We start from the raw sequence: 55730 nt of genomic DNA on the forward strand, positions 1-55730 counted from the left end.
CAGGCGGTGACCTGGTATCTGCGCTATCCGCTCAGCTATCGAGATCTCGAGGAGATGTTTCGCGAGCGCGGCTTCGAGGTCGACCACAGCACGATCAACCGCTGGGTCCTTGCCTATGCACCACTCATCGAGAAGAGGCTGCGCCAGTTTCGGCGCCCGCATTGTGGTTCGGTCCGGATCGACGAGACCTATGTCAAAATTCGCGGCAAGTGGCGATACCTATACCGGGCCATCGACAAGCACGGAAACCCGATCGACTTCCTGCTCACCGCAAAGCGCGATCTCGATGCCGCCAAGCGTTTTTTCCGCAAGATGCTGAAGAACGAGCCCTTGTTGTCACCGGCAAAGATCGGCACGGACGGCGCCAACACCTTTCCGTCGGTAATCAGGACGTCAGTCGATGACGGGCACCTGCATCCGGATCCGGTTCACTATGTTACCAAGCATCTCCAGCAAGGTATTGAGAGTGACCATTTCAGAGTGAAGAAGAACATGCCGAAGATCGGCGGATTCCAAACTTTCAGCACGGCGCGGCGAACGATCGCCGGATTCGAAGCAATGCTCTGGCTGAGAAAGGGCTTCGGCTTCACCGGCGATTGGACTGTCAATGATCAGAACGACCTGCTCGCGCGCCTCTTCGGACTTCAAAAGGTTAACAAAGCGTGAAGCGCACCCGATTCAAGGGCAAACTGCGGGCCGAACCTGACTTTGCGACAAGCCCGAAAATCACCTTCAGGAGACCTCAGCGCCGCCGCACAGCACGGCGGTTTCCGCCGATGTTTCCGCGACCGAGGGGCCGGCCGGGCTCCCCTCCCCTGTTCCAGACGCAACCGCCGGCCCGCCGGCGCATCTGCAGGAGCTCACCGATCGCGCCCGCACCTATGTCGAGGCGGCCTCCTCCGCCAATACCCGCCGCGCCTATGCTTCCGACTGGAAGCATTTTGCCGCCTGGTGCCGCCGCCAGAATCTTTCTCCCCTCCCCCCGGATCCGCAGGTCGTCGGCCTCTACATCACCGCCTGCGCCTCTGGGAGTGCGGTTGGCACGGCGGCGCGCGGCATGAAGCCGAATACGGTGTCGACGATCGAGCGGCGCCTCGCCGCCATCGGCTGGAGTTGTTCGCAGCGTGGCATGCCGCTCGATCGCAAGGACCGGGCCATCGCCACCGTGATGGCCGGCATCCGCAACAAGCACGCCGCCCCGCCCCGGCAGAAGGAAGCGCTCCTGCCGGAAGATCTGATCGCCATGCTGGAAACTCTCGACCGAGGAACCCTGCGCGGCATCAGGGGCCGGGCGATGCTGCTCGTCGGTTTCGCCGGCGGCCTGCGGCGTTCGGAAATCACCGGTCTGGACCTCGGCCGCGACCAGACCGAAGACGGCCGCGGCTGGGTCGAGATATTTGACAGGGGTCTGCTGGTGACGCTGCGCGGCAAAACCGGCTGGCGCGAGGTCGAGATCGGTCGCGGCTCGGCCGACGCCACCTGCCCCGTCGCCACGCTCGAAACCTGGATCAAGTTCGCCAAGCTCGCCAAAGGCCCCCTCTTCCGCCGTGTGAGGGGCCAAGGCAAGGACGTCGGGCCTGATCGGCTCAGCGATCAGGAGGTTGCCCGCCTGGTCAAGAAGACGGCGGTCGCCGCTGGCATACGCGGCGACCTTCCCGAGATCGAACGGGGCCTGAAGTTTTCTGGCCACTCGCTGCGCGCCGGTCTTGCGTCCTCGGCCGAGGTCGATGAGCGCTATGTCCAGAAGCAACTCGGCCATGCTAGCGCCGAAATGACCCGCCGCTACCAGCGCCGGCACGATCGCTTCCGCGTCAACTTGACGAAAGCGGCTGGGCTGTAGGGTCCCCTGCCCTGCCGGCGATTGCCGCTCAGACCTTTGAACCGTGTCGGGATCGCTCTGCGATGCTGGAAAGATCGACTTTCTTGCCCGCGACATCCGCGACGATCTTCAACGTGCCGCCGAGGGATTCGACATAATCGCGAAGCGTCGACAGCTTCATGTCGGCGCGCTTCTCCAGTCTCGAGACGTTGGTCTGCTTGAACCCGGTCGCTGCGGAAACGTCTTCCTGCGTCCGGCCGGCGAGCGCCCGCAGTTCCCGCAGATTGTGCGCCGTGACAAGTTCCTCCGCGCGCTTTGCAATGGCGCGCTGTTCGTCGTCGGGAAGCGTCTGTATCAGCTTGTCGAGATCATCCATGTTTCTTCTCCAACTCGCTCAAGTGCTCGTCGTACCGTTTGTCCGCCAGATCGATCAGCCGCTTGTAGAAGAGCTTCTGGCTCACACCGCTCTTCGCACCACCGCAGAGAACCACGGCCTTCCGCTCCGGATCGAAGGCAAAGGCGAAGCGCCATTGCACCTTCAAGGCCTTGACGCGCAGTTCCTTCATGTTCGCGTGTTTGGAGCCTTCGAGCGTATCGACCTCAGGTCGTCCCAGTCGAAAGCCCTTCTCGCGAAGCAGCACCAGATGCGCGAGCAACTCGACCCGAACATCGGCTGGAAGGTCTGTGATCTCGCCTTTGAAGCGGTCATGAAACTCGACCTTCCATTGCGTCATTTCATATCCTGAATGATATAGATACTTAGGGATATATAGTCCACATCTGTCCTCGCGGCAATAGTGGCCATTTTCCTCGGAGTTGCGAACCAGCGATCGTTAGCCAAGACTTCCCGCAAACCGTTCAGCCAACCGATCTCGTTTGAACGCCTCCGCGACCAGATCGACGAAGGCCCGTGTCTTGGCTGGTAGCAGCGTGCGCGAGGCGTAGTAGAGCGAAATCGCCCCAGCGTCGGAGTACCAATGCGGCAGCAGACGTACGAGGCTGCCGTTTTCCAGTTCGCGTAGGACATCGGGCATGGCGAGCATCGCCACGCCGAGGCCGAGTTTGGCCGTCTCGCGCATCGCCGCCGGGTCGTTGACGACGATCGTTTCGCGCAATTGCACCATCATCTCGGCGCCCGCAGCATCCCGCATCGTCCAATGCCGGATACGTCCGGTCCTGAGCGAGCGCATGACGATGCCGTCGAACTGTGACAGCCCGGTGGGATCAGTTGGCGGCGTGCGTTCCGCCAAATAGGCGGGCGACGCCACAGCGATGATATGGGCGGGCGCCAATGTGCGGGCGACGATGCCCGGCGCCAGGTCGAAACCGCCGCCGATCGCCACATCATAGCCTTCGGCGACCAGATCGACCGGCCGGTTCTCGAAATGCCATTCTGGCCGGACGAGCGGGTATCGGCGGAGCAGTTCCGGCAACAGCGGCAGAATATGGGTGACGCCGAAGGTGGGGCTGAGGCTCACCTTCAAAACGCCCGCCGGCTCGGACGCTCCCGAGGACACATCGGCGATTGCCGCTTGCAAGGCGTCGAGATTGCCGCCGATCGACTGCAGGAAGCGTTCGCCCGCCTCGGTCAACACCAGCTTGCGGGTAGAGCGCTGGAACAGCCGCACGCCAAGATTCCGTTCCAGCATCGCCACGTTGCGGCTGACGGCAGCCGGGGTGAGCGCCATGCGCCGCGCAGCTTCAGAGAAACTCGCGGTTTCGGCGCTTTTGACGAAGCTTTCGAGATTGGCCAGCGTCTCCATATTGCCTTCAACGATCACTTGAAATCAGATCAAGACATTACCTGCTAATCGAAAGGAAATAAACGGGCCATCTTCGCTCCATCGAAACGCAAACGGAGTGAAGAACATGACCAGCAATATCCATCCCCTGAGCGGCAAGGTCGCTCTCGTCACCGGCGGCTCGCGCTCGATCGGCGCGGCCATCGCCAAAAAACTCGCCGCCGATGGAGCGGCGGTCGCCATCACCTACAGCGCCTCGCCCGACAAGGCCGCCCAGGTTGTCGCCGACATCGAGGCAGCCGGTGGCAAGGCCCTCGCCATTGCGGCGGACGCCGGCAACCCCGAAGCGGTGCGCGCGGCCGTAGCGAAGACCGTCTCGGCCTTCGGCGGCATCGACATCCTCGTCAACAATGCCGGTGTCGCAGTGAACGCTCCCATCGAGGACGTGAAGTTCGAGGACTTCGAACGGATGCTGGCGGTGAATGTGACGGGCGTCTTCGTCGCCACCCAGGAAGCGGTCCGCCACATGAAGGCGGGCGGACGCATCATCCATATCGGCTCGTCTATGACGCGCTACGCGGCGTTCCCGACCGCCTCGGTCTATACGCTGACCAAGGGCGCGATCACCGGCTTCAACCGCAGCCTCGTGCGCGATCTCGGTCCCAAGGGCATCACCGTCAACACGGTCCATCCTGGCCCGACCGATACCGACATGAATCCGGCGGACGGTCCGGTGGCCGCCATCGTCGGCCCCGGCATGGCGGTAGGCCGCTATGGCCAGCCCGCCGAGATAGCAAGCGTCGTCGCCTTCCTCGCCAGCCCCGATGCGGCCTTCGTCACCGGCGCAGACATTGTGGCCGATGGCGGCCTGACCGCCTGACCTCCCGACAACCGAACCCGAATACGTGAAAGGATTTCGCCATGAGCAGCATCGGCATCATCGGCGCCGGCAATATCGGCCGCGCCTTCGCCACGGCTCTCGCCAATAACAATATCCGTGCCACGCTGTCCAACAGCCGCGGACCGGACAGCCTCAAGGACGTGGTCGCCGAAACTGGGCCGACCATCGAGGCCGGCACCCGCGAGGACGCGGCGTCGAAGGACATTGTCCTCGTCGCGGTCAACTGGTCGAAGTTACCGAGCGCGCTCGCTGGCCTGCCGGACTTCGGCGGCCGCATCGTCATCGACGCCAACAATCCGATCGAAGCGCCGCTGTTCAAGCCCGCCGAACTCAATGGCCGGCTTTCCAGCGAAGTCTTCGCGGGCCTTGTTCGCGGCGCGCGGGTGGTTAAAGCCTTCAATCACCTGCAATCGCACCTGCTGTCGGGCGATCCGCGCGCCGAAGGTGGCCGCCGCGTGCTGTTCTATTCCGGCGATGATGCCGGATCGAAGGCCGAGGTCGGTGCGCTGATCGATAGGCTCGGCTTCTTCGGCATCGACCTCGGGCCGATCTCGGTCGGAGGACGCCTCGTCCAGTTTCCAGGCGGACCGCTCCCGGCGCTCAACCTCGTGAAGTTCGACTGATCGGGCGTCCCGTTCGCATAAAACTCACCTAATCGGCGGCCGGGACTCCGAGACCTTGGCCGCCACCATGAAAGCTCTTGCAGCCATGCCAAGGCAGCTGATTTGGGCGTCTGACTTTGCGGAACATCTATCCATGAGGGTCTATCGACGTTCACAAACGATCGTTTGTCCTCATCCGCAGCGATCGGAAATCGCCTAATTACAATCACCAAGGTCTTCGATAAATTGTCGGAGCCAGCTGCTTACTCCGCCCTTTCAGCTTTGCTTTCGAAGCCATCCCCCTTCCGAAAGATTGGACCCTCAACGCAGGTAACTCACTGTGATCACGATGAAAACGAGCAAAAAAAACGGCTGACAAGACACGGATCCTGCTGGCAAACAGCTCGGACGCTAATCAGTGTGGCCCACCACTAGGCCGTTCTTTGTGTTCCCTCGACGTTGACCCTCAAAAGCGCCATCAGCATCGGACCCAGCGAAAACTCGCCTCGCTCGGCGCGTCTGGTCAGATCGCGCAGGTAGCCGCCCGCGGACGTTATGAAACTTGAGCGTTCGAGAACGCAGGCCAAAGCCACCGCCGCATTTTCCGGCCCCATTACGTTGCACGCATCCTCATAGGCTGAAGGGCTGACACCCAGCATGGAACGCACCACGACGGCCGCCTTCATGAGATCGCGCCAGTTTTCTATACCTCCGCCAGGGCCATAGTCGGCAATCTGCGGGCAGGCACGAAGGACCATTCCAAGTGGGAAGGCCTTTATCGGTTCAGGCTTCGCCTTCTCTCCTCCGTTCGGCTCCCTCCGGACGTGGGGTTCATCCGCCGCTTTTCTGCCCTGCTCTTTTCCAGAGCTAGGTTCAAGTTCATAGATAGATTCGGTATTTGAATTCTGTATGTGACCGTCATTCTGACTGCCATTGCCATTCATATTTTTGATTTTCAGCTGCTTTTCCAGAATGTTGAGCACCTCTTCTCGAAGGAGCTGCATGTCGCCGAGCGTGGCTTCAACTTGTGCCAGGTTCGGATTGCGCGGAAGACGCTCGATAACCGCGGTATACTCCGTTTCGACCTGGGCCCAGTTGCCTTCTGCACCCTCATCCATAGCCGCGGTGACGAGTTTGCGTACGTCTCGCCGGCAGATTGTCAGAGCTTCCTTCGCCTTTCGGAAGCGCATTCGTTCCGCCGCAACAGCCTGAGCAAGAAGAGCGAGTTCCGTGGCGCGAGCAAGAAGTGGCGTCAGATCGAAACCGAAGGCCTGTTCGACTTCGCCTTCGCGATTTCGATGGGCATATCGCTTACCGTTGGGACTGTCACGGCGAACTATCAGGCCGGCATCCACCAGTGCTGCGAGCTGGCGTCGCAGCGTGCTATCAGTGATCCCATGAGCGCGCACTGATAGCTGCGCATTGGAAGGAAAAACAACAAGCCCATTCGCTGAACCAAGTTCGGCATGAGGATAGAACGTCAGGAGAGCATCGAGAACGGCCAAGGCGCGATCCTGAAGCCCAAGGCGTTCTCGCGCCTCGCAGACATCCCGAAACACTTTCCACTTCTCTATTCGTGCGCCTTGATCCGGTTCCTCGATCGCCATCTGCCTCTTGACCAGGGCGAGCGACATCGCCCGCCGCCCAAAAGGCGTCGTCACATGTCCCGTCTGCATTTTTTCTCTCACCTTTCTTCAGGCAAAAGAAATCCGCTCACCAAAATGGCGCCAAGACTCTTGACTGTGATTCCGGGAAATGCGATTCTCGATCCTGCTAGAGATGACGAGAGAGGCTTCCACGGTTCAACCGCTTGGGGGCCTTTTTCTTTTGCGTTTCAGTCTCCGTTGGTTTGGTTTTTGGCCCCCTTGTACTCATCGTACAAACGGTCCATGCGAGAAGTTAGCCAGTCTGTGAAGGGCTTGGCTTCGACGTTCGAAAGCTCAATGGCAACTTTCTTCGCCTTCGACTTCACCACGACATTCAGTGCGCGGTCGCGTGAATTCCAATCCATTGGCACGACATCTGTTTTGGGCTTTTTTGCAGAAGACTTGGCCTTATATCGCCTCAGGTAGTCGTGGAGCACATCGAAGCGCTCGGCTTCGGGAAGTTTCTGAAAGTCGGCTGAATCGCTATACTCGACGGCAACCTTCGAGAGGGCAGGAGCGAGAACCAGTTGTCGAAGGCTGAGCCATTTGTCGCGTCCGATCTTCTTCGACGCGCCAAGCGCTTGAATTACTGGCGCAGGAATCGCCTCGACAACCGCAAGCATTTTCGAAAGCATTGCTTCATCGATGGAGAGAGACGAACGGACCGTCTCCTTCGTCATTCCCGATGCGACAAGGTTTTGAGCGAAATAGGCGCGCTCTATGAACGACAGATTCGAACGGGCTGCGTTCTCCTGTCCCTGCGCAATCGCCGAGGTGATATCGTCGAGCTTCTTTACGATAGCCTTCACCGGCACCCCAAGCTCGCGAGCGACCTTCAGGCGGCGATGACCGAACACCACCATATATCGTTTGGCATCTGTTGAACTCGGCCGCACGAGGATGGGGGTTGTCTGGCCCGACTGCTTGATAGCTTGGAGCAAATCGTGAAACTCCTCGTCGTCGTCTGAAAGACGATCGGCCACAAAGGAAGCGTCGATTGATTGTGGATCGAGATCGACGATCACCTCGCCTTCCATCAGCTTCTTAGTGTTCTCCGCCATGTCCTCAATGGAACGAACGACAGTCTTGGCGGCGCCTGTCATGCCATAACCAGGCTTCGTCGGCGTATGGCTGGCCGAGATCGCCGCCATATCCAGCTTGGCGAATGGATTTTCACGGGACATAGGCGCACTCCAAATCTTGCGTCAACGCCGTTAAGGGTCTGGCAGAGCTATGTAAAACGGGAAAAAAAACGGCTGACAAGTAGCTCATTTTCTCCCCCAGACACCATGGATGAGCTCCACGATTTCGGCGTTAGTGGAGTTCAAGCTCTTCATCGCCCTGTCGTAGGTTGCGCGGACGAACTCTCCCCGCTCAACCTCATACAGGGTCTGCTTCTTTATAGACGCATCAGAAATTGCCGTAGATTTAAGCACGCGGTTCCTCAGCATCTGCTGTGCGAACATAGACTGCATGAACCCGACCATCTGTTCCTGCGGGATGTCGGTGGGCTCAAACCGGGTGATGAGATATCGGAACCACTGCACCCGCATTTCAGCGCCAGCCTCCGCGACCGGACCCATGATCCCTCCGAGCATCATGAGAAACTGGCTCATCGACATGATGTCCAGCATCTGAGGATGGATGGTGATGAGGATTCCCGTCGAGGCCATGAGCGCGGTAATCGTCAAGTAGCCCAGCTGTGGGGGGCAATCGATGACAACTACGTCGTACTTGTCATCGACCTGCTTCAGGGCGCTGGCGATCCGCATATAGAACAACCGCCCGTCTTCTCCCTTCTTCGACGAGATCGCGAGCGGCACGTCGTATTCGTATTCCTGAAGCACCAGGTTCGCCGGCACCACGTCCAAGCCCGGAATGTTGGTGGGCTGGATCACATCACTGATCGACTTGCGTTCGTCGTCAAAACGAAGAGCTTCGTACAGGGACGCTGTGTCATCAAGCTCCGGCTGGATCCCGAAAAGGGAGGTGAGGGATGCCTGGGGGTCAAGATCGACAGCCAATACTCGGTGCCCGGTGAGGGCGAGGTATTGCGCCAGATGCGCAGCGGTCGTGGTCTTGCCACTTCCTCCCTTGAAGTTGACGACCGATACGACCTGCATCGATTCGCCTTCCCGCCGCCTGGGGACGTAATACCGTTTGTCCGACTTTTTGTTGGCCTCGAGATAGTCGCGAAGTTCCAGCATCTGATTGGCGGTATAATATCGACGCCCACCGATGGACTCGATTTCCGGTCCTTTTCCGTCTGCGTGGAGCTGCCTGAGATGTGTCTGGGTCACGCCCATGAAGTCCGCAACCTCCGCCAGCTGAAACTTGCGCAGCCCTTTGCGGGCGTCAGGCGGATACTGTTGGCTGCGCAACATATGTAAGGCGCTTGAGATCTTAGACCCCTGCTGGGCAATCTCAATGTCAAAACGGTTGGGCAGCATATTGCTCATTTTGCGAACTATTTCCCAGAGGTCTTCACTTTCGAAAAAATGGCCAACACGCCATCATTTGCGAAACTATCTTCCGATTCCCCACCCGCCGCAAGACATTTAAGGTTAACAACAAGTTAATGCTTTTCCGAAAGATCCTCCCCCAATTCAGATTCATCCTTACACTTCCGCTAGTTAGTGCGACCTGGTCAGTCACAGACCATCTTCCGGAAATGCAGGTCTGCATGGCTCGTCCACACGTCCGAAGACCTCGTCGGCGCCACTAAACCGCGATTCGGCAGAATCACCGATATGCAGATCTGCACATAGCCACCGCCGAAACGTGGTGATTTCTATCTGGCGCAAATCGATTCTCACGGAGTGGATGATGCGCTTGATCGCCGTAACACCAGACTTCCACGAGCAGCATTCCGGCCTGCTCAAGGAAATGCATTGCCTTCGTGCAAAAGTCTTCGGGTCCCGTTTGGGCTGGGAGGTGACGACCACCGACGACGGTGAACGGGACGAGTACGACGACCTCCATCCCACTTATATCCTTGCCACCAAATCCGGCACGGTCTGCGGCTGCGCCCGTCTCCTTCCCGCGACCGGCCCAACCATGCTGCAGGACACGTTTCCCCAGCTGCTGGGGGAGGGACGTTTGGCGGCGCATGCCGGGATGATCGAGAGCTCGCGGTTTTGCGTCGACACGTCGCTTGAGGCGGGGAGGGAAGGGGGACACCTGCACCTCGTGACGCTTTCGATGTTTGCGGGCATCATCGAATGGTCGATGGCAAACGGCTACAGCGAGATCGTTACTGCGACCGACCTTCGTTTCGAACGCATCCTGAAACGCGCCGGATGGCCGATGACGCGATTGGGCGAGCCCACGGCGATCGGCAACACGATGGCGATCGCGGGAAGCCTGCCGGCCGACGCCGCGAGCTTGGAGCGCGTGCGACCGGCCGGCTATCGCTCCGCTTTCTCCGGGAACGGCGTCACCCCGGCCAGGAATGCGGCATGACCCAGCTTCGCTCTCATTCCCGGCTTGTCCGCAAACTCCAGGACGCGCTCGGCGACCAGCTTTGCGTCGCCCTCGACGACGCGACCGTCGTCGAGATCATGCTGAACCCGGACGGGCGCCTGTTCATCGAACGGCTCGGCCACGGTGTCGCGCCGGCCGGCGAGATGACGCCCGCGGCCGCCGAGGTGGTCATCGGCAGCGTGGCGCATGCGCTGCAGTCGGAGGCCGATCACGAGCAGCCGATCATTTCCGGCGAGTTGCCGATCGGCGGCCACCGGTTCGAGGGGCTGCTTCCGCCCGTGGTTTCCGCGCCGACGTTCACGATCCGCCGCCGCGCGTCGCGGCTGATCCCGCTCGACGACTATGTGAAGAGCGAGATCATGACCGAGGCGCAGGCCTCGGTGCTCAGAAACGCAATCGCCTCACGAATGAACATCGTGATTTCCGGCGGAACCGGATCCGGCAAGACGACGCTGGCCAACGCCATCATCGCCGAGATCGTCAGGACCGCGCCCGAGGATCGCATGGTGATCCTCGAGGACACCGCCGAAATCCAGTGCAAAGCCGAGAACGCCGTCCTGCTGCACACCAGCGACAGCGTTGACATGGCGCGGCTCCTCAAAAGCACGATGCGGCTCAGACCAGATAGGATCATCGTCGGCGAAGTGCGCGACGGCGCCGCGCTGACCTTGCTCAAGGCCTGGAACACCGGTCATCCCGGCGGTGTCACCACCGTCCACTCCAATACGGCGATGTCAGCGTTGCGGCGTGTGGAGCAGCTGACGGCCGAGGTGAGCCAGCAGCCGATGCGCGAGGTGATCGGCGAGGCGGTCGATCTCGTCGTCTCGATCGAGCGGAGCGGGCGGAGCCGCCGCGTCCGCGACGTGATCCGTGTCGAGGGGTTCAAAGGCACGACCTATCAGACCGAACACTACGCCCAGATCGATGAGGACAGCCATGCCGCTTAAGCGTCATTTCGCATTGACCGCAAGCTTCTCCCTTTTCCTGTTGTCGCTGATGCTGGCATCACCCGCGCTTGCCTCATCGGGCGGCGGCGGACTGCCGTGGGAAGGTCCGCTTCAGCAGATTCAGCAATCGATCACCGGCCCGGTCGCCGGCTTCATTGCGCTCGCCGCCGTCGCGATCGCCGGCGGCATGCTGATCTTCGGCGGCGAGCTCAACGACTTTGCGCGGCGCCTTTGCTATATCGCGCTCGTCGGCGGCGTTTTGCTCGGGGCCACCCAGATCGTCGCCCTTTTCGGAGCGACGGGGGCTTCGATCGGAAACCTCGAGCCGGTGACGTCGGAAAGGCCTACCACGCGGACCGCCATCCTCGGCGGGAGAGGGGAGGGGGCTCATGGCTGAGACCGGCTCCAACCTCGTCCGCTCGCGCATCCACCGCGCCCTGTCGCGCCCCAATCTCCTGATGGGTGCGGATCGTGAACTCGTGCTTCTCTCTGGTCTTGCCTCCGTGATCCTGATCTTCGTCGTGCTCACCTGGTATGCGGCAATCTTCGGGATGGCGCTCTGGGCCGTGGCGATTGCCGGACTTCGCATGATGGCGAAATCCGATCCGCTGATGCGCCGGGTCTATCTCCGGCACATCTCCTACAGATCTTGCTACCGCGCCACGTCGACGCCGTGGCGGCGCTATTGAGGCCGCGACCATGGTAGCTCTCAAACGTTTCCGTCCGTCCGGACCCTCGTTTTCCGATCTCGTTCCCTATGCCGGTCTCGTCGACAATGGCGTCATGCTCTTGAAGGACGGCAGCCTGATGGCGGGCTGGTATTTCGCGGGGCCGGACAGCGAAAGCTCGACCGACACTGAACGAAACGAGGTCAGCCGGCAGATCAATGCGATCCTCGCCCGCCTCGGCTCCGGCTGGATGATCCAGGTGGAGGCCGTGCGCGTGCCGACGACCGATTACCCGGCCGAGGAGGATTGCCATTTTCCCGACGCGGTCACCCGCGCCATCGACGCGGAGCGGCGGGCGCATTTCGAGCGGGAGAAAGGGCATTTCGAAAGCCGCCATGCGCTGATCCTGACCTGGCGGCCGCCGGAACCGCGTCGATCCGGACTGACGCGCTACGTCTATTCCGACCCGGCAAGCCGATCGACCACCTATGCCAACGGAGCGCTCGACGCCTTCCGCACCTCGATCCGCGAAGTCGAACAGTATCTCGCCAACGTCGTTTCCATCCGCCGTATGCTCACGCAGGAGACCGAAGAGCGCGGCGGTCTCCGGATCGCGCGCTACGACGACCTCTTCCAGTTCATCCGCTTCTGCGTGACCGGCGAAAATCATCCGATCCGCTTGCCCGACATTCCGATGTATCTCGACTGGCTGGTGACGGCCGAGTTGCAGCACGGCCTGACGCCGACTGTCGAGAACCGCTTTCTCGGCGTCGTGGCGATCGACGGACTGCCGGCGGAAAGCTGGCCTGGCATACTGAACTCCCTCGATCTGATGCCGCTCACCTATCGCTGGTCGTCCCGCTTCGTCTTTCTCGACGAACAGGAAGCGCGGGCCCGGCTCGAGCGCACCCGCAAGAAATGGCAGCAGAAGGTTCGGCCCTTCTTCGATCAGCTTTTCCAGACGCAAAGCCGTTCGCTCGACCAGGACGCCATGCTGATGGTGGCCGAGACAGAGGACGCGATCGCGGAAGCAGCCTCCCAACTCACCGCCTATGGCTACTACACGCCTGTCATCGTCCTTTTCGACGACGAACAGCCGCGCCTACAGGAAAAGTGTGAAGCTATCCGCCGCCTGATCCAGGCGGAAGGGTTCGGGGCCCGGATCGAGACGCTCAATGCGACGGACGCCTTTCTCGGCAGTCTTCCGGGCGTCTCCTATGCCAATATCCGCGAGCCGCTGATCAACACCCGCAATCTCGCCGATCTCGTGCCATTGAACTCGGTCTGGTCGGGAAGCCCGGTTGCCCCATGCCCGTTCTTCCCATCGGCTTCGCCACCGCTGATGCAGGTCGCATCTGGCTCGACCCCTTTCCGGCTGAACCTGCATGTCGACGATGTCGGCCATACGCTGGTGTTCGGCCCGACGGGTTCGGGCAAGTCGACGCTGCTGGCGCTGATTGCGGCGCAGTTCCGCCGCTATGCCGGCGCCCAGGTCTTCGCCTTCGACAAGGGCCGCTCGATGCTGCCGCTCACCTGGTCCGTCGGTGGCGATCACTATGAGATCGGCGGCGATGCAAGCGTAGAAGGTGAGGGGGCGTCGCCTCAGCTCACCTTTTGCCCGCTGGCGGAACTTACGACCGATGGCGATCGCGCCTGGGCGGCCGAATGGCTGGAGACGCTTGTCGCCCTGCAGGGGGTCACGGTGACGCCGGATCATCGCAACGCCATCTCGCGGCAGATCGGCTTGATGGCGAGCTCGCGCGGCCGGTCGCTGTCGGACTTTGTGTCGGGCGTGCAGATGCGCGAGATCAAGGATGCCCTGCATCACTACACCGTCGACGGACCGATGGGCCAGTTGCTCGACGCGGAAGAGGACGGGTTGACGCTCGGCGCCTTCCAGTGCTTCGAGGTGGAAGTGCTCATGAACATGGGCGAGCGCAATCTCGTGCCGGTGCTCACCTATCTGTTCCGCCGCGTCGAGAAGCGACTGACGGGGAAGCCAAGCCTCATCATCCTCGACGAGGCCTGGCTGATGCTCGGCCATCCATTGTTCCGCGACAAGATCCGGGAATGGCTGAAGGTGTTGCGCAAGGCCAATTGCGCGGTGGTGCTCGCCACCCAATCGATCTCCGATGCGGAGCGCTCCGGCATCATCGATGTGCTCAAGGAAAGCTGCCCGACCAAGATCTGCCTGCCTAACGGCGCGGCGCGGGAGCCCGGCACGCGGGAATTCTACGAGCGGATCGGCTTCAATGAACGGCAGATCGAAATCGTCGCGACCGCGCTTCCGAAGCGCGAATATTACGTCTCGTCACCCGACGGACGCCGGCTCTTCGACATGGCGCTCGGTCCGGTGGCGCTCTCCCTCGTCGGCGCATCCGGAAAGGAAGACCTGAAGCGCATCCGTGCGCTTCGCCTCGAACACGGGGCCGACTGGCCTCTTCACTGGCTGCAGCAAAGGGGGATTGCCCATGCGCAAACATATCTTCACAGCGCCTGACCGGCGCATCACCGTTGCCGCCCTGGCGATGGCTGTCGTCGCGTCGGTCTCGATGCCTGTCCCGGTCCGGGCGGGTGGTGTGACCGGCGAGGCGACGGAGTTCACCCAGCTCGCCAACAATGCCGAGCTGATCTCGCTGGTCGGCAAATCGGCCGAGCAGGTGAACAACCAGATCACCCAGATCAATCAGCTGGCCGAGCAGATCCAGAACCAGCTGAGGATCTACGAAAACATGCTGCAGAACACGGCGCAGCTGCCGACCCATGTCTGGGGTGAGGTCGAAAGCGATCTCAACAGTCTCAAGAGCATCGTCGGGCAGGGGCAGGGGATCGCATTCTCGATGGGCAATATCGATGACACGCTCAGGCAACGGTTCCAGAGCTATGCCGAGTTGAAGAGCGGCCTGCCCGACCAGGCGAGTTTTTCCACCACCTATCAGTCCTGGTCCGACACCAACCGGGACACGATCGCCGGCACGCTGAGGGCAGCCAATCTGACCGCCGAGCAGTTTTCCACCGAAGAGAGCACGATGTCCTCACTGCGGTCCATGTCCGAAAGCGCCGACGGCCAGATGAAGGCGCTCCAGGTCGGCCATGAGATCGCCACCCAGCAGGTGGCGCAGATGCAGAAGCTGCGCGGACTCGTCTCGCAACAGATGACCATGATGGGGACCTGGTATCAGTCGGAACAGGCGCAAAAGGACTTGGCCCAGGCGCGGCGCGAACAGTTCTTTAACGCGCCCGAGACCGATATCCGCGGCGGCCAGACGATGGAGCCGCGCTGGTGAGCCCGCGTCTGATCATTGCCCTTGCGCTCGCGGCCATCGTCGCGCTTGGCGCCGGAGTGAGCTGGATCTTGATCCAGCCTCGGGCCGTCGCCCAGTCTGGCGTCGGAGCCGGCGCATCCGCCACGCATCCTGTCTCCGACGCCGATCGTCGGAAATATCGGGAAAAGTTCTTCAGCATCGATCCGGAGCGCGACGTGCGCGGCGGGCAGGAGATGAAACCCCGATGGTGATCGTCCGACCCTCCCGCAGACTCGAACTCGTCTTTATCGCGATCGCCATCGTCCTGCTGGCGACCGCGCCGGCCTTTGCGCAGCAGGGCGCGGTCCTCACCACCCTCGAGAACCAGGTTTCGGCCGCGGCCAAGGGATGGGAAACGACGATCATGAACGCCGCGCGGTCGCTGTTCTGGATTCTCGCCGGCATCGAGGTCGGGATTGCCGCCGTCTGGCTTGCGATCAACGCCGCCTCGCTCGATGCCTGGTTTGCCGAACTCGTCCGTCGCATCCTGTTCATCGGGCTTTTCGCCTTCATCCTCGATCAGGGGCCGGCCTTCGGCAAGGCGATCGTCGACAGCCTCTACCAGATCGGCGCCGGCGGTGGATCGGCATCGCCGGCGAATATCTTCGACGCCGGCATTCGCGTCGCCTCGAAAATGTCGGAACAGGCGAAGTTCGGCGTCTTCGAGGACAATGCGCTGGCGATCGCCGCCGTCTTCGCCATGATCGTGGTCGTCGTCTCCTTCTCGCTTGTCGCCGCGATCTTCGTCGCCGTCATGGTGGAAATGTATATCGGCCTGCTCGCCGGCATGATCATGCTCGGGCTCGGCGGTTCGTCCTATACGAAGGATTTCGCGATCCGGTATCTCGTCTATGCCTTCAGCGTCGGCATGAAGCTGATGGCACTGGTGATGATCGCCAAGATCGGTTCCGACATCCTGCTGGGCCTTGCCGAAGCTCCGACCGCGACCTCCGACCAGTTCATCACGACGCTCGCGATCGCCGGCATTTCCGTCGTGGTGTTCGTCATCGCCATGTATGTGCCGCCGATCATCCAGGGCGTGGTACAGGGCGCGTCGGTCTCCGGTGGCATGGAGGCGATCCGCCATGGCGGACAGGCTGCCTCGTTTGCAGCGGGTGCGGCCTTCCTCACCACCGGGGCCGCAAACAGGGGTTACCAGGCAGCGGGCGCGGCAAGAGCCGGCGGAGCCTCGCTTGCGGGTGCGGCGCTGAAAGGTATGGAAGCCGGTATCGGCGGGGCAGCCGGCGCCATCGGATCGGCGGCGAAGGAAAAGGCGATCGCCTCGCCCGGCGCCTATGCGGGCTCATTGCTCGGTCTTGCCAACGCCAAGCTCGACCAGTCGCGCAAATCCGGCAAGCCGGCGACATCGCCTCCGCCGCCCCTCCCCGAAAACACCTAACCGAAAGCTGATGCCCGCATGTCTCACCGCATTCCGCCCGACAACCCCTATCTCGCTGCCCGCAACGAATGGAACGAGCGCTACGGCTCCTATGTGAAGGCGGCGTCATCATGGCGCATCGTCGGTATCACTGGCATGGTCATGGCGGTCATCGGCTTTTCCTATGCGCTTTATCAGAGCACCGAGGTCAAGCTCGTTCCCTATATCGTCGAGGTCGACAAGCTCGGCTCGGCGGTGACGACCGGATTCCCGCAACAGATCGAATATGCCGACCCGCGCGTGGTGCGCGCCACCCTTGCCGGCTTCGTGTCGAACTTCCGCTCCGTGACGCCCGACGCCGTGGTCCAGAAGCGGTATATCGACCGGACCTATGCGCTGCTACGAACCTCCGATCCGGCGACCGAAAAGATCAATGCCTGGTTCCGGTCGAACTCGCCCTTCGAAAAGGCGAAATCCGCGACGGTCGCCATCGAGGTCAACAATGTCGTGGCGCTCTCGAACCAGTCCTACCAGATCGACTGGACCGAGTTCGAACGCGACCGCAAGGGCAAGGAAACGGCCCAACGCCGCTTTCGCGGCATCGCCACGGTGACACTCACCCCGCCCCAGGACGAGGCCGTCATCCGCCTCAACCCGATCGGTCTTTATCTCCGCGACTTCGACTGGACTGCACAGCTTTGAAAGGCCGGCCAATGATGATTATGAGAACGACCATCCGCCGCGCCGGACCGATGCTTGCGCTGGCAAGCGGCCTGATCCTCGCTGATGCCGTATCCACCGCGGCGCTTGCCGCTGACGTCTCCGCCAACGAGGCGAAGGGGATCGACATTTCCGGCAAGTGGCGGGGCCACCGCGGGCTGGTGACGAGGGGTGAAGACGGCAAGGTCATTTTCCTCTATGGCGAGGTCCAGCCCTCGGTCGTCTGCTCCCCCTTGCAGGTCTGCGACATCGAGCTGCAGCCGGGTGAAGTGGTACGCGATGTGCTCGTCGGCGATACGGTGCGCTGGAAGGTCGAGCCGGCGACATCGGGGGCTGCCGGCGGCCAGGCGATCCATTTGATCGTCAAGCCGTCTGAGCCTGGCCTTGTCACCTCCATGGTGGTGACGACCTCACGGCGCACCTACCATATCCAGCTGAAATCTCACCCCACCCAATATATGGCCCGCGTCGGCTTCGAGTACCCGGAAGACGTGTCAGCCAAACTCGCAGACATCAATTCGCGGCTTGAGGCGAGCACGATCCCCGGCGCCGGCGTTCCCGCCGAACGCCTGAGTTTTGCCTATTCCGTCTCGGGCAGCGCCGGCTGGCGGCCGACGCGCGTCTATAGCGACGGCGAGAAGACCTACATCCAGTTCCCGCGCCGGATTTCGGGTGAGGACGCGCCGGTTCTGTTCGTCGTCTCCGGCGGACAGAACCGCATCGTCAATTACCGGATGAAGAACGACATGATGATCGTCGACTACAATGTCGATCGCGCCGTGCTCGTCTCGGGCGTCGGCTGGAAACAGCAGAAGGTCACGATCAGAAGGGGAGGGCGGTGATGCGCACCCTCGTCCCCCGCCCCTTGCGCAGCCTTGCCGCGGCTTGCACCCTCGTCCTCCTCCTTTCCGGATGCCAGTCGTCGGGGATCGGCGGGTTACTGGAAAGCGACGCGCCGCCGGAGATCTCCGGTCCGGCGGCGAGTGCGATTGCCGGCGACATGGTGAGCCGGCTGGCCGAACAGATCGGCCAGGGCAAGGCGACCATCGCCCTCAAACCCGATGGCTCGCCGTTTGGACATGCGCTGGAAGCGGCGCTCAAAGGCTGGGGCTATGCGGTCGTCACCGACCAGAAGCCGGATCAAGGCGCGACCGTCATTCCGCTTGCCTACGTGGTCGTGCCCTTCGAGGGGCAGGTTCTGGCCCGGCTGTCGACCGACACGGTCGAACTCGGGCGCGCCTATGCGGTAACCGCCAACGGGGCGACGCCTGCAAGCGCGCTGTCGCTCCTGAAGCGCGGCTGAGGGGGAGAAGACCATGGTACAGTCCCTGAAACTCGGCGGCGCCGCCAACGAGCAGGCGCAAGCCGGCATGCGCCGGATCAATCGTCTGCCGATCGTCATCGTGATCGTGCTGGTGACCACCTTCCTCGGCATCATCGTCTACGGGCTTTCGACGCGCGGGCTGTTTTTCGGGAAGGATGCTGGCCTGGAGACCACTGCCGGAACGCCCGCTTCGACCTTCGCCGATCAGATCAAGCGCGGCGTCACAGACGGCATCATTGGCGATCCCGAACAGCAGGTGACATATCAGCCGACTCCAGTCGAAAAGAAAGACGATCAATCTGCCAATCCCTTTGTCGCGCAACCGGCAAAGGAAGAGACACGAAACACGCAGGAACTCGAACCGGAGGCGGTCTGGCGCGCGCGTCTGCAGCGTGAGAACCAGGAGCAGTATCTGCGCGAGCGCCAACGGCAGCGTATGGCGCGGCTGCAGGCGAGCGATGCCGCCTATGATGCGCCGATCGCCATTGATCGCGGCAAGCTGCAGGCGAATACGAAATCAAGCGAGCAAGCATCGGCCGACAAGAGCACGGTGGCGGCGAACACCAGCGCCGCCTTGCCCGACCTTTATGCCGCAGCACTCAAGAGTGGCCTGACCGGCCAGGATGGCGATCAGAACGGGCAGCGCTCGAAGGAGGATTTCTTCAACAGCGACCTCAAGGAGCTCGGCTACCTGCCCAATCGCGTGGTGCCGCAGCAATCGCTTTATGAACTCAAGCGCGGTTCGGTGATCCCGGCGACGCTGATCACGGGCATCAATTCGGACCTTCCCGGCCGCATAACCGCACAGGTCAGTCAGAACGTCTATGACAGCGCCACCGGTCACCGGCTGCTGATCCCGCAAGGCGCCAAACTGTTCGGCCGATATGACAGCAAGGTTTCGTTCGGGCAAAGCCGCGTACTGGTGGTCTGGACGGACCTGATCTTCCCCAATGGCTCGACGCTGCAGATCGGCGGCATGGCGGGCACCGATGCTGAGGGGTATGGCGGCTTCCATGACAAGGTGAACAACCATTACTTCCGCACCTTCGGCTCGGCGGTGCTGATCGCGCTGATCGGAACAGGGGTCGACGCCTCGTTGCCGGAAAGCTCGACGCTGGCGACCCAGGAGACGGCATCGGATGCTGCAAGGCGGAATTTCGCGGAAAGCTTCGGCCGCGTCGCCGAGCAGACGATCAGCCGGAACCTCAATGTCCAGCCGACACTCGAAATCCGGCCCGGCTACAAGTTCAACGTCCTGGTGGATCAGGACATGGTGTTTCCTGGATCATACAGGAATTGACCTTTCGGCTATCATCAACCGCATAACCCGCGACCCTTGAGAGGCCAAGCGACGAAAACCATGATACGAGGACGGCCAGGGGTGGAGTTCTTCGAACTTAGCCGTGCAGTTTCAACCTATCTGGCTAAGTTCAGTCATCATTCTGATGAAATTCCGGATAAGCGTGTTTCTCTGACATCAGTTATTTCCAATGCTTCACCTCGTTCTCATCACAACGAGCCTTCAGGTCTTTTTAACAAAGTGCGGCACTCATAGCTTTGCGGAGCACCAATTTTGATCGGCGCGGGCTCACGATAACAGAATAAATCTCAAGACCGGCTATTAAAGTGAACTGATGTGGTTGCCTAATCGCAATTTGGGTGTCAATTGACCTTGCGTAAGCAGCGCTGCCGGGTGCATGGTTGTCTTCGCGCTCGACATCAGGCGCCGCATGATGAAGCTTCGCGGGATGAGCCTTCAATGTGGACGACGCATTCAGCTGCGACAGCAATGCAACCCCTTCAACGGTCTGGCTCGGCTCACGTCCCTGGCAGGGACGCTTCTAGCTCTCAGTTATTGAGCGCTATCAGATACTATGCCGTCACGCCCGCAGTTGGATTGAAGAAGTCTCCGGTTTTCAGCATGGTGTGCATGATAACAGACAGCTTTCGCGCGACAGCCACTGCAGTTCGTTTGAAGCCAATCCTCTCTCTCAGCTGAAGCCCTCATGTTCGCAATGAACTCGGTACGAAGCTGCGCCACGGCCCGCGCCGATAGATGACCTCCGCCTTGTAGAGACCGTTGATCGTTTCGGCGAACGCGTTGTCATAAGAGTCTTCGACGCTTGCCGCGGATGGTTCGATGCCCGCCTCGGCAGCCGCTGCGAATACTTGATCGACACGTATTCGGCAGATTCAACCGGTCGCCACAACACCGTCGATCATATCTGATTCGAACAAACCATCGAGCGCCTCTGCGGGTGTGCGCCAACCAAGCGTTTTGCGTGGTCTGCTATTGAGCGCATCGACTACGGCGCTGAGTTCATCGGCGCCATGCTGGCTGAGATCCGTCCCTATTGGCAAGTACTGACGCAGCAGGCCATTGGTGTTGTCGTTGCTCCTCCGCTGCCATGGGCTTTGAGGCTCGCAGAAATAGAGATCGAGCCCAGTGTCGTGATTTTCAATGATTTCAGACTGCAACGCCGTGCTCACCGCCGGCGGCTCAAGGGAACATCATGGCCAATCTTGCTGATCTCGCGCACAGTTGTGGGACGTGGCGCAGTCTATGTCGCAAAGATGGATTTGAGCGGTTCCGTAGGGAAGGTCACGGCTTGGCCACGAGATAGTTACCCGAGCAAGAATATGCTTCCATCGCTTCCTGCAGCGTGATTTTTTGACATACTCGCTTTGCAAGGTCCAAAGCAGAGTTTCGAGCGAGGCGACATGGTGTCTTGTGCCACTCAACGTCACGACGTTTCGCTAAATCAGCTTTACCGGCGGTGCGGGCTATTGCGCAGGTGAGGCTCTACAGCCGTAAGGCAGGCCAGCCGCCTTCAATTAGCGAGTGACGAAGCTGCAAGATCATTGTCGTGAGCTATCGCGCATGCTCTGCCGCAAGATAGTGGCGGTCGAAATGCTCCGGTGAAACACGCGCGGATCAGAGCTTTCTACCAATAAATTCCATATCGATGGAATTTGGGCGGCAAGAACGAGGGCAGCCGCGGTTTATAAGACATGTCGGAGATTGCCGGATAGTGAGGTGTTGCTAGGGCGGTGAGTTCGCGGAGCCTAGATACGCGGCATTCTGTGCTTGGATGTGTTCGCAAGAGGGACGGCTCGGGAATGCGCCGGCCGGGAAGAAAAATTTCTTCCCAGAACCTTCCGACACGGCGTTCGAGTTTGCTCAGCGCTCTCATGAGACCCTCCGGGTCGCCGGTCAGCTCCGCCGCCGCGCGATCTGCGTCATACTCGCGGGTGCGCGACAGGCCGAGCTGCACGAGCGCCATCAAGGTGGGCGCGAAGATGAGAAGCGCCACGATATGCCACGGAACATAGACCGCGCCCGCGAAAATAAGAGGTAGGTTGAGGAGCAGCAGGAACTGTCCGAGCCAACTCGCCAGAGAAACCAACCGTGACATCACATCTGCCAATCCCATGATCCACAGGTCGCGGTTTGCGATGTGGCCAACTTCGTGAGCCAGGACACCGACGAGTTCGCGGCCATCGAGGAGTTTAAGCAGTCCATCGGTGACGCAGATTGTACTGTCTTCTGGACTGCCCATCGCGAAGGCGTTCGGCAATGGGCTCGATACGCGATAGAGCTTCGGCGCGCGCGGCAAATCGGCACGTCGCGCAAGTTCCGCTATTCCTGCGACAAGGCCGGGCGCATCACGTCCCGTTATGCGCTCTGCCTGATATGCGGACAGCAAGAAGTCTTGCGGCAGATTGGGCGCAAAAATCAGACCCGCAACCATTCCGAAAGCAAGCAGCAGCCCGACCTCCGCGCCCACGACCGCTGTCATGGATGCCCAGGCGATCATCGCCATAAGGCCAAGCAAGAGCGCGGATTGGACGAGATTGATAAATCGATGCCTCGTCGAGACAGTGGGCATTTCCGGCTCCTATCGTGTTCCGCCGAGTGTGATCTTGAGGCTCTTGCGCTGATCGCCGCGCCGGATGTGCAATTCAGCCTGATCCCCGGGGCGATGCGCTTCGAGCGCCATGATCAGGTCAGCCGCGTCATCAACTCTAGTCGCTCCAAGGCCGATTATCCGGTCGCCGACTACAATGAGCCCATCGCCGCCAATGCGGGCGGGCACCAGTCCCGCACGGGCAGCGGGGCCGTCAGGATCGACTCCGAGGACCGGGACGCCGGAGGTGCCATCCTGCGCGAGCATCGCGTCGACCCTGGGATCGAATAAGATGCCGAGTCGTGGTGGTGCATAGCTGCCGCGAGCGATGAGCTGTGGCACCACCCGGTTGACCGTATCGACGGGAACCGCAAAGCCGATTCCCGCACTGCCGCCGGATGGACTGAAAATCGCCGTGTTGACGCCGATCAGACGCCCCGCGCTGTCGATCAGAGGGCCACCGGAATTTCCGGGGTTGATTGCTGCGTCCGTCTGGATCAGGCCACGTATCGGGAGACTGCCTTCTCCCGGCAATTCGCGGCCCAGAGCCGAGACAATTCCGGTCGTCATCGTCCAGTCCAGGCCAAACGGATTGCCGATGGCGAACACGCTCTGACCGACACGCAACTCGTTGCTGGTGCCGATGGGGATTGGCGGTGGCCGGTCAGAACCTACGCCGATATGCAGGACTGCCAGATCGTGCTCGGGGGCGCGCCCCACCAGGCGCGCGGAGAAGGCACGGCCATCAGCCAGCCTGACGACTGCCCGGCTCGCACCGGCGATAACATGATTGTTCGTCACCACATGACCGAGTTCGTCCCAGACGAATCCTGAACCGTTCCCGCGCGGAACGTCATAGGCATTCCGGGTCCAGGGATCGACTACACGTTCGGCCGTCGTGATGAAGACGACACTGTCTCGAGCGGCGTTGAATACCGTGATGGTGCTTTGTTCAAACGCCGCCAAGTCGCCGCGCGGAGCCACGGCGCGCGGTTCGGCAAACCGACCGAGCACAACGCCCTGAATGATAGGAAAGCTTTGCCACACAATAATGATAAGGAGCGCGGCAGAGGTTGCTGAAACAAGTCGAATGAAAAAGGTTCGGTTCATTGACCGCCATCCGCATTTTTAGTGCCGGGCTCTTCGCGCCGGTCCTGATCGCGCACCAGCCAATGGACAGTCCCGAGCGCAAGCGCCGCACCCGCGAGTGCAGCAATCTTGGCCGGCTCCGTCTCACCGAGATCGAGAATGATGAACTTGCGCGCAATGGCGAGGAGCGCGATCAGCACGATCGTGCGGACCTGAAGGATGCCGAAGCTGCGCTCAGTTGCAACAAGAAGGGAGCGCTTGAACTCGAGCGCGATCACTACGGTGAAGATCATGCCGAAGACCGCCTGGAAGGCAGCGTAATCGAGAGTGTCAAATGCCCCCAGAACTAAGCGGTTCACGACTTCGCGCATCAGTACCCAAACCGACGCCACGACGATTACCGCAATGATTACGCTGAGGACGAAGATGACAACGTGCTCGAACTTCTCGTAAAGCGTCATCGCCGACCATTGTTCACGGGTTAGCCCGGATCGTTGCAAGTCTTTCATGATTGCCCCTCGAAGGCCGCCCCGGAGAGACAAGCTCCCCGGGGCTTCGCCAGACGGTGCTATATCGCACAGAGCGGAGGGGACGCCGCAAACCGGCGACACCCAATGCGGCTAATCAGCCGTTCTTGACCTCGATGCGCTTGACCTTCGCCTGCGCCTCGGGAGTCTGGGGCAGCTTGATCGTCAGAACCCCGTTCCTGAAGGATGCTTGCGCCTTTTCGCCATCCACACCGGGAGGGAGCGGAATTGTCCGGTAGATTGCGCCGTAGCTGCGCTCGGAGAGATAGTATCCCTTCTTCTCCTCTTGGCGCTCGATCTTCTTCTCCCCCTTCACAGTCAACATGTCATCGTTGACCGTCACCTCGATGTCTTTCATCTCCATGCCCGGCAGCTCGATCGACACTTCGATCGCCTTGTCGGTCTCGACCACGTCGGATTTCGCTTCGCCGCTGCCAAAGGGCCATTCGAAATGACCGACCCGGTTCCAGAAGTTCTCGAACACATGGTTCATTTCGCGCTGGAGTGTCGCGATCGGGTTATCTTCGCTGCTCTTAGAATCTGGCGCGCCGTCCTTGCGCGCCCAGGGAATGAGGTCTTTGATCTGCATGATATGGTCTCCTTCGGTTTTCAGACGCCCTTGACGGCGATCCTTTTCGGCTGCGCTTCAGGGGCTCGGGGGAGCGTCAGGGTCAGGACACCTCCACGCATCTCGGCTTCGATCCTGTCGGGGTCGAAGTCCTCGGAAAGCGTGAAGGCACGCTCGAAATCGCCCTCGCCATATTCGGCATAGGCAAGTTCGAGGTTTTCCGGCCGCACCGGGTCAACCTTGCCGCGGATCGTCAACGCACGATTTTCGAGCGTGATTTCGACCGCATCGGCGGCGACCCCAGGCATTTCAAGCATCATGGAGACACCCTGATCGGTCTCGACGATATCGGTCAGCGGACGGTAGATGCGGCCGCCGGCGGCGGTTTCAGGCACGTCGGTCGGCGTCTTTTCGGCGGCTTGCGTGATGTCGGTGCTCATCGTTCCAGCTCCTCTCAGGCTGCCTTGATCTCGATTTTCTTCGGCCTTTCTTCCTCGGGCCGGGAGATGACGATCCGCAATACGCCGTTCGTCATCCTCGCCTCGACCTTGTCATCCGAAGCCGCGAATGGCAGGCGGATCGCGCGTGAAAACCTGCCGTAACCGCGTTCGTTGCGGTACCAGCGCGCACCGTCGGGAACCTCGGGCGCCTTGCGTTCGCCCGAAAGCGTCAGGACGTTGTCCTTGACCGAAATTTCAATGTCGCCCGGTTCGATGCCGGGAAGTTCAGCGGCGATGGCAACGGCCTCAGGGCCTTGCCAGACATTCACCGCCGGGAACGCCGCGCAGGACGGCGGCCAGAAACCGCGGTCGAGATCGCGCATCATGGAGCGCATCAGCGCAAAGGGATCGCTGCGGCGCAGATATGTCGGGTAGAGCATTGCCGGCCTCCTGTTGCTGATCGATGCCCCCGAACCGTCGGCATGGAGGGGCCGGGCAACGGTGCCGGCCGGATGTGGGTTCGGAGACCGCCCATCAAGATAGGCGGCTCCATTTATTATGCAAGCATGTATGATGCGTGCATTGCACTTTGGATGGAGTGCGGTCTATCCTGTGTCTCATGCAACCGGAGGAAGGATACCCATGATCTCTTCGGACATCGCGCTGATCGGGACGACGATCCACCGGGTCGCGCAGCTCATCCAGCAGCGGATCGACCAAGACATCCGCGACAGCGGCCTGACCCGCCTGTCCTGGATGGCGGCGGCGCATGTCGAGGATGCGCCCGGGCTGACCATCGGCGATCTGGCCGACCGACTTGAGGTCGGCCCGGCCACTGCGGGCCAGCTCGTCGATCGCATGGTCCGGGGCGGCTGGGTCGAGCGGTCGCCCTCGCTCGACGACAGGCGGTCGCAGATCGTCACCGCAACGTCGAAGGCCCGGGCGATGCTGGAGGAACTCGCGCCGCGGCAATCGGCGCTCGAACATGAAATCTTGCAGGATCTGTCGGCAGACGAAAGGCGCATCCTGCTGGCGCTGCTCGAGCGGATCAGGGCGCGGCTCGGGCGCCAGTGAAAGGGACAAGCGGCATGGAAAGGAAGACCGAATACAACATCTGGTACTGGGTGGTGGCTTTCATAGCCGTGCTTTTCATCCAGAACCTGATCGCCGGCTGGCAATCCGTCGCGCCGATCAGCTACAGCCAGTTCGAGAAGTATCTCGCTGACGGGAAAATTTCCTCTGTCGCGGTCGGGTCAGACACTATCACAGGCACCTTCGCCGAACCGGTCGACGGCAAGAAGCAGTTCGTGACGACCGTAGTGAATCCCGCAATCCTGGAACGGATAGACCGGTCAGGTATCGAGATCACTGGCGTTCCGCAAAACACTTTTCTCGGCACGCTGATTTCCTGGGTGGCGCCAGCGCTTATCTTCTTCGGAATCTGGATGCTGCTGTTCCGCAAGTTCGCCGACAAGCAGGGCTTCGGCGGGTTCATGCAGGTCGGCCGCAGCAAGGCCAAGGTTTACATGGAAAAAGAAACCGGCGTCAGCTTCGCCGACGTGGCCGGTGTGGACGAGGCCAAGGCCGAGCTCGAGGAGGTCGTGGAGTTCCTCAAGAACCCGGCCGAATACGGAAAGCTGGGCGCACATATCCCCAAAGGCATATTGCTCGTTGGGCCGCCGGGCACCGGCAAGACGCTGCTGGCGCGCGCGGTGGCGGGTGAGGCCGGCGTGACCTTCTTTTCGATCTCGGGATCAGAGTTCGTCGAGATGTTCGTGGGCGTCGGTGCCGCGCGGGTGCGCGACCTCTTCGAGCAGGCTCGGAAATCCGCGCCGGCGATTATCTTCATCGACGAACTCGACGCTCTCGGGCGGGCGCGCTCCTCCGGCCAGATCGCTGGCGGCCACGATGAGCGTGAGCAGACGCTGAACCAGCTTCTGACCGAGCTCGACGGCTTCGACCCTTCGGTGGGCATCGTTCTGCTTGCGGCCACGAACCGTCCGGAGATTCTCGATCCGGCGCTGCTCAGGGCCGGACGCTTCGACCGTCAGGTGCTGGTGGACCGGCCCGACAAGAAGGGACGTGTGCAGATTCTTGGCGTTCACATGAAAAAGGTGAAGCTCGCCCCGGACGTCGATGCCGAGAAGGTCGCAGCGCTCACGCCCGGCTTCTCGGGCGCCGATCTTGCCAATCTCGTCAACGAGGCAGCATTGCTCGCCACGCGCCGCAAGGCTGATGCGGTGACGATGGACGACTTCAACAATGCCGTGGAGCGCATCATCGCCGGGTTGGAGAAGAAGAACCGCGTTCTGAACCCGCGCGAGCGCGAGATCGTGGCGCACCACGAGATGGGGCACGCGCTTATGGCGATGGCGCTGCCGGGGGTGGACCCGGTGCACAAGGTCTCGATCATCCCGCGCGGAATTGGCGCGCTCGGCTACACCATCCAGCGCCCGACCGAGGACCGCTTCCTGATGACGCGGGAGGAGCTGGAGAACAAGATCGCAGTCCTGCTTGGCGGGCGCGCGGCCGAGAAGATCATCTACAATCATGTCTCGACCGGGGCGGCCGACGATCTGGTCAAGGCCACCGATATCGCCCGCGCCATGGTCGCGCGGTACGGGATGGACGAAGACCTCGGGCATGTCAGCTACGACACCGATCGGCCCGGCTTTCTCGGCACCGGCGACCAGTCGTCGTGGCTGAACCGCCGCTACAGCGACGCCACTGCCGAGCGGATGGACCAGAAGGTTCGCGACATCGTGGATGGCGTGTTCAAGCGCACCCTCACCCTTCTTGAAACCAATCGGGATCTTCTTGAGCAATCGGCGCAGGATCTCCTGCAACGAGAGACACTGGACGAGCTCGATCTGGTGGCAATTGGGTCCAAGGTGAAAAGAACGGAAGCCGTCGCTGCGTAACACTGTCACTGGCGCAGATGATCGGCGGACAACCCTGACTGGATAAAGAAACGGAGAAGACGAATGGCAAACGGAGCTTGCGATATTTGCGGTCGCCCGGCGACGGCGCGCGTGCGCGCCTCGGTGAACGGCAGAATTCAGAACATGGAGCTTTGTGACCAGCATTACCACGAGATGGTGCGCCGGTCGGGCCGCAGCGCCTCGCCGCTGGAATCCCTGTTCGGACAGCATTCGCTTTTTGACGAGTTCTTCGGCGGCAGCGGTTTCGGCAGCCTCTTTGGTGACAGCCCGCTGCGGGGTGGCACGCTCGGCTCCATGGGTAACGGCGATGACGATATCGTCGACGCCACTTTCGGCGAGGGTGCCCCGCGGCGTTCGGCGCGGCGCGGCGGCGGACGCACGATCGCCGACCGGCTGAGCGAGCAGGGTAACAAGCTGTTGCAGGACGCCGCACAGAAGGCCGGGGAATTCGGACGCAGTGAGGTCGATACCGAACACCTGCTTCTGGCACTGACCTCGTCCGACGTCGTCAAGACGATCCTGGAACAGTTTAAGGTCGATGTGGACGATCTGCGTCGCCAGATCGAGAAGGAAGCGAAGCGTGGAGAGGCCAAAGCATCGGGCGAAATCGGCGTCAGTCCGCGTCTGAAAGACGCGCTGAACCGCGCCTTCATCACCTCGAACGAACTCGGCCATTCCTATGTCGGCCCCGAGCATCTGCTGGTCGGCCTCGCCGAGGAGGGTGAGGGCCTGGCCGCGTCTATCCTGCGCAAGTACGGCCTCACGCCGCAGGCGCTGCGCCAGCAGGTGACGAAGGTCGTGGGCAAGGGGGCCGAGGAAGGCCGTGTGGAGGCGCCGTCCAGCACGCCCGATCTCGACCAGTTCAGCCGCGACCTGACCAAGCTCGCCCGCGAGGGCAAGCTCGACCCCGTCATCGGCCGCGCCCGCGAGATCGAGACGACGATCGAAGTGCTCGCCCGCCGGAAAAAGAACAATCCGGTGCTGATCGGCGAGCCCGGCGTGGGCAAGACCGCCATCGTCGAGGGGCTCGCACAACGGATCGTCGCGGGCGAGGTGCCCGAGGCCCTGCGCGACAAGCGGCTCGTGGAGCTCAACATCAACTCGATGGTCGCCGGCTCAAAGTATCGCGGCGAGTTCGAGGAGCGGGTGCAGAAGATCCTCAAGGAGATCACCGAGGAAAAGGACAGCCTGATCCTGTTCATCGACGAGATCCACACCATCGTCGGCGCCGGCCAGGGCGGCGGCGAGGGTGGGCTGGACATCGCCAACACCTTCAAGCCGGCGCTGGCGCGGGGCGAGCTGAACCTGATCGGCGCGACGACGCTCAACGAATACCAGAAATACATCGAGAAAGACGCAGCACTCGAACGCCGCTTCCAGCCGGTTTATGTCGAGGAACCCACGGTCGCTCAGGTCATCATGATCCTGCGCGGCCTGCGCGACACGCTGGAGGCGCACCACAAGGTGACAATCACCGACGAGGCCATAGTCGCGGCGGCCGAGTTGTCGGACCGCTACATCACTGGCCGCTTCATGCCCGACAAGGCGATCGACCTGATCGACCAGGCCGCCGCACGGGTGAAGATCAGCGCCACAGCGCGCCCCGTGGACGTCCAGGAGCTGGAGGCCGAAGTTGCGCAGATCAAGCGAGAGCAAGATTACGCCGCCGCCCGCAAGCAGTTCGATCGCGCTGCCGAACTCAAGAAGGAGCTCGAGCAAAAGCAGAAGGAACTGGACGAGCTTCTGGAGATCTGGAAGCGCGACCAGGCTTCGGCGACCGCCGAGGTGCGCGCCGATCATGTCGCGCAGATCGTCTCCAAGATCACCGGTGTTCCGGTCACAGAGCTGACCACCGAGGAGAAGGACAAGCTCCTCAAGCTAGAGGAGAAGCTGCACGAGCGCGTCATAGGCCAGGAAGAGGCAATCCGCGCCGTGGCCGATGCGGTGCGCCTTGCGCGCGCAGGTCTGCGTGAGGGACGCGGCCCGACCGCGACGTTCCTCTTCCTCGGGCCGACCGGGGTTGGCAAGACGGAGCTGGCCAAGACGCTCGCCGAGGTGATCTTCGGCGATCAGGACGCGACGATCCGTATCGACATGTCGGAGTATGGCGAGCGCCACTCGGTTGCCCGGCTGGTTGGTGCGCCTCCGGGCTACGTTGGATACGACGAAGGCGGGCAACTGACGGAGAAGGTGCGCCGTCGGCCGTACTCGGTCGTACTGCTCGACGAGATCGAGAAGGCGCATCCGGATGTGTACAACATCCTGCTTCAGGTGTTCGACGATGGCCGCCTGACCGACGGCAAGGGCCGCGTTGTTGACTTCACCAACACCATTATCATCGCCACCTCGAACCTCGGTTCGGACATCATCCAGCGCAACCTCAAGAAACGCGGCACCAAGGAGTTCGACGAGGCCAAGCAGAAATCCGAACTGATGGAGGTGTTGCGCGGTCATTTCCGGCCAGAGTTCATCAACCGGATCGACGAGATGATCGTCTTCCACTCACTGAATCAGTCGGAGATCCGCCAGATCGTCGAGTTGCAGCTGAACCGGGTGAAGACGACCGCCCTGACCCAGGGCGTCGAACTCGAATTCGACGTGAGCGTCGTGGATCACTTCGGCGCGGTCGGCTTCCGTCCAGAATTCGGCGCCCGCGAGCTGCGCCGGCTGATCCGGTCGGAGCTGGAGACCGAGTTGGCCCGCGGAATGCTCTCCGGGCGGATCGAGGATGGTGACAAGGTCCGCGTCGCCTGGTCGGCGGACGAACAGAGGGTCGTGTTCAAAAAGATCGCAAAGGACACCGGTGACGACAGCCCGGACGATCAGGCCGAGGCCGGGATCAACGAGTCCAGCGAAGTTGCCGAAAACAAGTCAGACGCTCTGGCACCCGATATTCCGGTCGACGCTACGGATGCGGCGCAGTCCAAGGACGACAAGCCCACCGGGTGACGTCGTGAAGGACCGGCCGGCGCGATGACGGTCGCGCCGGCCCATTTCGTCGAAAGCGACAGCAGGTCACACGCCATGAAACTCATCAGAGCATTTCGCAATCTTGACCGGCACGGCGAGCAGCGCGCGCCGGAGGTCATCGAGGAAGAGGTGCGGCAACTCGAACCGCATCTTGCACGCTTCAGCGAAGATCTCGTCCGGCTTGAGGTCTTCGCCTCGCAGACGAAGGGCAAGGTGCGCATCCATGTCAGCCTGCGCCTGCAACTGCCCTCGGGCCTGATCGCGGTGCAGGAAGAGGGGTTCGAGATCGAGCCTGTCCTGCGCAAGGCCTTTGCCGACCTGCGCCACCGGCTCGATCGGCATGTGGCGCGCCTCAAGCACGAGTCTGAATACAAGCGTCCCACCCGCCGACCCCGGATCGGTGCCCAGCTGCCGTCCGTGCGGGATGCGGTGGAGGCGGAGCGGCGCCAGCTTTTCTTCGACCTGATCGAGGATCATCTCGATACGGTCTATGACACCGTCAGGCGCGAGTTGACCTATCTCGAATGCAGCGGATCTGTGCCGGCTGGTTACCTCAGCGTTCGGGATCTCGTCGATGCGACGATCCTCAAGGGGCTGGAGAGGTTCGAGCAGCGGCCCACCGAGTTTTCCATAGGCGACTGGCTGCTGAAACTGACTTTCGAGACCATCGAGGCCGAGGCGGCCGCCGCGCGCCGCGCGTTGCCCGAAGATGCCGCATCGATCGACGCCGCACCCGAGGCGTCGGCCGGGGAGCCTACCGAGTCGGATGAGGAAATCTTCGAGTTTTATCAGCCCGACGACGTGCTGCGGCTCGAGGAGCTCATCGCCGACGACGGTGGGGACGACCCTGAAACGGCTGTCGCGAAACGCCAGGACGCGCTGATCTTTCACCGGGCGATCGCCGGTCTTCCGGCGCTATGGCGCAGAGTCCTGTTTCTTGTCGATCTGAACGACACTCCGCTTGAAAAGGCATCTTCGGTTCTCGGCATTGCTGAAGACGACGTGACCCGGATCGTCCAGTCGGCGCGCAATTATCTTCGCGACAAACTGCGTGACTCAGGTCAGTCTTCCGATACCGCACATGCGCTTTTTGAGAGCGCTCATCAGAGAGGGTCGCGAATACTCCTGCCCCTGCGGGATCGCGCCCGGCTGGAACACACTTTTCTGGGGGATAACCGAGGGTAAGCACCATGATGCGCGGCCATAATCGTCCACCCTTTGCGCCGAAGATACCCGGGACCAACATGAGATCATGGGACGTTCCGACCGCGATCATCTACCGGCCGGCTCGTTCCGCGATGACATCGGCGCCGCAGCCCAACTACTGGATACTGGAATTCGAGCCGTCGCGCCCGCCCCAAATCGAGCCGCTGATGGGATATACCTCTAGCGACGATCCCTATCGTCCGATCCGGCTGAAATTCCCCGACCGCGAAAGCGCCGTGGAATTCGCGGAGCGGCAGGACTGGCGCTACCTCGTGCGTGAGGATACGGCTCACCGGCGTGCGCCTGACCACTGGCGCGGCGAGGAACGGCATCGGCTCTACAAGGGGGCCGATGCGCCGGAAGCCTTCCGCATACCGTCCCGCGTGGATCACGGTCGCTCGGATCACCGCCTCCGGCGCGCGGTCGAGCAGAAAGGCACGGTGGACCTGTCGTCGCAAGAACAGGCCGAATTCGATCCGGTGCTTGAAGCCGATCTCGAATCCTTCCCGGCCTCCGATCCCCCGGCCTGGACGGGCGTGACGATAGGCGGAAAGCGGTCCGGCAACAGCAATGCTTGATATCGCGGTTCTGTCAGCATGCCTTGCTGTCGCAGCCTTCCTCTTTCACCCCAAGGTTCGAACGCTACGTGGTTGGCGGGCAACGGTAACCCCGCTCGCGTCTATCATAGGCAGCGGGTTCTTGGTTGTGGACCGATCCTGGACGCTTCCTTTGGTTATGCGGCCCCGGTTGCGATGATGGCACTGTGCGGATTGGCTTTTCTGTTTGGTGGTGCCATCCGCGCGAATATTGCGCGAATTTCATTGACCGCCGATAATCGCAGTCGACCGGAGCTTTTCATTGAAAGAGTATCAAGTTGGATATTGATATTCGCCTACGTGATTTCGGTAGCGTATTATCTGAATCTCTTTGGCGCCTTTGCCGTAAGCCTGACCGATGACGGCGGAAGCAGATTCGAGGCACGGCTCGTTACGACCGCGGTCTTCTTTTTTATTGCAGTCACAGGGCTTATACGCGGCTTTGATGCATTGGAAGGTCTTGAAAAGGCATCAGTCTCTCTGAAACTTGCCATCATAGCCGGGATGATGGTCGGTCTTGTTCATTTTCTTGCTGATAAAGTGATCGCGGACGAGGTTGTAATTAATTCTCCCCAGACTGGCGGGTGGACTGCTGTCGCTCTAGTCTTTGGCCTTCTTGTCACGGTGCAAGGTTTTGAGACGTCAAGATATCTTGGCCTTGAATATACGGCTGAAACGCGAATAAAGAGCATGAATATGCCCAATTTATCGCCTCTATAATTTACGTCGCGTATATTGGTTTTCTGGCCTTCTCGTTTCCGGCGAATACAATCACGCTTTCAGAAACTGCAATAATTGACATCTTTCGGGTCATTCCTCCGATATTACCCGCACTGTTGATTGGCGCTGCGCTACTGTCGCAATTCAGCGCTGCCGTCGCCGATGTCGTCGGAGCCGGTGGGTTGCTTGTCGAAGTGACCGATGGGCGAGTGCGGCCTCAGATCGGTTACTTTCTATTGGGGATCGTCGGGCTGGCATTGACGTGGAGTTCGAGCGTTTTCGAGATTATCGGCATCGCATCGCGCGCATTTGCTCTCTACTATGCTACTCAATCAGCCATTGCCGCTATCGGACACCTGCAGGCCGGCCGCCGCCTTCAAGCTGGAGGTTTTACCTTGCTCGCAGGATTGGGGCTACTGATTGCCGCAACTGGAACCGCTGTGGAGACGTGAATGCCCGAAAGCAGATCCATCGAACACGCACCTCTCATACGCTCATCAGCAAGTAGGAGCTGAATTGTTTCCCTATCTTGACAGTGTCGCGCGCCGCTACCCGCCCGTCATCGTATGGGTGCTCATCTCTGCGAACGTCCTCACGTTTCTCTATCAGACGAGCCTGCCGCCGCGCGTAGTGGACCGGTTCGTGTTCGAGTTCGCGCTGGTGCCCTCGCGCTTCTTCGGACAGCCAAGCCTCATCGCCCCGTCCGACGACTGGACCCCATTTCTGACCAATATCTTCCTGCACGGGGGCTGGCTTCACCTCATCTTGAACATGTGGACGCTCTGGATTTTCGGCCCTGCGGTCGAGGACCGGCTTGGGCCGGGCCGGTTCACGCTGTTCTATCTGTTCTGCGGTATCGCGGCCAGCCTGGCGCATGCCTTGGCCAACCCCGATTCCGTCATTCCCGCGCTCGGCGCATCCGGTGCGATCGCGGGCGTGATCGGCGCTTATGCGCGCATGTTTCCGGCGGCGAAGCTGGTGGTGATGGTGCCGGTTCTCTTCCTGCCGCTGTTCTTCGAGGTCCCGGCCTTTGGCTTCGCGATGATCTGGCTCGGCCTGCAGGTGATCCCCGGCATTCTGTCGCTGGGCGATCAGGCCACGGGCGGCATCGCCTGGTGGGCGCATATCGGCGGGTTCGTCGCCGGCTGGCTCGTCACGCCATTCCTGCGTAGGCGCGCGGACGTCTATCGCAATTACTACCGCGACGAAGGCATCTACGGCTTTTTGCCCGACGGCCGACGGCAAGGAGGACAAGGTCCATGGACATAACGCAGCTTTTCTGGCTCTTCTTCATCTTCTCTGCGCTGCAACCGGTGCTTCAGCGCAGATATCTGGAGGCGATGCGCACCCGCAAGATCGCCCAGATCGAGAAGAAACGCGCCAGCCGCGTCATCTCGCTGATCCACCGGCAGGAGACCATGAACCTGCTGGGTTTTCCCCTGATGCGCTACATCGACGTCAACGATTCCGAGGAAGTCCTGCGTGCGATCCAGATGACCGACGACGAGGTGCCGCTCGATATCGTGCTGCACACGCCGGGTGGGCTGGTGCTGGCGGCAACCCAGATCGCTCGGGCCATTCAGGGCCACAAGGGCAAGGTCACCGTGTTCGTGCCGCATTACGCGATGTCGGGCGGCACCTTGATCGCGCTTGCCGCCGACGAGATCGTGATGTGCGAGCATTCCGTGCTGGGCCCCGTTGATCCGCAGCTCGGCCAGATGCCCGCCGCCTCGCTGATCAAGGTCGTCGAGGAAAAACCCATCGCCGAGATCGACGACCAGACGCTGATCATGGCCGATGTCGGCCGCAAGGCCATCGCGCAGATCGAGGCCTTCGCGAAGCGGCTTCTCTCGGACAAGATGGATGAGGCCCAGGCGGCGGATGTGGCGGCGAAACTGGCGACCGGCACCTGGACCCACGATTATCCGATCTCCGCCGATGAGGCACGCGAGCTGGGCCTGCCCGTCGGAACGGACATGCCCAAGGAAGTCCTGCAACTGATGACGCTTTACCCGCAGCCTGTGCGGCGGCAGGGCGGCGGCGTCGAATATCTGCCCGTGCCGCGAGAACGCGAGGCGCGCCGCGGCCTGTCTGGCCACTGACGTCGAGAGAACCATCCACCGCCCGGAAGACCGGGCCCGTTCAGAAAAGGAAACCAAATGACGACCGTTATCTGCCCGAACTGCAATTCCACCAACCGGGTGCCGCAAGAGCGCCTGGGCGACAATCCCAATTGCGGACGCTGCGGCGCCCCCCTCTTTCAGGGCCATCCGGTTACGCTAACGGCGGCGAATTTCGACCGCCACGCGAATGCCGACTTGCCGTTGCTCGTGGATTTCTGGGCCGAGTGGTGCGGGCCATGCAAGATGATGGCGCCCCAATTCGAAGCGGCGGCGCGCTCGCTCGAACCCCGTGTCCGCCTGGGCAAGCTCGATACGGAAGCCGAACAGGAGATCGCCGGCCGCTACGGGATCCGCGGCATTCCCACCATGATCCTCTTCAAAGGCGGCAAGGAAATCGCGCGCCAGAGCGGCGCGATGTCTGCCGCCCAGATCGCGCAATGGGCGCGCTCTCACGTCTAGAAATTGCGGGTAATGGCCTTTCCTGCGCCATGCCATCAGGAGAAGAACATGCATGGCGTGACCGGATTTATCGAAAGTGCGGCCTTGTTGGTCTGTGCCGCGTTCGTGCTCGTGACGATATGCTCACGGATCGGCGTGCCCAGCATCGTCGGTTACATTCTTGCCGGTATAGTCATTGGACCGGCCGGTCTCGGCCTGATTGCGGAGAGCGGCGCCCTGACCAGCATTGGCGAGATTGGCGTGATACTCCTGCTGTTCGCGCTTGGCCTGGAATTCTCGTTCGAGAAGCTCGTAACGCTCAAGAAGCATGTCCTCGGTCTTGGAGCCGTGCAGGTTGCAGTCACGACGATAACGGTGTCGTTGGTAGCGAGCCTGATCTTCGATCTCGCGCCCCTCCCCGCAATCCTCATCGGCGGGGCCGTTGCCATGTCGTCCACGGCCATGTGCCTCAAGGTGCTCGCAAGCGTGAACGCTCTAGGATCGGCGCAAGGGCGCCTCGCCATTGCAGTGCTTCTGTTTCAGGACCTGGCAGCTGTCGCGTTTCTGCTTCTGCATGATGCCATGAGTGGTACCGCCGGAGGGAATGGCGTGATAACGGTCGTCGCCGGTGCAACGGCATTGGTTGCAGCTCTGTTCACTGCCCGTGGCCCGTTGCAGATACTTGCCCGTTGGGTAGCGTCGCGTGGCGATCCGGAACTTGCCCAACTCCTCGCGCTCACCATTGCACTAGGCTCTGCGATTGTCGCGGCCACCGCCGGCCTTTCTCCGGCACTCGCTGCATTTGCGGCCGGCATGATTATCGGCGAGGGCGACGCGCGCCATGCTGTCGAGAACGAGATTAGGCCCTTCCGCGATTTGTTTGTCGGGATTTTCTTTATCGGTATCGGAACGCAATTGCCACTTTGGATCATTCCTTCTGCATGGCTTGTCGTGCTGATCTGGCTTGTCATTCTTCTTGTGGGCAAGACGCTGATTGTTATGGTCGTCGCCCGACTATTCGGCGAGTCGCTTCAGACCTCATGGCGCACTGGGATCATCCTGGCCCACGGAGGAGAATTCAGCCTGATGCTGCTGTCGGTTTCTTCGGCATCGGGCATTGTCGCCAACGAGTTCGCCGGCCCCCTCCTTCTTGCGATTGGAATGAGCATGCTGGCTGGAGGCCTTATAGTTAGATGGACGGGAAACAAAGTTTAGCCGGATAATCTCGCACCTGAATATGAGTAAAGTGAAGAAATGCGATTCGGGCCCCGAGCCTAACGCCCAATTCGAATGCCGGGCCTTTGAAGAAAATCCCAGTGCAGGCCTGCAGCGCTCGGCACCGAAATTAGCGTTGGAAACTCGTGCAATGAACACTCGTGTCGCGTAGCTTGAAATGATTTTGGCGACCGAGCGGCATGGCGAAGAATCACGTGCGAAGTTGTCGCGAAGTGAAGTAGATCGCCAAGAGGAATTTCATTCCGTCCGCCAATGGAGACTTGCTCCGAGCGTGGGCTCTCGGAGTTTTTCAACAGTATCGGCGCTAAAAATCGTCGGTATCCTCCCCAACGACGACACCATCGTTACATTGATCGATACCGTCTTGCTGGAGTAGAAGCACAAATCGGCCATTCAGCAGTCTCGCTACATGACACTTGATAAAGGCTCACCCGCTTCACTCTACATGTTGAGTTTCACCGTATCCTGTTCGTGAAGCGCCGGCAATATCGGCGTCAGGCGCCAGCAAGTCATTCCTCCTTGCGAACGCGACAAAAAGGCCGCGCGCGGTCTCAGCGTCCACTTCGCCCCGCAGTGCGGCACGGCATGCATTCAGGGCGACAGAATGGCCCTTATCTCTGGATTGGGCAGGCCATTCCAGCAGATATCTGTGAGCGTCGATTACCGAGCCAATTTCCGTGGGGTAGCCGAGCCCCACAAAGATTCGTACCGGTTTTTCGAAGCAGTCTGTTTTCATTTCGGTCTCCCTTTTAATTCAAGCTTGCGGTACGCAAGCGCACCATCTGACCTCCAACCATTTCAATAGATTTCGCGTCATCTTCAGCATGCCGAAATCCGTTTTCGGGTAAGCCCTTCTAATATATTGAACCTTGTCAACGTGACTATGAGCAGTTGAGCGTTCAGGATCGTCGGAAATGTCAGAGCAATGTAAAACATCAGTCAGTCCGTTGATTTGGGACATTCTCATCTGCTGTGACGCATCAAGGCATAGGGAGAACGGGTCCGGCGGTCCGGACCCGTTCAGTAGACTCACGCCGTCGACCACGGACGATGATGGCCGAACCAGATACTGCCGGCGGCCACGATCACGACGACAATCCCGGCGATCAGATGTGCGCCCGTGGCGGCAGTCACGGCTGAGAAGCCGAGTGCCCAGGGGGCAACCAGCGCCCAAATGCCAAGTACGAGGTTGAGCCACTCTTCCACCTCATGGAAAGCGTAGAGTGCAGAGCCGGCGACAAGGGCGACGGCCGCGCCGACCACCCATGCGCTCCAGGCGGCATAGGTCTCTGCGGTGAAGCCGAGCAGCCACGGCGAAATCAGAAGGCCAAGACCGGCAACGATATTGACGATATCGAAAGCCGTCCGGTAATTCGAACTCAGGGACTTTAGCATCGTTCATTTCTCCTCATCGGTTGGTTGCATCATCAATGGACCGCCTCGGTCGGCGAGGCGGCGGGTGCGGCGGCCGCCTTCGAACGGCCATCGCCGCAAAGCTCGGATATCGTGGATAGGGCCGGCAGAAGACGCGCTTCGGCCCGTTGGGGGAGCAGGAACGGCGCCAGTTCGTCCTCCGTGAACGCTCCTGCTGCAATTTCCTGCAATGCAAGATTGCTCACATTCGGATCTCGCAAAGCAAGTCTCGGTTCGGCCCCACGGTTGAGCGCACGCGTGCGCGCTGCCGCAGCCAGCACCAGCACGAACCGGTTCGGAAGAGCCTTCTCGCAATCAAAGATGACATGCCGGTCCATGGCTCACCTCATGCGGCATGCCGATCGTTCATTGTATGAACTGGCCCGTTTTCAACGCCTCGCTCAAGCGCGAGCATCGCCTGCTCGACCTCGTAAAGGCGCGATGGCCGGTCGTTTTCCGGCATGCCTTCATTGGTCGCCTGATCTGCCAGATATTCCGTCCAGGCCCAGTTCATCAGGATCGAACGCTTCGCCTCGAGCGACAACGCCGGATCGCGAACGACGTCCATCGGGGCGAACCAGCTGGCCGGACCGGACGCATCGTCGCGGTCTGCCGCGCCATCCATGGCCTGCCCGTACTTTTCCTGAAGTCGAGCAAGACCCAGCCGCTCCAAGGTTGCATCAGCAAAGGCATGAGCGGGCCTAGCCGATTGGCGACCATTCCTCCTCTTGGCCGATGCAACAGCCTTGTCTGCCGGCCGTTGCACGACGTAGGTCAGCCCTTGTCGCTTGGCATAGCGGATGGCGGATTGCAGTGTGGGGAATTCGAGTTCCACCTGCGCAAGTGGGTCACTGCCGCCGGTATAGCCCATCAAGGGTTCGATAAACGGCGCGGAGCGACGCTCGAAAACGAGCCGCCAGCCCTTTGTTCGCGCATTCCCTGAGGTGGTCACAGAACGCGACGGCTTGAAGATGCGCGCAACCGCGTCGTCCGGAAATGGCGAGCGTCCGAAGGAAAAGTTGCGCCGGTTGTCATTTAAGGCGCGGACAGCGGCAGTTGGGGTCTCTATTTTTGGTTTTGTGTCTCTTGCAGTCTCCATTCTGCATCCCTCCCGGTTGGCGAAGGATACTGGCGGCCGCCATTGGGCCGGCCGCCAGGGTTGGTTGAACCGATCAGCTCTTGATGGCGATGCGCTTGACCTGCGACTGCGCCTTCTCGGTCTTGGGCAGGGTCACGGTCAGCACACCATTCTTGAAATGCGCGTCGACCTTGTCTTCCGCGATCTCAACGCCGAGCGGGATGCGGCGCTCGAAGCGGCCATAGTATCGCTCGGAGAACTGACGATCCTTGTCCTCGTTCTCGGAACGCTTCTCGCCCTTCAGCGTCAGCACACCGTCGTTGAGCAGGACTTCTATATCCTTTTCTTCAAGGCCGGGCACTTCGGCCGTCACCTTGATCTCCTTGTCGGTGTCGGAGATCTCGACGCTCGGCCAGCCGACACTGAAGGCAGAACCACTGCCGAAGGTGGGCAGGCTGGAGCCGAACCCCCGGAAAACATCGTCGAACAGTCGGTTCACTTCGCGATGAAGCGACAGGAAGGGATCACGGTCGTTATCGCGCAGGACAGTCGGAACCTGGTTGCCATTGTTACGGCCCCAGGGAATCAGATCACGAACACTCATGGTTTTTCTCCTTCTCATCTGTTGATTGGACAAAATCTGCCAGTGACGCCGGGCCATGGCCCGGCGCCCTGCTTGCAGACAGCTTCGTTTGGAAAATCAGGCGGCCTGCTTGTCCGCTTCGATCTGCTTCGTATCGACCATCGGCAGAGCCGTGTCGGTCGAAATCGCAATCTGGCGAGGCTTCATATCTTCGGGGATTTCCCGCTTGAGATCGACGGTCAGCAGGCCATTGACGAGCCCGGCCCCGACGACCTTGACATGATCGGCAAGCTCGAACCGGCGCTGGAACGAACGACCGGCGATCCCGCGATGCAGATACTGCAGATCGTCGTCATTCGCCTTTTGCCCGGCGACGAAGAGCATGTTCTGCGCCTGGGTAATCGTCAGCTCGTCCTGGGTGAAACCCGCCACTGCCATGGCAATGCGGTAGTCGTCCTCACCGGTCTTGATAATGTCGTAGGGCGGCCAGTTGTCGATCGATTCGACACGGCTTGCAGCTTCAAGTGCGTTCAACATTCGGTCGAAGCCGATGCTTGACCGAAAAAGGGGAGAAAAATCGAGGTTTGTCCTCATAACCATATCCTCCTTACAAGCAACATGGATACAAGGAGACGCCAAGAGCACAGGGCGCCTCCTGGACGTGTCGATCCCCGATTGGGCGATCGAACAATAATCATTTAATTCAGTACGTTGCGGCTTCAAGAGGTTTTCAATAGCACCATGGAAAATTTTCTTGGCCCGTGGCGAGCTGATACCGTGTCCGACTATTCAATAGGCTCTCGAGAGAAGTCCACCCATGTCAATCGCGCATCAAGATGTCGAGAAAGCTCCGACACCAGTGAAAGATGTCGTTGGCTCGCAATTTTTCCATCATCGCCTGCCAGCGTTCCACGCGAGCGTCGTGTGGCATCGAGAGCGCAACTTCGATCGCCGAGGCCATGGAATCGAGATCATATGGATTGACCAACAGCGCGCTGTCGAGTTCACGAGCGGCGCCGGCAAAGCGCGAAAGGATCAAAACGCCCGGGTCTTCCGGTCTCTGCGCCGCAACATATTCCTTTGCGACCAGATTCATGCCGTCACGCAAGGGCGTCACCAACCCGACCTTCGCAATGCGATATAGCCCGGCCAGGGATCGGCGACCGAGAGACTGGTTTATATAGCGCACCGGTGACCAATCGACCGTGCCGAGTTCTCCGTTCACTCGGCCAGCCAATTCGGCGACCGCTTTTTGCATGGCCGCATATTCGGGCACGTTCGAACGTGATGTTGGCGTGACCTGCAACAGAGTTGTGCGCCCCATGCGCATGGTATTCATCTGCAGAAAACGATGAAATGCGTCGATACGCTGAGTAATTCCTTTGGAATAATCGAGCCGATCGACGCCGATCACGAGATCGCTGCCACCAAGGCTTGCCTTTGTGCGCGCAACCAGAGGGGCGTTCGTCGCGTCGCCTGCCACGCGCTCGAATTCCGCTGTATCAATGCTGATGGGAAAGGCACCGCAGCGGAACACTCTGCCATATGCGCGGCAAAGATCGTTGCCCAATAGCTCTCCAGCCCCCTCTCGACGCAGGCATTCGGCGAAATTGTCGAGATCGTATCGGGTATGAAAGCCTACCAGATCATAAGACGAGAGCCCCCGTAGAATCACGTCGTAGACGGGCATGGCAAACAGGATGTCCGCCGGAGGCCAGGGAATATGAAGAAAAAAGCCGATCCTGTTGGCGCAACCGCGTATGCGCAATTCTTCCGCCAGCGGAATTAGGTGATAGTCGTGAACCCAGATGATATCATCAGGTTCGATCAACGGCATTAGCAGGTCCGCGAAGAGCCGGTTAACCCGATAGTATCCGGACATCTCACTACGGGCGTATTCACTGAGGTCCAACCGACAATGAAAGGTCGGCCACAAAACCCGATTGGCAAAGCCATTGTAGTATTCGGCTATATCTTTCTTTGTCAGATCCGTGAGCGCATACTCAATGTTTCCGATCCGCTGGCTCGAAAGCGGGGGTCTATTAGTCTCCGCGCTCTGTTTGCCCGACCATCCCATCCAGAGACCATTATGTTTCTGCAGCGCTGAATGGAGCGCTATCGCAAGTCCACCCGGCGGAGGATTGCTGTTCTTGTCCGGTAGCGGGACCCGGTTTGAGACAACGATGAGCCGGCTCATCTCGAAGTTCCCTGACTGCCGAGCCTTGAGCAGGCAATAGAGCCCAGACGAGAACGCAAGTCGGCGGGAGATTGCAATGCGGTATCGGCCGACGTAATACCTGGTTCGCTGCCAACCCGGATTGCCGCGCCGCCCCCTTGTTTAGCTGCGACGAACATATCTTCGTCCGTAAGGTCATCACCAATTGCTATAGGCAGTCGGCCCGAAAACTCCGCGGTCTCCATGAAACTTTTGAGCGCATCGCCTTTATTTGCCTTTGCTGGCCGCAGTTCGATCAGCATCTTGCCACGTTGGACGTACCAGTCATCACCGGCCACGCGCCGAGCCTCTTCCATCAACGCTTCTACTGCGTGTTGCGCTGCGGGTGCCAGGCGATAGTGGAGCGCCACAGCGGCGCCCTTATCCTCGAAGATCACCTTTTCCGGCTCTGGCCGCCGCAACCTGAGCAGAGCTTTTGCCTTATTGAAGGGCTCTGATGACGCGGTCCCGTATCGGGTTCCATCCGCGAACCGCATTTCCGCGCCGTGAAGGCCGGCAACGGCAAAGCGTTGGGGGGCAAAAAACGCGTCAACCGTCGCGATACTACGTCCGGTCACCAGCGCAAGTGATCCACCCAGATATCGGGATAGCGCAGCCAGATCGCGGCCGAGATCGTCCGGCACAGCAACTGCCCCCGGCGTCGGTGCGATATCCAGAAGCGTACCGTCGATATCCAGAAACAGCGCGAAGCGCTCCGGCGAGGTCATGAGCCCCTCAAGTGGATCGGGCTGCTTTTTGCAAACAGCACCCGAAGGACCTGTCATGTGTGTCACGCACATCTTTCTCGTCCTCTTCTGTGGCGCGAAAGATGTAAGCGGCGTTTTGGCGCGTTCAATATCGCTCTGGCACTCCTCCTACCAGAGTGCCAAAAAATTAAACCGCCTCTCTTGAAGCGAGCCCACCGATTCCCAAATCTTTATCGGCTTCGCAAATTGCGAAGTGTTCATAACGTTGTTGTCATTGATCGGAAGGAGCGTTTGCGAACGTATCCGCCTGAGCCTTGTTGGCATGTTTTGAATGGCGGTGCGACAGGGCGGGCGCAACGGCCCGACTGGTAGCATGCAAAATTTCCCGAAGAAAATGGCTTGGGTGGCCTCAAAGGTGCCCGGATCGAAGATCGCAAAGAACGGTCTTTGATGTTCATGTCCGAACTTCGCTTCTTAAAGGAGGTTTTGATGAAAATCGCACAAATCGCACCCCTTGCCGAACGAGTTCCGCCAAAGCTCTATGGCGGAACGGAGCGCATCGTCTCCTATCTGACAGAAGAACTCGTTCGTCAGGGGCATGATGTCACGCTGTTTGCCAGCGGTGATTCCATTACATCCGCCAAGCTCGTGCGGTGTTCGAATTTGGCCCTAAGGCTTAACCCCGCCGTTCAAGACCCTATCCCCTATCACGTCATGATGCTGGAAGAAGTGCGCAAGCGCGCGGACGAGTTCGACGTCCTGCATTTTCATATCGATCTTCTGCATTTCCCGCTGATCAGCCCATTCGCTGGCAAGACAGTCACCACGCTGCACGGACGGCTGGACTTGCCTGATCTCAAACCTTTCTACGCTTCTTTTCCGAACGTGCCGCTGGTCTCGATTTCCAACGATCAGCGCCGGCCCATGCCCCCGGTCAACTGGGCAGGTACCGTGTATCATGGGCTGACCTCGGACGTCTTGCCGTTCACCCAAAAGCCTAAGGGCGACTACCTCGCTTTCCTGGGACGCATTTCACCAGAGAAACGCCCGGACCGGGCGATCGAGATCGCCGCGCGCACCGGCATGAAGCTGAAGATTGCCGCCAAAGTCGACAAGGCCGATGAGGCCTACTGGCAAAAGGAAATCGCGCCCATGATCGAAAAGCACAAGAATGTCGAATATATCGGCGAGATCAATGAGACGCAGAAAGCTGACTTCCTCGGAAATGCGCAAGCACTTCTGTTCCCGATAGACTGGCCCGAGCCTTTCGGTCTCGTCATGATCGAGGCCATGGCCTGCGGTACGCCGGTCATTGCGTTTGAATGCGGCTCGGTACCCGAAGTCATCGACGACAATGTATCCGGCTTTATCGTCAACGATATTGATGAAGCCGTGGATGCCGTCGGCAAACTCGATCAGCTCGACCGCAAAACTGTCCGCAACACGTTCGACAAGCGTTTCACTGCAAGGAGGATGGCCAATGACTATGTCGACATCTACCGTTCACTCGTCAACAAATACAACAACGTCGGACAAATGCCGCTTCATGCTGCCAATGGAAATGCTGCCACCTTTGCCATCGCCGACACAGCCTGACGCTCATCTGATAAAGGATTTTCAGCCGTGGATTCCGCGTTAACATTGACCGACGGAAAGGAGCCGGCCTACGCCGGCTCCGACACCAAGCCGACAAGCGGCGTTCCCGAGGCCGCGATCCGCTATGAACGCGGTTCGCGAACACTGAAACACGGCGACACATTCGCCGTGTTTGACAATAATGGTGATGCAGTTTCGTGGCCAGGCAACCCTGAGGGTGTGTTCCATCGGGATACGCGGCACCTGTCCTATCTCAGCCTGACCATCAACGGGCTCCATCCGTTGCTGCTTTCTTCGACATTGCGTGACGACAACGCTACGCTGAACTGCGATCTCACCAATCCTGACATTGTCATCGAGCCAGATGGCGACACGCTTCGCCACGACTTGCTACACATACGGCGGACACGGTTTCTTCTAAACGGAGTCTGCTACGAACGGCTTCTGCTGCGCAATTTCGATGACCGGGAACGCACGATCCGTCTCGATATTGCATTTGCGGCCGATTTCGCCGACCTGTTCGAAATACGGGGCACGCCCCGCGCGAAGCGCGGGCAATCGGCCCAGCCTGCGGTGGGGGCTGATCGCGTCCGCCTTTCCTATCTCGGTCTCGATGGGCGAACACGTGCAACGGTTCTGCGTTTCGGCCCCGAACCCTCGTCAATTGCGGGAGATCATGCCCGTTATCAGATTACCCTTGGGCCACGTGAAGCCCGCTCGCTCTTCATCGAGATTATCTGTGACGAGCGCAGTGAAGAGAAAACTCCACCCCGAAAGACATTTTTCTCCGCACTGCGTCGGGCGCGTCGAGCTCTGCGACGCTCGTCGGCTCGTGCAGCATCGGTGGTGACCTCCAACGAAATTTTCAATGAAGCCGCCCGCCGCAGCGTCGCGGACCTCTATATGCTCATGACCGACACGCCCGAAGGCCCGTACCCCTATGCCGGCATCCCCTGGTTCAGCACAGTCTTTGGTCGCGATGCGCTGATAACCGCCCTGGAGACACTTTGGCTCGACCCGGCAATCGCCCTTGGCGTCCTTAAGCATCTCGCCGCCAACCAGGCAGTGGACTTCAACCCTGAAGCCGACGCCGAACCAGGCAAGATCCTCCACGAGATGCGCTTCGGAGAGATGGCGGAACTCGGTGAAGTTCCCTTCCGTCGGTATTACGGCAGCATCGATTCGACCCCGCTTTTTGTCATGCTGGCGGGCGCCTATCTTCAAAGGACAGGTGACCTCGAAACGTTACGTGGCCTATGGCCTCATATACGCGCTGCGCTGAACTGGATTACCCGGTTTGGAGACCGGGATGGTGACGGCTTCGTTGAATATGGTGCCCGCACCGGGAAGGGCCTGGCCAATCAGGGTTGGAAGGACAGCCACGACTCCGTGTTCCACAAGGACGGCAGGCTTGCGACGGGACCAATCGCTCTGACGGAGGTGCAGGCCTATGTATATGGTGCCTGGCGGGCGGCCGCGATCATTGCCCGGCAGCTGGGTAAGGACGATGACGCCTTGAGTTTCGACCGAATGGCCGAGACATTGCGCATCTCCTTCGACAAAGCGTTCTTTGACGAAGAACTGCAAACCTATATCCTGGCCCTCGACGGCGAGAAAAATCCTTGCCGTGTCCGCTCGTCGAATGCCGGTCATGCGCTGTTCACGGGGATTGCTTTCCCGGAACGCGCCGAGAAGGTCGTCCGAACACTGATGGCGCAGTCATCTTTCTGTGGCTGGGGTGTGCGCACTATTGCCGCCTCCGAGGCACGCTACAATCCGATGAGCTATCACAACGGATCGGTCTGGCCGCATGACAATGCGCTGATCGCCGCCGGTTTGGTGCGGTACGGCTATCGGGCCGAGGCAGCACGCATCTTCGAAGCATTGTTTGCCGCATCGACCTACATCGATCTCAGACGGCTTCCCGAGCTTTACTGCGGCTTCGTTCGCCAACGCGGAAAAGGGCCTACGTTCTATCCCGTCTCCTGCATCCCGCAAGCTTGGGCCGCGGCGGCGCCGCTCTTCCTGCTGGCGACAGTGATCGGTCTCGGTTTCGATCCACGCGCCTGCCAATTGACGCTGAACCAGCCTGTACTGCCATCTTTCACTGATGAAGTTGTGCTTCGAAACCTGCGGCTCGGTTCGGCATCGGTGGATATCGCTTTGCGCGGCACCCAATCGAAGGTGGTCGTTGACGTTCTCGAACGAAAGGGAGAGATCAAGGTGTTGACGACCAACTGAGAGCTTTGGCAGAACCGCCTCGGCCTTGGGCTCGAAACGCTCACAGATTTGTGCTTGGAGGCTCGGACCGTAAACCAAGATCAACTTTTCATGCCTTCGCGGCGGAGTTCGGCTTTAGGTCGAAAAAAAGGTTCTCGCCCAAGAAGCCACGCTCTGCGCCATCCTTTCCACACGAACAGGAGGAAGTGTTGATGCCGATGACACGTGAAGAAGTTGAAGCCGTTCTGGGTCCGGTCGATGACGTGCTTGTCGCCGATCTTATTTCGACCGGTGCATCAGCCGAAGAGCTCAGGGAGGCGTGGGCATGGTTCAACAGCGATGAAGCGCTGATTGGAGCCGGTCGCCCTCTCCCCGGCTCACGAATCGGCGAATTGATCGACATGCTTGACGAAAGGGAAGATGACGGCGCCTGAGTGGCGACCGTTGGGTCTACCAGGCCAAGTCGCCGCGGCACGGGTCGCCGCGGCGATCTTCTTGTTCATTGGATCGAAATGACCCCGTCTACAGCTACCCAGTCCGACGGTTCAATCAGATGGTTGTGGGCAACTCGCACCGAATGGAGCGGCCCTTGTAGCGTTTCTGACCAGAAATCCAAGAAAGCGCGGAGTTCCGGAAAGTGCGGCGCCAGATCATAATCTTGCCAGACATAGAGTTGCAAAAGGCCGGGATGGTCTGGCATTCGATAATGGATCTCCGCCGTCGTCAAACCATAACCTTCCATCTGCATCAGGAATTCCCGGCTGACTTTCGAAATCACTTTCTTCCATCCTCTTTAGACATGCCTGTCTACGCCATGCTTTTTGTCGTCTCTCGCGTCCTGCAGTCGAGCCCCGCACGGTCGCGCCTGTGCGTCCAGCCGCTGCAGCGCCTCCATAATGACGTCAAATGGGATTGGCTCAGGTGAGCCGGGTCGCTGTCGGAGCGCCGGGTTTGACTCGATAGCACAGGCATCGGAAACCCACGCCGCCAGAATCGCTCGTTTCTCATCCCGATGCAGTATCCGGCTTTTTAACACCTCGTTGGGATGAGAAAAATACTGCGCCGGTGACAACAACCGATCAAGATCCGGGTCTGTTGCGGACTGCAGCGATGACGGAATGCCCGTCAATTGCTTTCGCCTTTCCATCGATATTCTCCATCCAACACAACATTCTCACAAATATCAGTGACGGATTTGCGGAGCACATACCCCGCCGGAAAAGTGATTTTGGTATTTTTTTGAGGTGATTCAAGACAGAACGACACTCGTTGGAACAGAAATATCCTCAGAATTTCAGGGCCGTAGCACCTCGTGCCTCAGAGTGCTGATTTTTTGACTCACCCTCTTGAAAAGATAAATTGGCGAACCCAGCTCATTTTCCGCGCTTCGCCGAAAGGGAGGCGCAAGCCCCGCTCCGGACCAACCGGTTCGGAGCGGAGGAACCTCTCTTTAATCTGTTTGTCCTGAAGGAGAACGAGATGACGTTCCGTCCACTACATGACCGCATTCTGGTCCGCCGTCTTGAGGCTGAAGAAAAGACCAGGGGCGGCATCATCATTCCTGACACCGCCAAGGAAAAGCCGCAGGAGGGCGAGGTCATCGCCGTCGGCCCCGGCGCCCGCAACGAAGCTGGCCAGATCCAGGCACTCGACGTCAGGCCCGGTGACCGCATCCTGTTCGGCAAATGGTCCGGCACCGAGATCAAGATCAACGGCGAAGACCTGCTGATCATGAAGGAAAGCGATGTCATGGGCATCATTGAAGCCCAGGCCGAGCAAAGACAGGCCGCCTGAGCCATCCACCCTACGTTCATCAGTCAGATAGCTGCCTATTGAGGAGTTAAAGAAATGGCTGCGAAAGAAGTCAAGTTTCACACCGATGCCCGTGAACGCATGCTGCGTGGGGTCGATGTGTTGGCCAATGCGGTGAAGGTCACGCTTGGTCCGAAGGGCCGCAATGTGGTGATCGACAAGTCCTTCGGTGCTCCGCGCATCACCAAGGACGGCGTTTCGGTCGCCAAGGAAATCGAGCTGGAAGATAAGTTCGAGAACATGGGCGCCCAGATGCTGCGTGAAGTGGCGTCAAAGACCAATGATCTGGCCGGCGACGGTACGACCACCGCGACGGTTCTTGCCCAGGCAATCGTCAAGGAAGGCGCCAAGGCTGTCGCTTCCGGCATGAACCCAATGGACTTGAAGCGCGGCATTGATCTCGCTGTCGACGCAGTCGTCCAGGAACTCAAGACTAACGCCCGCAAGATCACCAATAATTCCGAGATCGCTCAAGTCGGTACCATCTCGGCCAATGGCGATCAGGAGATCGGCCGCTATCTTGCCGAAGCGATGGAAAAAGTCGGAAACGAAGGTGTGATCACGGTTGAAGAGGCCAAGACCGCCGAGACCGAACTTGAGGTCGTCGAAGGCATGCAGTTCGACCGCGGGTACCTCAGCCCCTATTTCGTGACAAACCAAGACAAGATGCGGGTCGAACTTGAGGATCCCTATATCCTGATCCACGAGAAGAAGCTGTCGAACCTGCAGTCAATGCTTCCCGTTCTCGAAGCCGTTGTGCAGTCGGGCAAGCCGCTGCTCATCATCGCTGAAGACGTCGAAGGCGAAGCGCTCGCGACGCTCGTTGTCAACAAGCTGCGAGGTGGCCTGAAGATCGCTGCCGTCAAGGCTCCGGGCTTCGGTGATCGTCGCAAGGCCATGCTGGAAGATATCGCCATCCTGACGGGTGGTACTGTCATCTCCGAAGATCTCGGCATCAAGCTGGAGAATGTCACACTCAACATGCTTGGTCGCGCCAAGAAGGTGGCCATTGAGAAGGAAAATACCACGATCATCGATGGCGTCGGCTCCAAGGCGGAAATCGACGGCCGCGTTGCCCAGATCCGTGCGCAGATCGAAGAAACCACGTCGGACTACGACCGCGAGAAGCTGCAGGAGCGTCTTGCGAAGCTCGCTGGCGGCGTTGCCGTCATCCGCGTTGGTGGCTCGACCGAAGTCGAGGTCAAGGAAAAGAAGGATCGCGTGGACGATGCCTTGCATGCAACCCGCGCGGCCGTGGAAGAAGGTATCCTGCCCGGCGGCGGCGTGGCCCTGTTGCGTGCCGTGAAGGCCCTCGACAATCTCTCCACTGCCAACCAGGACCAGCGCGTCGGCGTCGACATTATCCGCCGTGCGATTGAGGCTCCTGTCCGTCAGATCGCCGAAAACGCCGGCGCTGAAGGGTCTGTCGTTGTCGGAAAACTGCGGGAGAAAAGCGAGTTCTCCTACGGCTGGAATGCCCAGACAGGCGAGTATGGCGATCTCTACGCGCAGGGCGTCATCGATCCGGCCAAGGTCGTGCGGACCGCTCTCCAGGACGCAGCCTCTGTCGCCGGCCTGCTCGTCACGACCGAAGCGATGATCGCCGAAAAGCCGAAGAAGGAAACCGCATCGGCTATGCCCGCCGGCGCCGGTATGGATTTCTAAAGCGATCATGGGTGGTCCGCCGCACCTGCAGGAGGCGGGCCACCTCACAACCTTCGGCCGGAATAAAAGGAACTAGGTTCTGAGAACCGAAAGAGTTAGCAATTCTCCGGCTGTGAAGGTCGCCGTGCAATAGCATTCCGACCATCCTGACACCCGGCCAGCCATGTAAAAGCCCGTAAGAGATACGTGCTAACGAGGACCCTAACCCGATCAGCCTCTTGCAAATTTGCGTGCACATCGATTCAAGGTATCTCCGCGAAGGCAGGAGGCTGACTGGGTTTCGACCATAGAAACGCGACACCGACGCTGGTGTTCAACCTTATTGCGAGCGTGGAAGATATTCGACCACACCGCAGGTGAAGCGCTTCCGCGCCTCTTATTCCGCTAGCCACATCGCGGCGATTCGTATCCGAGTATTTCTGGATTGGCGGTATCGCTCATTACATTGTCGGTCCGCAAGCATGCGGGGCAGCACCTTCAGGGTCAGTCCTCGATGATCTCCGAGCAGGCACTTGAAAAAAAGCTACCCACCAAACGTGGCGGGCTGGTTCACCATACCGAACGCGGTTCAACACCTGTCGATCAAATACTGGAACTGCCGACAGAAGCAGGATTCGAGCCGTCCGGCGGAAGTGTCAACGAAAGCTATGTTTGCCCTCTTCGCGACAAACAACGGTCCGTACAAGGCCGACATTATACGCCGACAAGGACCGCGAGGCAATTCCGCCGCTACGGATTTCGCTGCCTAGGAATAGATGCACTGGCCTCACAGCCGCCGCCTTCCGAAGCCCGTCGAACCATTCCGCCCGCTATGAACTTTATAAACATTTACCATGAAACGGTACACTGGATCATAGCGAAGCGGAAAACACAGTCCTATCGATTTCAGAAAATTGCAGCTTGCCATTATTAGGTGCATTTTCGAGGAAATTTAAGAGGAATCATATGATCTGTTCCACCTGACGATCGCAAGGAATTCCGAATGCAACGTTTGCTAGAAAAGATAACCGATCTCGCGGCAATTCCGGGCAACGAGGCCGGCCTCAAGGCGGGCCTCGCGAATATCACTGCGGATGCCGGCTACGCGGCCTATGCCTACGTCTATATCCGCACCGGATTTACGATGGTCATCTCCAACTACAATGGCGGATGGCAAAGCACTTACTTCCAGAAGAAGCATGCGGCTGTCGATCCTGTCATCCGCCGCGCCAAAATGCTGAAGGGGGCATTTTCCTGGAGCGGAGAACAGGAAAGGCACCGGCTTTCGAAGGCGGAGCGATCATTCTATTCGGACGCTGCGGAATTTGGGATCCGCTCCGGCATCACCATCCCGATCAAGGCGGCACAGAATTCGGTGGCGATGTTTACGCTCGCCTCAGACAAGCCGGCGATCGATCTGACGCGCGAGCTGGACCCGGTCGAGGCCGCTGCAGCGGTAGGGCAGTTGCATGCCCGCATCGTGTTTACAGATCCCACGCCGACCGTCGACGACGGTCTTTCGCTCGACCCGAAGGCCGCCACATACCTGAGCTGGTTTGCAGTTGGAAAGTCGATGGGAGAGATCGCGACGATCGAGGGCGTCAAATACAACACTGTTCGCGTCAAGCTTCAAGAGGCGCGCAAGCCCTTCGACATCCACTCGAACACGCACATGTCGTCGGTTGCCATCCGCAGGAAACTGATCTGACAATCAGTTGACCATGACTTTCGGGATATAGCCGAGGACGGTGATCAGCGTGTTCACTGTATACATCTGCGCGTGCATTTCCATGCAGGCCCTGATGTAGGTGAGATGCTGCGGGCCGCCGGACGCCTTCCCCGATTTATAGTCCTCGGGCAGGTCCTGGAAGAGCTTGTCGGCTCCGTCGACCAGAACGCGGTGGGTTCGGATGGCATCCACCGCGAGGCTTTCCACGTCGGCTTTGGACAGATTTTGCGTCAGTCCGAAGATGGCACGAATTTCGAGTTTCTCGTCAGGCTTTAAGGCGTCCATCCTTATTCCACTCGCTTGCCCTGTCCGCGGTGCGCCCCCGCAAACGTTAATCTTCTGAACCCAAGCCGGGGGTTGCAAACCGTCCTAGACAGTCCTGAGACCTTTAGCACCGAGGCGCCTGGACATACGTCACAGGCCCCCGGCCAATCGGTCAGAGGATCCTGGCGTCGTCACGGCCGACGCCAACCGCTAGGAAGGGTTTGCACACCCTGGGACAGCGCGTACTGCCCTGTCCGCCCTTATAGAAGGCCGAAGCCGTTCTCGCTAGTGCAACAGCCGCAGAATCCCACTGCAGATCTGCACATGCACGACCTCACCGCATTGCGCCAATGGCCGAGAGATCAATTCTGATCCCCGCCTTATTCGGATCGGAGGAGACCGCATCTGCCGGAAGTTCACCCTTATCCCCCTGTTGACGATCGAGGGTTTGAGTGCCGACGCCCTCGCTTTCGGTTGGCTCCGGCTCGGCGGGTTTTGCTTCGCCGGGGTCCGGCGCCCGAAACACCGCCTCCCCTTCGAAATACCCCGTCTGCCAGGCGAGGATCGCATCCTCGAACACCTGGCGCGCAGCCTCCTCGCCGGTCGGGCTGCCATACCATTTGAGGACGATGCGATGGACCCTGGCGAAGAGGGCCGAGCCCATGCGGATGTTCTCGCAAACATCGACCAGATCGGGTTTCAGCTCGCCGGCCTCGAGAATGCCGAGGCCGGCCGGATATTGGGTGATTCCGACGCGGATCGTCTCGCGGCCGATATGCTTGCGGATCAGGTCCATCGCCTCGTCCTCTGTTGCCGGTTTCGGCACGAGCACGACGCGGTTGCCGGAGCGCACGGTGACGGCCAGCGGATCTTCCGATCCCGCCCGTGCGATGAACTCACCGACGATCGCGGGCTTCAGACCAGGATCGGCGCATTGCTGGATGAGGGCGGCATCGACCATCCCGGTTTCCTTTTCTCAAGTGTTGAAGGCCATGACGACGGGAATGTGGAAGAGTCTTGCCCAGGCCGTCACGCTCGCCTTCTGGATTGAGACGATCGCGGTCCCTTCGGTCCACCAGCCATTGCCGGTGGCGACAATGACCGCGGGGGAGTGCAGCATCGATTGCAGCACCGGCCAGAGGAGGAGCTGCTCGTAGCAGATCAGCGGCGCGATCCTCTCCTCCCCGACCCCGGCCACCGGATTGCCGAAAAAATCCGCGCGGGCGCCGCCGCCCTGCCCCGTCCATTTGAGCCATGGCTGCCACATCGATCCGGGGACCGGCATGCGTTCGCGATAGAGGACCCGCGCCTCGTTCGCCGAGAGGGCGACCATGACATTGTCGTAGCCCTGGCGCTCGATGACGACGGCGCCGGCGATGACGGTGATAGCGCGGCCCCGCAAAGCCTCGCGCCACAGGCGCTCGGCGGTCGGTGTCCAGAAGCCAAGCGCGCTCTCGGGAAGAACGATGACGCGGTCGCCATCGCGAGCGCTGCGCAGAACTGCGTCCATCAGGACTCGGTGGCGCGCAAATGATGTGTCGCGCCCCAGAGTTTCGCCGAGTTCCAGGTCGACGCCTTGCCATCCCTCCGGTAGATTTGGCCCTGTCCACGTTGGGGCGGACCAAGCCCAGAAGCCTCCCAGCACCAATGCTGCGGCGAGCCGGCCTCGCGATGTCATCATTGCGAGGCCGGCGACGGTGGCGGCGAGACCCCACCAGCCCCAGCCCGGAAAGAGCACGCCGGCCGCCGTCAACGGATGCGCCCAGCCGGCGATGCCGAAGGGCGGCAGTCCCATCAGAACCAGGGCCAGAAGATAGCGCGCAGCCCTTCCCGCATCCGCCGCTCGTCTCCCGGACGCATCTTCGCCACGACGCTTCGTCCACAACACCGTGTGCACGACAACGAAGGAGCCCGAAGCGACCAGCCAGAGCAGCAGGCCGGGCCAGAGATCGGCGCCGTAGAAATTGGCGACGCCCTGCGGCAGGCCGCGTGAGGCGGCAAGGAAATAGCCCGCCGAGACGAGCGCCGCGACCACACGCGACGGCGCCATTGCCCAGAGCGCCGGAAACAGTGTTGCGACCGGAAGGAGAAGGACATGACCGCTCCAACCGATCCCGCCACAAGCGACGGACGCGGCGACGAGCAGGGCGGATCGCCAACGATCCAATGGGCGTTCACCGGGATGATCAGAGATCGAAGGTGAGAACGGGCCGCGCCAGGCCGAGAAGACCTGCCGCCGGAACCGGACCAAAATATCGGGAGTCATAAGAGCTCGCAAAGAATGAGTGGAGGAAGAGATATCCTGATGGCACCACGCCGCCGGGAGCGGGCATGAGCGGCCTGCCCTCGCCGTCGCTCTTGCGAACGGCCGAGGCTTCGATCGGGCGCCCATCGACGATGACGTGATGCGTGACCTCAACATGCTGGCCGGGACGGGCTGCGACCGTCTTGATTAGTGGCGCGAAGCCGCCGGCGCAAAGTCCGCGCCGGAGATAGCCGCGTCGCAATGCTTCCACGAATGTGGTGGTCGCCGGCGGGCAGACGAACACGAGATCGCCGGTCTTGACCGGACGGCGGAGTAGCTCGATGCGCCAGAGTCCGAGCGGTTCGCTCGGGGTCAGATTGATGCGATAGCCGCCGACCATGGCGCCCACCCCCATGACGGCACACACCATGATGGACATACCCAAAAGCAGGATCGGACCGCGCCGCCTCATTGTTTCAGGACCGGTGACTGGCGTTGCGTCAGACGCAAATCCTCCGCCTGTTTCAGTGACTGGACGGTGCGTTCGTGGGCGGCGAGTTGCTGGGCCGTGCGCATGACCGGCCAGGCTTCCTTCAACCGTACCTTTTCCTCAGGCCGCATGCCTTCGGAGAGTATGTCGAACAGTTTTCCCGATGGATCGCGAGCGCTGTTGGTGAGGAGCGTTCGTTCGCCGAACCGCTCGGCGACGGCCTTGTTGAACCCGTCGATCTCCTGTTTGGTTTCGCGATCACTCAATGCGAAGCCGAGGGCCGCCGGCAGATCGTTGCGGTCGATCGCGTCGCGCACCCGTTCGAGCACGAGGCGCGCCGCCGGCGACAGCGCCGGGATGTCGATCGACACCCGCTGTCTCAGAGCCTGTTCGTCCGCCTGCAGCCGCTGTTGGACGCTCTCGCGCATTCGCAGAT

At 60.3% G+C, this 55730-nt stretch carries 59 protein-coding genes and 3 pseudogenes (1 of these 62 running past the window's edge); 33 read left to right on the forward strand and 29 right to left on the reverse strand.

Translation table 11 applies throughout. The features are described from left to right. Both J5N58_RS23175 and J5N58_RS23180 read left to right on the forward strand, forming a co-directional pair. Positions 1-666, forward strand: a 666-nt coding sequence (locus J5N58_RS23175) for an IS6 family transposase (RefSeq protein ID WP_244713328.1), incomplete at its 5' end; no start/stop codon positions are given. A gap of 55 nt (positions 667-721) precedes the next feature. Next, positions 722-1840, forward strand: a pseudogene (locus J5N58_RS23180) (site-specific integrase); the annotation flags it as partial. 28 nt (positions 1841-1868) lie between these two features. Here the strand turns inward: J5N58_RS23180 and J5N58_RS23185 are convergent. From J5N58_RS23185 to J5N58_RS23195, 3 genes are all read right to left on the reverse strand, one after another. Further along, on the reverse strand, positions 1869-2195 hold the full coding sequence (locus J5N58_RS23185) for a helix-turn-helix domain-containing protein (RefSeq protein ID WP_112592717.1): 327 nt from the start codon (positions 2193-2195) through the stop codon (positions 1869-1871). Then, positions 2188-2553, reverse strand: coding sequence for a type II toxin-antitoxin system RelE/ParE family toxin (locus J5N58_RS23190; RefSeq protein WP_112592715.1), 366 nt, complete (start codon positions 2551-2553; stop codon positions 2188-2190). The genes J5N58_RS23185 and J5N58_RS23190 overlap by 8 nt, the downstream gene beginning before the upstream one ends. A 99-nt stretch (positions 2554-2652) precedes the next feature. Continuing rightward, on the reverse strand, positions 2653-3582 hold the full coding sequence (locus tag J5N58_RS23195) for a LysR family transcriptional regulator (RefSeq protein ID WP_112592714.1): 930 nt from the start codon (positions 3580-3582) through the stop codon (positions 2653-2655). Between the two features lie 106 nt (positions 3583-3688). Here J5N58_RS23195 and J5N58_RS23200 point away from each other — a divergent pair, with 106 nt between their 5' ends. Both J5N58_RS23200 and J5N58_RS23205 read left to right on the forward strand, forming a co-directional pair. Beyond that, positions 3689-4441 (forward strand): 3-oxoacyl-ACP reductase family protein, encoded by a 753-nt coding sequence (locus J5N58_RS23200; RefSeq protein WP_112592712.1) that lies wholly within the window; start codon positions 3689-3691, stop codon positions 4439-4441. A 41-nt stretch (positions 4442-4482) separates the two neighbouring features. Further along, positions 4483-5085: an NADPH-dependent F420 reductase gene (locus J5N58_RS23205; RefSeq protein ID WP_112592711.1), complete on the forward strand. Its 603-nt coding sequence runs from the start codon at positions 4483-4485 to the stop codon at positions 5083-5085. A 410-nt stretch (positions 5086-5495) separates the two neighbouring features. On the opposite strand, the gene repC is transcribed toward J5N58_RS23205, so the two are convergent. The 3 genes from repC to repA all read right to left on the reverse strand — a co-directional run bounded on the left by repC (position 5496) and on the right by repA (position 9169). Further along, positions 5496-6740 carry a plasmid replication protein RepC gene (repC, locus tag J5N58_RS23210; RefSeq protein ID WP_112592709.1) on the reverse strand — a complete coding sequence of 415 codons (1245 nt, stop codon included), beginning with the start codon at positions 6738-6740 and terminating at the stop codon, positions 5496-5498. Between the two features lie 158 nt (positions 6741-6898). Continuing rightward, positions 6899-7894 carry a plasmid partitioning protein RepB gene (gene repB / locus J5N58_RS23215; protein ID WP_112592708.1) on the reverse strand — a complete coding sequence of 332 codons (996 nt, stop codon included), beginning with the start codon at positions 7892-7894 and terminating at the stop codon, positions 6899-6901. An 84-nt stretch (positions 7895-7978) separates the two neighbouring features. Further along, positions 7979-9169, reverse strand: coding sequence for a plasmid partitioning protein RepA (gene repA / locus J5N58_RS23220; protein WP_112592706.1), 1191 nt, complete (start codon positions 9167-9169; stop codon positions 7979-7981). Positions 9170-9536: 367 nt separating this feature from the next. Between repA and traI the strand changes: the two genes are divergently transcribed. From traI to trbI, 12 genes are read left to right on the forward strand one after another with little or no spacing between them, the layout of a single operon-like run. Beyond that, positions 9537-10172 carry an acyl-homoserine-lactone synthase gene (gene traI, locus J5N58_RS23225; RefSeq protein WP_112592705.1) on the forward strand — a complete coding sequence of 212 codons (636 nt, stop codon included), beginning with the start codon at positions 9537-9539 and terminating at the stop codon, positions 10170-10172. After that, positions 10169-11140 carry a P-type conjugative transfer ATPase TrbB gene (trbB, locus tag J5N58_RS23230; RefSeq protein WP_112831501.1) on the forward strand — a complete coding sequence of 324 codons (972 nt, stop codon included), beginning with the start codon at positions 10169-10171 and terminating at the stop codon, positions 11138-11140. The genes traI and trbB overlap by 4 nt, the downstream gene beginning before the upstream one ends. After that, on the forward strand, positions 11130-11537 hold the full coding sequence (locus J5N58_RS23235; RefSeq protein WP_112592702.1) for a TrbC/VirB2 family protein: 408 nt from the start codon (positions 11130-11132) through the stop codon (positions 11535-11537). Before trbB ends, J5N58_RS23235 begins: the two co-directional genes overlap by 11 nt. Beyond that, positions 11530-11829 (forward strand): conjugal transfer protein TrbD, encoded by a 300-nt coding sequence (locus J5N58_RS23240; RefSeq protein ID WP_112592700.1) that lies wholly within the window; start codon positions 11530-11532, stop codon positions 11827-11829. Before J5N58_RS23235 ends, J5N58_RS23240 begins: the two co-directional genes overlap by 8 nt. A 10-nt stretch (positions 11830-11839) precedes the next feature. Next, a complete protein-coding gene (locus J5N58_RS23245) occupies positions 11840-14308 on the forward strand; it encodes a conjugal transfer protein TrbE (RefSeq protein ID WP_112592699.1) in 2469 nt (822 codons plus the stop codon). 28 nt (positions 14309-14336) lie between these two features. Beyond that, on the forward strand, positions 14337-15095 hold the full coding sequence (trbJ, locus tag J5N58_RS23250) for a P-type conjugative transfer protein TrbJ (protein ID WP_244713402.1): 759 nt from the start codon (positions 14337-14339) through the stop codon (positions 15093-15095). Next, positions 15092-15325, forward strand: coding sequence for an entry exclusion protein TrbK (trbK, locus tag J5N58_RS23255; protein ID WP_112592696.1), 234 nt, complete (start codon positions 15092-15094; stop codon positions 15323-15325). The genes trbJ and trbK overlap by 4 nt, the downstream gene beginning before the upstream one ends. Beyond that, positions 15319-16512, forward strand: a complete 1194-nt coding sequence (gene trbL, locus J5N58_RS23260) for a P-type conjugative transfer protein TrbL (RefSeq protein WP_112592694.1) — start codon at positions 15319-15321, stop codon at positions 16510-16512. Before trbK ends, trbL begins: the two co-directional genes overlap by 7 nt. 18 nt (positions 16513-16530) lie before the next feature. Beyond that, positions 16531-17193, forward strand: a complete 663-nt coding sequence (locus J5N58_RS23265; protein ID WP_112592692.1) for a conjugal transfer protein TrbF — start codon at positions 16531-16533, stop codon at positions 17191-17193. A gap of 14 nt (positions 17194-17207) precedes the next feature. Next, positions 17208-18053: a P-type conjugative transfer protein TrbG gene (gene trbG, locus J5N58_RS23270; protein WP_425314488.1), complete on the forward strand. Its 846-nt coding sequence runs from the start codon at positions 17208-17210 to the stop codon at positions 18051-18053. Continuing rightward, positions 18053-18514 carry a conjugal transfer protein TrbH gene (gene trbH / locus J5N58_RS23275; RefSeq protein WP_112592690.1) on the forward strand — a complete coding sequence of 154 codons (462 nt, stop codon included), beginning with the start codon at positions 18053-18055 and terminating at the stop codon, positions 18512-18514. Before trbG ends, trbH begins: the two co-directional genes overlap by 1 nt. A 13-nt stretch (positions 18515-18527) precedes the next feature. Next, positions 18528-19835 (forward strand): IncP-type conjugal transfer protein TrbI, encoded by a 1308-nt coding sequence (gene trbI, locus J5N58_RS23280; protein WP_112592689.1) that lies wholly within the window; start codon positions 18528-18530, stop codon positions 19833-19835. Positions 19836-20407: 572 nt separating this feature from the next. On the opposite strand, the pseudogene J5N58_RS23285 reads toward trbI, so the two are convergent. The 8 genes and pseudogenes from J5N58_RS23285 to J5N58_RS23320 all read right to left on the reverse strand — a co-directional run. After that, positions 20408-20724 (reverse strand): annotated as a pseudogene (locus J5N58_RS23285) (hypothetical protein); the annotation flags it as partial. Between the two features lie 4 nt (positions 20725-20728). Beyond that, positions 20729-20983, reverse strand: a pseudogene (locus J5N58_RS23290) (transposase); the annotation flags it as partial. Between the two features lie 497 nt (positions 20984-21480). Beyond that, a complete protein-coding gene (locus J5N58_RS23295) occupies positions 21481-22425 on the reverse strand; it encodes a zinc metalloprotease HtpX (RefSeq protein WP_112831503.1) in 945 nt (314 codons plus the stop codon). A gap of 9 nt (positions 22426-22434) precedes the next feature. Next, the gene (locus J5N58_RS23300; RefSeq protein ID WP_112831504.1) at positions 22435-23553 is read right to left on the reverse strand and encodes a S1C family serine protease; all 1119 of its coding nucleotides are present in this window, start codon (positions 23551-23553) and stop codon (positions 22435-22437) included. Further along, positions 23550-24041, reverse strand: a complete 492-nt coding sequence (locus J5N58_RS23305; protein WP_112592684.1) for a phosphate-starvation-inducible PsiE family protein — start codon at positions 24039-24041, stop codon at positions 23550-23552. The genes J5N58_RS23300 and J5N58_RS23305 overlap by 4 nt, the downstream gene beginning before the upstream one ends. 115 nt (positions 24042-24156) lie before the next feature. Continuing rightward, complete coding sequence (locus J5N58_RS23310; protein ID WP_112831506.1) at positions 24157-24648, reverse strand: Hsp20/alpha crystallin family protein; 492 nt, start codon at positions 24646-24648, stop codon at positions 24157-24159. Between the two features lie 20 nt (positions 24649-24668). Continuing rightward, positions 24669-25067: an Hsp20/alpha crystallin family protein gene (locus J5N58_RS23315; protein ID WP_112831507.1), complete on the reverse strand. Its 399-nt coding sequence runs from the start codon at positions 25065-25067 to the stop codon at positions 24669-24671. Positions 25068-25081: 14 nt separating this feature from the next. After that, positions 25082-25507: an Hsp20/alpha crystallin family protein gene (locus J5N58_RS23320; RefSeq protein WP_112831508.1), complete on the reverse strand. Its 426-nt coding sequence runs from the start codon at positions 25505-25507 to the stop codon at positions 25082-25084. Positions 25508-25709: 202 nt separating this feature from the next. On the opposite strand from J5N58_RS23320, the gene J5N58_RS23325 reads away from it, so the two are divergent. The 11 genes from J5N58_RS23325 (at position 25710) to J5N58_RS23375 (ending at position 37277) form a co-directional block, all read left to right on the forward strand. Further along, positions 25710-26141, forward strand: coding sequence for a MarR family winged helix-turn-helix transcriptional regulator (locus tag J5N58_RS23325; RefSeq protein ID WP_013651409.1), 432 nt, complete (start codon positions 25710-25712; stop codon positions 26139-26141). A 14-nt stretch (positions 26142-26155) separates the two neighbouring features. Continuing rightward, positions 26156-27988 carry an ATP-dependent zinc metalloprotease FtsH gene (ftsH, locus tag J5N58_RS23330; RefSeq protein WP_112831509.1) on the forward strand — a complete coding sequence of 611 codons (1833 nt, stop codon included), beginning with the start codon at positions 26156-26158 and terminating at the stop codon, positions 27986-27988. A gap of 63 nt (positions 27989-28051) precedes the next feature. Continuing rightward, on the forward strand, positions 28052-30958 hold the full coding sequence (locus J5N58_RS23335; protein ID WP_244713330.1) for an ATP-dependent Clp protease ATP-binding subunit: 2907 nt from the start codon (positions 28052-28054) through the stop codon (positions 30956-30958). A 24-nt stretch (positions 30959-30982) separates the two neighbouring features. After that, positions 30983-32164, forward strand: coding sequence for an RNA polymerase sigma factor (locus J5N58_RS23340; protein ID WP_244713333.1), 1182 nt, complete (start codon positions 30983-30985; stop codon positions 32162-32164). Between the two features lie 59 nt (positions 32165-32223). Next, positions 32224-32763, forward strand: a complete 540-nt coding sequence (locus J5N58_RS23345) for an NADH dehydrogenase ubiquinone Fe-S protein 4 (protein WP_244713339.1) — start codon at positions 32224-32226, stop codon at positions 32761-32763. Between the two features lie 72 nt (positions 32764-32835). Further along, positions 32836-33501: a hypothetical protein gene (locus J5N58_RS23350; protein WP_244713341.1), complete on the forward strand. Its 666-nt coding sequence runs from the start codon at positions 32836-32838 to the stop codon at positions 33499-33501. 182 nt (positions 33502-33683) lie between these two features. Next, a complete protein-coding gene (locus J5N58_RS23355) occupies positions 33684-33953 on the forward strand; it encodes a hypothetical protein (RefSeq protein ID WP_244713350.1) in 270 nt (89 codons plus the stop codon). A gap of 64 nt (positions 33954-34017) precedes the next feature. Then, entirely contained in the window at positions 34018-34770 is a 753-nt protein-coding gene (locus J5N58_RS23360; protein WP_112831512.1) for a rhomboid family intramembrane serine protease, read from the forward strand. Continuing rightward, positions 34761-35603: an SDH family Clp fold serine proteinase gene (locus tag J5N58_RS23365; protein ID WP_112831513.1), complete on the forward strand. Its 843-nt coding sequence runs from the start codon at positions 34761-34763 to the stop codon at positions 35601-35603. Before J5N58_RS23360 ends, J5N58_RS23365 begins: the two co-directional genes overlap by 10 nt. Before the next feature lie 57 nt (positions 35604-35660). Continuing rightward, a complete protein-coding gene (trxC, locus tag J5N58_RS23370; RefSeq protein WP_112592672.1) occupies positions 35661-36083 on the forward strand; it encodes a thioredoxin TrxC in 423 nt (140 codons plus the stop codon). Positions 36084-36131: 48 nt separating this feature from the next. Continuing rightward, a complete protein-coding gene (locus tag J5N58_RS23375; RefSeq protein WP_112831514.1) occupies positions 36132-37277 on the forward strand; it encodes a cation:proton antiporter domain-containing protein in 1146 nt (381 codons plus the stop codon). Positions 37278-37734: 457 nt separating this feature from the next. On the opposite strand, the gene J5N58_RS23380 is transcribed toward J5N58_RS23375, so the two are convergent. The 8 genes from J5N58_RS23380 to otsB form a co-directional block, all read right to left on the reverse strand. Further along, a complete protein-coding gene (locus J5N58_RS23380; protein ID WP_112831515.1) occupies positions 37735-38034 on the reverse strand; it encodes a DUF982 domain-containing protein in 300 nt (99 codons plus the stop codon). 293 nt (positions 38035-38327) lie between these two features. Beyond that, positions 38328-38693, reverse strand: a complete 366-nt coding sequence (locus J5N58_RS23385; RefSeq protein ID WP_112592667.1) for an SPW repeat protein — start codon at positions 38691-38693, stop codon at positions 38328-38330. Between the two features lie 32 nt (positions 38694-38725). Beyond that, a complete protein-coding gene (gene rpoZ, locus J5N58_RS23390) occupies positions 38726-39049 on the reverse strand; it encodes a DNA-directed RNA polymerase subunit omega (protein WP_112592666.1) in 324 nt (107 codons plus the stop codon). 8 nt (positions 39050-39057) lie between these two features. Next, positions 39058-39810: an NADH dehydrogenase ubiquinone Fe-S protein 4 gene (locus tag J5N58_RS23395; protein ID WP_112592664.1), complete on the reverse strand. Its 753-nt coding sequence runs from the start codon at positions 39808-39810 to the stop codon at positions 39058-39060. A gap of 73 nt (positions 39811-39883) precedes the next feature. Then, a complete protein-coding gene (locus tag J5N58_RS23400) occupies positions 39884-40393 on the reverse strand; it encodes an Hsp20/alpha crystallin family protein (protein ID WP_112831516.1) in 510 nt (169 codons plus the stop codon). 96 nt (positions 40394-40489) lie between these two features. Next, positions 40490-40966 (reverse strand): Hsp20 family protein, encoded by a 477-nt coding sequence (locus J5N58_RS23405; protein WP_112592661.1) that lies wholly within the window; start codon positions 40964-40966, stop codon positions 40490-40492. A gap of 226 nt (positions 40967-41192) precedes the next feature. Beyond that, positions 41193-42569, reverse strand: coding sequence for an alpha,alpha-trehalose-phosphate synthase (UDP-forming) (gene otsA / locus J5N58_RS23410; RefSeq protein ID WP_112831517.1), 1377 nt, complete (start codon positions 42567-42569; stop codon positions 41193-41195). Beyond that, positions 42566-43315, reverse strand: a complete 750-nt coding sequence (gene otsB / locus J5N58_RS23415; RefSeq protein ID WP_244713352.1) for a trehalose-phosphatase — start codon at positions 43313-43315, stop codon at positions 42566-42568. Before otsB ends, otsA begins: the two co-directional genes overlap by 4 nt. A gap of 468 nt (positions 43316-43783) precedes the next feature. Between otsB and J5N58_RS23420 the strand changes: the two genes are divergently transcribed. From J5N58_RS23420 to J5N58_RS23430, 3 genes are all read left to right on the forward strand, one after another. After that, positions 43784-44890 carry a glycosyltransferase family 4 protein gene (locus J5N58_RS23420; protein WP_112831528.1) on the forward strand — a complete coding sequence of 369 codons (1107 nt, stop codon included), beginning with the start codon at positions 43784-43786 and terminating at the stop codon, positions 44888-44890. A gap of 45 nt (positions 44891-44935) precedes the next feature. Beyond that, complete coding sequence (locus J5N58_RS23425; RefSeq protein WP_244713355.1) at positions 44936-47131, forward strand: amylo-alpha-1,6-glucosidase; 2196 nt, start codon at positions 44936-44938, stop codon at positions 47129-47131. A 191-nt stretch (positions 47132-47322) separates the two neighbouring features. Further along, complete coding sequence (locus J5N58_RS23430; RefSeq protein ID WP_112831519.1) at positions 47323-47544, forward strand: hypothetical protein; 222 nt, start codon at positions 47323-47325, stop codon at positions 47542-47544. A 65-nt stretch (positions 47545-47609) separates the two neighbouring features. Here the strand turns inward: J5N58_RS23430 and J5N58_RS23435 are convergent, their stop codons facing one another. Together J5N58_RS23435 and J5N58_RS23440 are read right to left on the reverse strand one after the other, a co-directional pair. Beyond that, a complete protein-coding gene (locus J5N58_RS23435; protein WP_112831529.1) occupies positions 47610-47858 on the reverse strand; it encodes an usg protein in 249 nt (82 codons plus the stop codon). 45 nt (positions 47859-47903) lie between these two features. Beyond that, complete coding sequence (locus J5N58_RS23440) at positions 47904-48257, reverse strand: hypothetical protein (RefSeq protein ID WP_112592653.1); 354 nt, start codon at positions 48255-48257, stop codon at positions 47904-47906. 332 nt (positions 48258-48589) lie between these two features. Here J5N58_RS23440 and J5N58_RS23445 point away from each other — a divergent pair, with 332 nt between their 5' ends. The 3 genes from J5N58_RS23445 (at position 48590) to traR (ending at position 52274) form a co-directional block, all read left to right on the forward strand. Then, a complete protein-coding gene (locus J5N58_RS23445; protein WP_112592750.1) occupies positions 48590-48904 on the forward strand; it encodes a co-chaperone GroES in 315 nt (104 codons plus the stop codon). A gap of 54 nt (positions 48905-48958) precedes the next feature. Then, entirely contained in the window at positions 48959-50587 is a 1629-nt protein-coding gene (gene groL, locus J5N58_RS23450; RefSeq protein ID WP_112831520.1) for a chaperonin GroEL, read from the forward strand. A 982-nt stretch (positions 50588-51569) separates the two neighbouring features. Next, positions 51570-52274 (forward strand): autoinducer-binding transcriptional regulator TraR, encoded by a 705-nt coding sequence (gene traR, locus J5N58_RS23455; RefSeq protein WP_112592650.1) that lies wholly within the window; start codon positions 51570-51572, stop codon positions 52272-52274. A gap of 3 nt (positions 52275-52277) precedes the next feature. On the opposite strand, the gene J5N58_RS23460 is transcribed toward traR, so the two are convergent. The 5 genes from J5N58_RS23460 to traA form a co-directional block, all read right to left on the reverse strand. Continuing rightward, the gene (locus tag J5N58_RS23460; RefSeq protein ID WP_112592649.1) at positions 52278-52580 is read right to left on the reverse strand and encodes a transcriptional repressor TraM; all 303 of its coding nucleotides are present in this window, start codon (positions 52578-52580) and stop codon (positions 52278-52280) included. Between the two features lie 313 nt (positions 52581-52893). Then, positions 52894-53520, reverse strand: coding sequence for a TraH family protein (locus J5N58_RS23465; protein ID WP_112592647.1), 627 nt, complete (start codon positions 53518-53520; stop codon positions 52894-52896). A 15-nt stretch (positions 53521-53535) separates the two neighbouring features. Further along, positions 53536-54726, reverse strand: coding sequence for a conjugal transfer protein TraB (locus J5N58_RS23470; RefSeq protein WP_280520085.1), 1191 nt, complete (start codon positions 54724-54726; stop codon positions 53536-53538). Between the two features lie 19 nt (positions 54727-54745). After that, positions 54746-55276 carry a conjugative transfer signal peptidase TraF gene (gene traF, locus J5N58_RS23475; RefSeq protein ID WP_112592644.1) on the reverse strand — a complete coding sequence of 177 codons (531 nt, stop codon included), beginning with the start codon at positions 55274-55276 and terminating at the stop codon, positions 54746-54748. Further along, positions 55273-55730: the end of a Ti-type conjugative transfer relaxase TraA gene (gene traA / locus J5N58_RS23480; protein WP_112592643.1), read on the reverse strand. The gene runs 2845 nt beyond the window's last position; the window shows 458 of its 3303 coding nt (coding positions 2846-3303); the start codon falls outside the window, past its right edge — the gene reads right to left on this strand; it ends in the stop codon at positions 55273-55275. The genes traF and traA overlap by 4 nt, the downstream gene beginning before the upstream one ends.

Origin of the sequence: Paenirhizobium cremeum, assembly GCF_022884085.1 — a bacterium.
GTDB lineage: Bacteria > Pseudomonadota > Alphaproteobacteria > Rhizobiales > Rhizobiaceae > Allorhizobium > Allorhizobium cremeum.

What these genes read in the sequence shown, in the direction of transcription:
- J5N58_RS23190 (WP_112592715.1), bottom strand. Translation starts at nt 2,553, where the DNA reads ATGACGCAATGGAAGGTCGAGTTTCATGACCGCTTCAAAGGCGAGATC.
- J5N58_RS23440 (WP_112592653.1), bottom strand. Translation starts at nt 48,257, where the DNA reads ATGGAAAGGCGAAAGCAATTGACGGGCATTCCGTCATCGCTGCAGTCC.
- J5N58_RS23345 (WP_244713339.1), top strand. Translation starts at nt 32,224, where the DNA reads ATGAGATCATGGGACGTTCCGACCGCGATCATCTACCGGCCGGCTCGT.
- otsA (WP_112831517.1), bottom strand. Translation starts at nt 42,569, where the DNA reads ATGAGCCGGCTCATCGTTGTCTCAAACCGGGTCCCGCTACCGGACAAG.
- J5N58_RS23325 (WP_013651409.1), top strand. Translation starts at nt 25,710, where the DNA reads ATGATCTCTTCGGACATCGCGCTGATCGGGACGACGATCCACCGGGTC.
- J5N58_RS23365 (WP_112831513.1), top strand. Translation starts at nt 34,761, where the DNA reads ATGGACATAACGCAGCTTTTCTGGCTCTTCTTCATCTTCTCTGCGCTG.
- rpoZ (WP_112592666.1), bottom strand. Translation starts at nt 39,049, where the DNA reads ATGGACCGGCATGTCATCTTTGATTGCGAGAAGGCTCTTCCGAACCGG.
- J5N58_RS23240 (WP_112592700.1), top strand. Translation starts at nt 11,530, where the DNA reads ATGGCTGAGACCGGCTCCAACCTCGTCCGCTCGCGCATCCACCGCGCC.
- J5N58_RS23265 (WP_112592692.1), top strand. Translation starts at nt 16,531, where the DNA reads ATGTCTCACCGCATTCCGCCCGACAACCCCTATCTCGCTGCCCGCAAC.
- J5N58_RS23185 (WP_112592717.1), bottom strand. Translation starts at nt 2,195, where the DNA reads ATGGATGATCTCGACAAGCTGATACAGACGCTTCCCGACGACGAACAG.
- repA (WP_112592706.1), bottom strand. Translation starts at nt 9,169, where the DNA reads ATGAGCAATATGCTGCCCAACCGTTTTGACATTGAGATTGCCCAGCAG.
- J5N58_RS23200 (WP_112592712.1), top strand. Translation starts at nt 3,689, where the DNA reads ATGACCAGCAATATCCATCCCCTGAGCGGCAAGGTCGCTCTCGTCACC.
- J5N58_RS23245 (WP_112592699.1), top strand. Translation starts at nt 11,840, where the DNA reads ATGGTAGCTCTCAAACGTTTCCGTCCGTCCGGACCCTCGTTTTCCGAT.
- J5N58_RS23385 (WP_112592667.1), bottom strand. Translation starts at nt 38,693, where the DNA reads ATGCTAAAGTCCCTGAGTTCGAATTACCGGACGGCTTTCGATATCGTC.
- repC (WP_112592709.1), bottom strand. Translation starts at nt 6,740, where the DNA reads ATGCAGACGGGACATGTGACGACGCCTTTTGGGCGGCGGGCGATGTCG.
- J5N58_RS23335 (WP_244713330.1), top strand. Translation starts at nt 28,052, where the DNA reads ATGGCAAACGGAGCTTGCGATATTTGCGGTCGCCCGGCGACGGCGCGC.
- traF (WP_112592644.1), bottom strand. Translation starts at nt 55,276, where the DNA reads ATGAGGCGGCGCGGTCCGATCCTGCTTTTGGGTATGTCCATCATGGTG.
- repB (WP_112592708.1), bottom strand. Translation starts at nt 7,894, where the DNA reads ATGTCCCGTGAAAATCCATTCGCCAAGCTGGATATGGCGGCGATCTCG.
- J5N58_RS23430 (WP_112831519.1), top strand. Translation starts at nt 47,323, where the DNA reads ATGCCGATGACACGTGAAGAAGTTGAAGCCGTTCTGGGTCCGGTCGAT.
- J5N58_RS23340 (WP_244713333.1), top strand. Translation starts at nt 30,983, where the DNA reads ATGACGGTCGCGCCGGCCCATTTCGTCGAAAGCGACAGCAGGTCACAC.
- otsB (WP_244713352.1), bottom strand. Translation starts at nt 43,315, where the DNA reads ATGACCTCGCCGGAGCGCTTCGCGCTGTTTCTGGATATCGACGGTACG.
- J5N58_RS23400 (WP_112831516.1), bottom strand. Translation starts at nt 40,393, where the DNA reads ATGAGTGTTCGTGATCTGATTCCCTGGGGCCGTAACAATGGCAACCAG.
- trbI (WP_112592689.1), top strand. Translation starts at nt 18,528, where the DNA reads ATGGTACAGTCCCTGAAACTCGGCGGCGCCGCCAACGAGCAGGCGCAA.
- J5N58_RS23205 (WP_112592711.1), top strand. Translation starts at nt 4,483, where the DNA reads ATGAGCAGCATCGGCATCATCGGCGCCGGCAATATCGGCCGCGCCTTC.
- J5N58_RS23295 (WP_112831503.1), bottom strand. Translation starts at nt 22,425, where the DNA reads ATGCCCACTGTCTCGACGAGGCATCGATTTATCAATCTCGTCCAATCC.
- J5N58_RS23460 (WP_112592649.1), bottom strand. Translation starts at nt 52,580, where the DNA reads ATGGACGCCTTAAAGCCTGACGAGAAACTCGAAATTCGTGCCATCTTC.
- groL (WP_112831520.1), top strand. Translation starts at nt 48,959, where the DNA reads ATGGCTGCGAAAGAAGTCAAGTTTCACACCGATGCCCGTGAACGCATG.
- trbL (WP_112592694.1), top strand. Translation starts at nt 15,319, where the DNA reads ATGGTGATCGTCCGACCCTCCCGCAGACTCGAACTCGTCTTTATCGCG.
- trbB (WP_112831501.1), top strand. Translation starts at nt 10,169, where the DNA reads ATGACCCAGCTTCGCTCTCATTCCCGGCTTGTCCGCAAACTCCAGGAC.
- J5N58_RS23395 (WP_112592664.1), bottom strand. Translation starts at nt 39,810, where the DNA reads ATGGAGACTGCAAGAGACACAAAACCAAAAATAGAGACCCCAACTGCC.
- J5N58_RS23300 (WP_112831504.1), bottom strand. Translation starts at nt 23,553, where the DNA reads ATGAACCGAACCTTTTTCATTCGACTTGTTTCAGCAACCTCTGCCGCG.
- trbJ (WP_244713402.1), top strand. Translation starts at nt 14,337, where the DNA reads ATGGCTGTCGTCGCGTCGGTCTCGATGCCTGTCCCGGTCCGGGCGGGT.
- J5N58_RS23195 (WP_112592714.1), bottom strand. Translation starts at nt 3,582, where the DNA reads ATGGAGACGCTGGCCAATCTCGAAAGCTTCGTCAAAAGCGCCGAAACC.
- J5N58_RS23315 (WP_112831507.1), bottom strand. Translation starts at nt 25,067, where the DNA reads ATGAGCACCGACATCACGCAAGCCGCCGAAAAGACGCCGACCGACGTG.
- J5N58_RS23310 (WP_112831506.1), bottom strand. Translation starts at nt 24,648, where the DNA reads ATGCAGATCAAAGACCTCATTCCCTGGGCGCGCAAGGACGGCGCGCCA.
- J5N58_RS23305 (WP_112592684.1), bottom strand. Translation starts at nt 24,041, where the DNA reads ATGAAAGACTTGCAACGATCCGGGCTAACCCGTGAACAATGGTCGGCG.
- J5N58_RS23235 (WP_112592702.1), top strand. Translation starts at nt 11,130, where the DNA reads ATGCCGCTTAAGCGTCATTTCGCATTGACCGCAAGCTTCTCCCTTTTC.
- traR (WP_112592650.1), top strand. Translation starts at nt 51,570, where the DNA reads ATGCAACGTTTGCTAGAAAAGATAACCGATCTCGCGGCAATTCCGGGC.
- J5N58_RS23435 (WP_112831529.1), bottom strand. Translation starts at nt 47,858, where the DNA reads ATGCAGATGGAAGGTTATGGTTTGACGACGGCGGAGATCCATTATCGA.
- J5N58_RS23465 (WP_112592647.1), bottom strand. Translation starts at nt 53,520, where the DNA reads ATGGTCGATGCCGCCCTCATCCAGCAATGCGCCGATCCTGGTCTGAAG.
- trxC (WP_112592672.1), top strand. Translation starts at nt 35,661, where the DNA reads ATGACGACCGTTATCTGCCCGAACTGCAATTCCACCAACCGGGTGCCG.
- J5N58_RS23445 (WP_112592750.1), top strand. Translation starts at nt 48,590, where the DNA reads ATGACGTTCCGTCCACTACATGACCGCATTCTGGTCCGCCGTCTTGAG.
- J5N58_RS23405 (WP_112592661.1), bottom strand. Translation starts at nt 40,966, where the DNA reads ATGAGGACAAACCTCGATTTTTCTCCCCTTTTTCGGTCAAGCATCGGC.
- J5N58_RS23420 (WP_112831528.1), top strand. Translation starts at nt 43,784, where the DNA reads ATGAAAATCGCACAAATCGCACCCCTTGCCGAACGAGTTCCGCCAAAG.
- J5N58_RS23375 (WP_112831514.1), top strand. Translation starts at nt 36,132, where the DNA reads ATGCATGGCGTGACCGGATTTATCGAAAGTGCGGCCTTGTTGGTCTGT.
- trbH (WP_112592690.1), top strand. Translation starts at nt 18,053, where the DNA reads ATGCGCACCCTCGTCCCCCGCCCCTTGCGCAGCCTTGCCGCGGCTTGC.
- trbG (WP_425314488.1), top strand. Translation starts at nt 17,208, where the DNA reads ATGATTATGAGAACGACCATCCGCCGCGCCGGACCGATGCTTGCGCTG.
- ftsH (WP_112831509.1), top strand. Translation starts at nt 26,156, where the DNA reads ATGGAAAGGAAGACCGAATACAACATCTGGTACTGGGTGGTGGCTTTC.
- J5N58_RS23320 (WP_112831508.1), bottom strand. Translation starts at nt 25,507, where the DNA reads ATGCTCTACCCGACATATCTGCGCCGCAGCGATCCCTTTGCGCTGATG.
- J5N58_RS23380 (WP_112831515.1), bottom strand. Translation starts at nt 38,034, where the DNA reads ATGAAAACAGACTGCTTCGAAAAACCGGTACGAATCTTTGTGGGGCTC.
- traI (WP_112592705.1), top strand. Translation starts at nt 9,537, where the DNA reads ATGCGCTTGATCGCCGTAACACCAGACTTCCACGAGCAGCATTCCGGC.